We start from the raw sequence: 57,285 nt of genomic DNA, 5'->3' as shown, positions 1-57,285 counted from the left end.
GAGGACAACCTGCGGCTGGGCGCCTACCAGCGCGTGCAGCGTGGCGAGCGTGGCGCCGACCGCGACCTCGGCGGGGTCTACGCGCTGTTCCCGCGGCTGCGCGAGCGGCGCACGCAGCTCGCCGCGACGCTGTCGGGCGGCGAGCGGCAGATGCTGGCGATCGGCCGCGCGCTGATGGCGCGCCCGCGGCTGCTGCTGCTCGACGAGCCCAGTCTGGGGCTGGCGCCGCGCATCGTGCGCGAGATCCTGCACATCGTCACCGCGCTGCGCGACGGCGGCGTGTCGATCCTGCTGGTCGAGCAGAACGCGCGCGCGGCGCTGCAGATCGCCGACCGCGGCTGCGTCATCGAGACCGGCGAGCTGGTGCTGGCCGGCAGCGCCGCCGAGCTCGCCGCCGATGCGCGCGTCGTCGAGTCGTACCTGGGGGTCGGGGGCCGCGATGACGGCTGAGGTCGCGCTGCCGCACCGCCACCCGTCGGTGGTCGCGATGCTCGCGGCCGCCGCGGCCGAGGCGCCGCACGTCGAGGCGCTCGTCGACGGCGGGCGCCGCGTCGACCATGCGGGCTACCTCGCCAGCGTCGCCGCGTTCGCGCACGAGCTGCAGGCGCTGGGCGCGCGCGGCGAGCGCGTCGCGACGCTCGTGGGCAATTCGATCGAGGCCTGCGTCGCGGCCTACGCGGCGCTGGCCGCCGGCGCGCAGCTGGTGCCGCTGAACCCGCTGCTGACGCCGCACGAGCTGGGATTCATCCTCGCCGACGCCGCGCCCCGCGTGCTCGTCGTCGACGCGGCGCTGGCCGACGCGGTGCGTGCGCCGGCGCGCGACGCCGGCGTCGCCGAGATCGTCGTCGTCGGGCCGCGCACGCGCCGGCTCGACCTGCCCGCGCCGGCGGGCCGAGCGCTGCCGCCGCTGCCCGACCCGGGCTCGATCGCGCTGCTGCAGTACACCGGCGGCACCACCGGGCGCGCCAAGGGCGTCGAGCTGACGCACGAGGCGATCGCGGTCAACGTCGCGCAGCGCGAGGCGCTGCTGCCGTCGCGCCGCGGCGACCGCATCCTGTGCATGATGCCGCTGTCGCACGCCTACGCGATGGCGATGGGGCTGTTCCTCGCCCCCTACGCCGCCGGCACGCTGGTGATCCTGCCGCGCTACCAGCCCGACGCGGTGCTCGACGCCGTCGAGCGCGAGCGCATCAGCGTCTTTCCCGGCAGCCCGACGGTGTTCACCGGGCTGCTCGGCCACCCGCGCATGGCCGCCACCGACTGGTCGCGCGTGCACACCTGCTACTCGGGCGCGTCGGCGCTGCCGGCGGCGCTGCTGGCGCGCTGGCAGGCCGCCACCGGCACGCCGGTGCACGAGGGCTACGGCATGACCGAGGCCGGCCCGGTGCTGTCGTTCAACCCGGTCGGCCGGCCGATCCGCCCCGGCTCGGTCGGCGTGCCGGTGCCGGGGACCACGATCGAGATCGTCGACGTCGAGACCGGCACGCGCGTGCTCGGCGCCGGCGAACGCGGCGAGGTCCGCGCGCGCGGCCCGCAGCTGATGCGCGGCTATCGCCACCGCCCGGACGAGACCGCGCAGGCGCTGCGCGACGGCTGGCTCTACACCGGCGACATCGGCGAGCTCGACGCCGACGGCTGGCTCTACGTGCGCGACCGCAAGAAGGACATGGCGATCGTCGGCGGCTACAACGTCTACCCGCGCGAGGTCGAGGAGGTGCTGTTCGCGCACCCGGCCGTCGCCGACGCCGCGGTGGTCGGCGTCGCCGACGACTACCGCGGCGAGCGCATCGTCGCGCACGTCGTCGTCCGCACGGGCGCGCGCGCCGACGACGCGTCGCTGATGGACCACTGCCGCGAGCGGCTGGCGCGCTACAAGCTGCCGTCGGCGATCGTGCGGCACGACGCGCTGCCCAAGACCGGCGCCAACAAGACCGACAAGAACGCGCTGCGGCGCGCCGCCGTGCCGGCGCGTGCCGCCGCCGGCACCGCCCCCGAACCCCCGACTGCGGAGATGCCGCCTTGACCACGACCCGCCACGCCAACCCGCTGCTCGACGCCGCGTCGCGAGCGCTGCCGAAACGCGTCGCGGTGATCGGCGCCGGCACCATCGGCCCCGACATCGCGTACTACCTGAAGACCGCGCTGCCGGGCCTCGCGCTGACGCTCGTCGACATCCGCCAGGAGGCGATCGACGCGGCGCTGGCGCGGCTGCGCGGCTACGCCGACAAGGCGGTCGCGCGCGGCAACATGAAGGCGTCGCAGGCCGCCGAGGCGCTCGACGGGCTGGCCGGCAGCACCGACTACGCGGCGATCGCCGGCTGCGACTGGGTGATCGAGGCGGCCACCGAGGACCTGCCGCTCAAGCGGCGCATCTTCGCGCAGGTCGAGTCGGTGGTCGGCGCCGACGCGGTGATCACCTCGAACACCAGCTCGCTGCCGGCGGCGCGCCTGTTCGCCGAGCTGCGCCACCCGCAGCGCGCGACGGTGACGCACTTCTTCGCGCCGGCGTGGCGCAACCCGGCGGTCGAGGTGATCGCCTGGCCCGGCGCCGACCCGGCGCTGGTCGGCTGGCTGCGGCGCCTGTTCGCCGCCACCGGCAAGCTGCCGCTGGTGACCACCGACGCGCCGTGTTTCATGCTCGACCGCGTGTTCGACAACTGGTGCAACGACGCCGCGCTGCTGCTCGCCGACGCGACCGCGGCCGAGGTCGACAGCGTCGCCGCCGAGTTCGTGCACGCCGGGCCGTTCTTCGTGCTCAACCTCGCGCACGGCAACCCGATCATCGTCGAGACCAACACGCTGCAGGCCGACGAGGAGGGCGAGCACTACCGCCCGGCGCCGATCTTCGGCTCGGTCGACCGCTGGCTGACGGTCGCCCCCGGCCAGGCGGTCGAGGTCGACGCCGCGCGGCGCGCTCGCGTGCGCGACCGGCTGCTCGGCGTGCTGTGGTCGCAGAGCGTCGACATCCTCGACCGCGGCATCGGCGAGCCGGCCGACCTCGACCTGGGCTGCCGCATCGCGCTGGGCTTCAAGCGCGGCCCGCTGGAGCTGCTGCGCGACGCCGGCGACGCCGAGGCGTCGCGCGTGCTCGCGCGCTTCGCCGCCGAGCGCCCGGGCATGCCGATGCCGGCGCGCGCGCTGGCGGCGTACCAGCCGCGCGAGCGCCACGTGCTGGTCGACCGCGTCGGCGACGTCGTCGTCGTCACGCTGCGCCGCCCCGAGGCGCTCAACGCGCTGCACGACGAGATGACCGACGAGGTGCTCGCCGTGATCCGTCGCCACGAGGACGACCCGGCGATCGCCGGCTTCGTGATCACCGGCTACGGCCTGAAGGCGTTCTGCGCCGGCGGCGACGTCGGCCGCTTCCCGTCGCTGCTCGGCGACGCCGACGCCGCGGCGCAGTACGCGCGCGAGTGCTCGCGCCTGCTGGTGCACCTGGACCGCGCGCGCAAGCCGGTGGTCGCCGCGCTCAACGGCGCGGCGCTGGGCGGCGGCTTCGAGCTGGCGATGCGCTGCCACGCGATCGTCGCCGACCGCGGCGCGCGCATGCAGCTGCCCGAGGTCACGCTGGGCATCGTGCCGGGCATCGGCGCGATGGTCGTGCCGTACCGCCGCTGGCCGCAGGCGGCGCCGGTGTTCCACCGCATGCTCGCGCGCGGCGAGCGGCTGGCCGCGGCGCAGGCGCACGAGCTGGGCGTCGTCGACGCGCTCGCCGACGGCTTCGACGACCTGATCGCGCGCGCGATCGACCGCGTGCACGCGCTCGCCGCCGCGCCGGTGCCGCGTGTCGCCGAACGCGCGCCGCCGCCGCCGCCGCTGCGCAGCGACGCGGCCCCGCCGCGCAGCGCCGACGACCGCGTGCTCAGCGCCGCGGTGGTCGCGCTGATCGCGCGCGCGGTGCGCGACGCGGCCGCGGCTCCGACGCTCGCCGACGCGCTCGAGGTCGGCTACCGCGCCTTCGGCGAGGTCGCGTGCACCGCGGCGGCGCGCGAGGGCATCGAGGCCTTCCTCGCGCACCGCACGCCGGACTTCGGCGCCACCGGCTGAGCGCGCGACGGCCGAGCCGAGCGGACCCGCCGATGCCTCGACACCGACCCCCCGCCGAGACCTGGTCAGCGCGCGTCGGCGCGCCGCAGGAAGCCGAGCACCGCGTCGGCGAAGGCCTGCGGCAGCTGGTCGGGCAGTGGCACCATGCCGTCGGCGATCTCGTGCACGTGGGCGTCGGCCAGCCGCGCCGCCAGCGCGTGCGCGTGCGGCGCGGCGAACGGGTCGGCCCCGGCGCGCAGCACCCGCACCGGGTGCGTGACGCGCGGCAGCCGGTCTTCCATCCGGTAGGCCGCCACCGCGCGGTGCCCCTGCTCGAGCCGGTCGCCGACCTTCATCGCGTCGAGCACGAAGGCGTGCAGCAGGTCGGGCCGGCCCGGCGGGTAGAACGCCTGCCGGCGCTGCCACAGCGCCGCGAGGTGGCTGCCGTCGGGCTGCGGCTCGACCTCGTCGATCGGCGGCCGGCGCGCGCGCTCGGCGCGCAGCGCGGCGTCGACCCATGGCGTCGACGACAGCACCACGCGCCCGACGCGCCGCGGCCAGCCGGCGGCGACCTCCACCGCGATCACGCCGCCGGTGTGGTGGCCGACGAGGTCGACCTGCGCGATGCCCAGCGCGTCGAGCACACCGACCGCCGCGGCGGCCCAGCGTTCGATGGTCGGCTCGCCGGCCAGCGGCTGCGACTCGCCGAAGCCCGGCGTGTCCAGCGCGATCGCGCGGCAGTGCACGCCCAACCGCGGCAGCACGGCGCGGTACTCGGCCCAGCTGCGCGGTGTCTGGTGCAGCAGCAGCACCGCCGGCGCGTCGACGCGGCCGCACTCGGCGTGGTGCAGCAGCGCGCCGTCGACGTCGGTGAAGGCGCGGCGCAGCGGGGGGGCGGGGCGGTGCATCGTCGGAGCCCTCGGTCGCGAGGCGCCGACGATACCCGCTGGCGCCGTGGCGTGGGAGGCCCGCGATGACCGCCGTCGACGTCGAGCTCGCCGACAAGTACCGTGTCGAGCGCGGCCGCGTGTTCCTCACCGGCGTGCAGGCGCTGGTGCGGCTGCCGATGCTGCAGCACGACCGCGACCGCGCCGCCGGGCACCGCACCGCCGGCTACGTCAGCGGCTACCGCGGCTCGCCGCTGGCGGGGCTCGACAGCGCGTTGCACGAGGCGGCGCCGTTCCTCGCCGCGCACCGGGTGCGCTTCCAGCCCGGCGTCAACGAGGAGCTCGCCGCCACCGCGTGCTGGGGCACGCAGCAGCTGGGGCTGTTCCCGCAGCCGAAGGTCGACGGCGTGTTCGCGCTGTGGTACGGCAAGGGGCCGGGGGTGGACCGCTGCGTCGACGTGTTCAAGCACGCCAACCACGCCGGCACCGCGCCGCTGGGCGGCGTGCTGGTGGTGGCCGGCGACGACCACGCGGCGCGCTCGTCGGCGGTGGCGCACCAGAGCGAGCACGTGTTCGCCGCCTGCGGCATCCCGGTGCTCGCGCCGGCCGACGTGCAGGACGTGATCGACTACGGGCTGCTCGGCTGGGCGATGTCGCGCCACGCCGGGCTGTGGGTCGCGCTCAAGCTCGCCGCCGACGTGGTCGAGAGCTCGTCGACCGCCGAGATCGACGCCGCGCGCTGGCCGTCGCGCCGCCCCGACGACCTGCCGCTGCCGGCCGACGGGCTGCACATCCGCTGGCCCGACCCCCAGGCCGCGCAGGACCTGCGCATGCAGGCGCACAAGGTCTACGCCGCGGCGGCGTACGCGCGCGCCAACGGCATCGACCGGCTGGTGCTCGACGCCCCCGGCGCGCGGCTGGGCATCGTCGCCTGCGGCAAGGCCTGGGGCGACCTGCGCCAGGCGCTGCGCCTGCTCGGCGTCGACGAGCGCGAGGCGCGCGCGCTGGGGCTGCGGCTGTACAAGGTCGGCATGCCGTGGCCGCTCGAGGCCGCCGGCGCGCGGCGCTTCGCGCGCGGGCTGCGCGAGATCCTGGTGGTCGAGGAGAAGCGCCAGATCATCGAGTACCAGCTCAAGGAGATGCTGTACGACGAGCCCGACCGCCCCCGCGTGGTGGGCAAGTTCGACGAGGGCGGCGAGTGGCCGGCGCCGCACGGCCAGTGGCTGCTGCCGCCCACCGGCGAACTCGACGCCGAACTCGTCGCGCGCGCGATCGCGCTGCGGCTGGCGCGGCTCGACGGTGCGCCGCGCTGGCGCGATGCGGCCGCGGCGCTCGAGGCGCGCGCGCGCGCCTTCGCCGCGCTGCCACCGGCGCCGCTGCAGCGCACACCGTACTTCTGCTCGGGCTGCCCGCACAACCGCTCGACGCGCGTGCCCGAGGGCGCCTGCGCGCTGGCCGGCGTCGGCTGCCACCTGATGGCCGCGTGGATGGACCGCTCGACGCTGACCATCAGCCAGATGGGCGGCGAGGGCGCGACCTGGCTCGGCGCGGCGGAACACGCCGGCGTGCGGCACGTGTACGCCAACATGGGCGACGGCACCTACTTCCACTCCGGCCTGCTGGCGATCCGCGCCGCGGTGGCCGCCGGCGTGAACATCACCTACAAGATCCTCTACAACGACGCGGTCGCGATGACCGGCGGCCAGCCGGTCGACGGGCCGCTGTCGGTGCCGCAGATCACGCGCCAGCTCGCCGCCGAAGGCGTCGCGCGCATCGCGGTGGTCGCCGACGACCCGTCCAAGTACCCGCGCGACGCCGCCTTCGCGGCGGGCGTGCAGGTGCACCCGCGCGAGCGCTTCGAGGCGGTGCAGCGCGAACTGGCCGCGGTGCCGGGCGTCACCGCGCTGGTCTACGACCAGACCTGCGCCACCGAGAGCCGGCGCCGCCGCAAGCGCGGCGCGCTGCCGCCGGCGGCGCGCCACGCCTTCATCAACGAGCTGGTGTGCGAGGGCTGCGGCGACTGCGCCGCGCGCTCGAACTGCCTGTCGCTGGTGCCGGTAGACACCGAGTTCGGCACACGCCGCGCGATCGACGCGTTCACCTGCAACGACGACCTGAGCTGCCTCGAGGGCTGCTGCCCGGCACTGGTCACCGTCGAGGGCGCGTCGCCGCGGCGCGGCCGGCCGCTGGAGGTCGACGACGCGGCGCTGCCGCCGCCCACGCCGCCGGCGCTCGACGCGCCGTGGTCGCTGCTGGTGGCCGGCGTCGGCGGCACCGGCGTGGTCACGGTCGGGGCGCTGCTGGGCATGGCGGCGCACCTCGACGGGCTGGGCGTCAGCGTGCTCGACGTCACCGGGCTCGCGCAGAAGGGCGGTGCGGTGCTGTCGCACCTGCGCTTCGCGCGCGCGCCCGCCGAGCTGGCGGCGCCGCGCATCGAGCCCGGCGGCGCCGACGCGCTGATCGGCGCCGACCTGCTCGTCGCCGCTTCGCCCGACGCGCTGCGCCGCTGCGCGAAGGGGCGCACGCGCGCGCTGGTGAACACCGCCGCGACGATCACCGGCGAGTTCGTGCGCGACCCCGACCTCGCGTTCCCGCGCGACGCCACGCTGGCGCGGCTGCACGCGGCGCTGGGCGACGACGCCGTCGAGGCGCTCGACGCGACGCGGCTGGCCACCGCGCTGCTCGGGCACTCGATCGCTGCCAACATGTTCATGCTCGGGCTGGCGTGGCAGCGCGGCTGGGTGCCGGTGTCTCGCGAGGCGCTGTGGCGCGCCTTCGAGCTGCACGGCGTCGCGGTCGACGACAACCGGCGCGCGTTCGCGTGGGGCCGGCGCGCGGCGATCGACGCGGCGGCGGTGCACGCGAGCGCGCACGGCGCCGAGCACCCGCCGCCGTGGCGCCGCCTGTCGGCCGGCCTCGACGAAGCCGTCGCGCGGCGGCGGCAGGCGCTCGTCGCGTACCAGGGCCCGGCCTACGCGGCACGCTACGCGGCGCTGGTCGAACGCGTGCGCGCCGCCGAACGGCGCGTGCGACCGGGCAGCGAGGCGCTGGCCGACGCGGTGGCGCGCGGCGCGTACGCGCTGTTCGCGCACAAGGACGTCTACGAGGTCGCGCGGCTGCACACCGACGCCGGCTTCGACGCCGCCCTGCGCGCCGCCTTCGACGGCACGCCGCGCGTGCACTGGCACTTCGCGCCGCGGTGGCTCGCGCGCCCCGACGCCGACGGCGGCGCGCCGCGCAAGCGCGCCTTCGGGCCCTGGTCGCGGCCGCTGCTGCGCGCGCTGGCCGCGCTGCGCGCGCTGCGCGGCAGCGCGGTCGACCCGTTCGGCCGCGACCCCGATGTGCGGCTGGCGCGCGCGCTGCGCGACGACTACGTGGCCGCGGTCGAGCACGCCGCCGGGCGGCTCGACGCGGCGCACTTCGACGCCGCGCTGGCGCTGGCGCGGGCCACGTGGGGGGCACGCGGATTCGGCGCGGTGTGGCAGCGCAGCGCCGGGGCCGCGCGCGAGCGGCTGGCGCGGTGCCGCGCGGCGTTCGACCGCTGAGGGCCACCACGGTGAGCGCGCCGCATGCGCCGTTGTGGGCCAGCGCGTTCCGCCCGTTCTTCCTGCTGGGCGCGTTGTACGCGCCGCTGCTCGCCGCGGCCGGCGTCGCCGCGTGGGGGGCGGGCGTGACGCTGCCGGCGCACTGGCACGCGCACGAGATGCTGTTCGGTTTCGCGACGGCGATCGTCGTCGGCGTGCTGCTGACCGCGCTGCCGAGCTGGGCCGGCACGGCCGAGCTGCACGGCGCGCCGCTGGCGACGCTGGCGGCGCTGTGGCTGGCCGGCCGCGTCGCGTTCTGGGCGTCGCCGTGGCTGCCGGCGGCACTCGTCGCCGCGGCCGATCTGGCGCTGCCGCTGCTGCTCGCCGCGTGGCTGGCGCCGCCGCTGTGGCGCGTGCGGCGGCGCGTCTGGCGTGCGGTGCTGCCGATCGTGCTGGCGCTGGCCGCGGCCAACGCGGCGTTCCACGCCGCCGCCGGCGACGCGGCGCTGGCGCAGCGCGCGCTGCGCGCCGCGCTGTGGGTGCTGGTGCTGCTGTTCACGCTCGGCGGCGGGCTGCTGACCCCGGTGTTCACCGGCAACGCGCTGCGCGCGGCGGGCCGGGGCGCGCCGGCGGCGACCTCTTGGCCGCTCGAGGCGGCGGCGCTGGCGGCGCTGCTGGCGCTGGCCGGGGCCGACGTCGCCGGGGTCGCGGGTGCGCCCGCGGCCGGGCTCGCGCTGGCCGCGCTCGTGCTGCAGGGCTGGCGCGTCGCACGCTGGCGCGGCTGGCGCGCGCTCGACGCGCCGCTGGTCGCGGGGCTGCACGCCGGCTTCGCGTGGCTGCTGGCGGCGTTCGCGCTGAAGGCGCTCGCCGACGCCGGCCTGCTGCCGCGTGCCTGGCCCGACGCGCTGTGGGTGCACGCCTTCACCGTCGGGGCGCTCGGCCAGGTGATGCTGTCGCTGATGACCCGCGTCGCGCTGCGCCACACCGGGCGCGCGCTGCAGCCACCGCGCGCGCTGGCATGGACCGGCTGGGCCGTCGCGGCGGCGACGCTGGCGCGGCTCGCGGCCGCGGTGCTCGGCGACGCCTCGTGGCCGGGCGCGGCGCTGCTGCTCTGGTCCGCGGCGTTCGCCGGCTGGGCGGCGGTGACCGGTCGCTGGCTGATCGCGCCGAGCCTGCCGCGCGGCGGCGTGCCCCGGCGCTGACCCGCCCGCAGCACCGCCGCGGGCGCCGTCGCGCACTGTCATCGGCGGGTCACGAAGGCATGTCCATAATGGCGGTCGATGGACATCGACCGCGCGCCCGAACCCGTCGCGCCCGCCGACGGTCAGGCGCCCGACGCACCACCGCTGGTGCTGCTCGACCGCGAGCGCTCGACGCTGGAGTTCAACCGCCGCGTGCTCGCGCAGGCGCGGCGCGACGACGTGCCGCTGCTCGAGCGGCTGCGCTACGTCACCATCGTGTCGTCGAACCTCGACGAGTTCTTCGAGGTGCGCTTCGCCGATTATCTCGAGCTCGCGCGCCGGCCGGGCACCGGGGTGTCGCTGCGCGACCTGCGCGACGTCGGGGCCGAGGCGCATCGGCTGATCGACGAGCAGTACGCGCTGTTCAACGACGAGGTGATGCCGGCGCTGCAGCGCGAGGGCATCGTCGTCATCAACCACGCCGAGCGCAGCGAGGCGCAACGCGCGTGGGTGGCGCGCTTCTTCGAGCAGCAGGTGCGCCCGCTGCTGGTGCCGGTGGGGCTCGACCCGGCACACCCGTTCCCGCAGGTGGCCAACAAGAGCCTGAACTTCATCGTGCGCCTGGGCGGGCGCGACGCGTTCGGGCGCGAGAACCGCATCGCCATCGTCAAGGTGCCGCGCGTGCTGCCGCGCGTGATCCGCCTGCCCGACGACATCAGCGGTGGCCGCCAGGCGTTCGTCATGCTCACCAGCGTGATCCGTGCGCACCTGCACGAGCTGTTCCCGGGTCGCGAGGTGACCTTCTTCTCGCAGTTCCGCGTCACGCGCGACAGCGAGCTCGAGGTCGACGAGGACGACGTGAAGAACCTGCGCCAGGCGCTGCGCTCGGGGCTGACGAGGCGCCACTTCGGGCAGGCGATCCGCCTGGAGGTGGTGGCGACCTGTCCCGACGAACTGGCCGAGTTCCTGCTGCAGCAGTTCGCGCTGCCGCCCGAGGCGCTGTACCGCGTCAACGGTCCGGTGAACCTGGTGCGTCTGAACCAGCTGATCGACCAGGCCGACGCCGAGCCGCTGCGCTTCCCCGCCTACGAGCCGGCATGGCCCGAGCGCCGGCTGCCGCGCGACAAGCCGATCTTCGAGTGCCTGCGCGAGGGCGACGTGCTGCTGCACCACCCGTTCGAGAGCTTCGAGCCGGTGGTGCAGTTCCTGCGCGAGGCGGTGCACGACCCCGACGTGCTGGCGATCAAGCAGACGATCTACCGCACCGGCGCGCAGAGCGTGCTGATGGACCTGCTGCTCGAGGCGGTGCGCCGCGGCAAGGAGGTGATGGTCGTCGTCGAACTGAAGGCGCGCTTCGACGAGGAGGCCAACATCAACTGGGCCGAGCGGCTCGAGGCGGTGGGCGCGCAGGTGGTCTACGGCATCGTCGGGCTGAAGACGCACGCGAAGATGCTGGTCGTCACGCGCCGCGAGGGCCACCGTCTGCGCCGCTACGCACACCTGTCGACCGGCAACTACAACCCGAAGACCGCGCGGCTGTACACCGACGTCGGCTACCTGACGGCCGACGCCGAACTCACCGCCGACGCCGACGCGGTGTTCCAGCAGTTGGCCAGCCTGGTGCGGCTGCGCCCGCCGCGCCACCTGCTGACCGCGCCGTTCGTGCTGCACCGGCGCATGCTGCGCCACATCCAGCAGGTCGCCGACGCGGCGCGCGCCGGGCGGCGTGCGCGCATCGTCGTCAAGGTCAACGCGCTGACCGACGTCGCGCTGATCGACGCGCTGGTTACCGCCGGCCGCGCCGGCGCCGACATCGACCTCGTCGTGCGCGGTGCGTGCATGCTGCCACCGGGCGTGCCGGGGCACACCGGCCGCATCCGCGTGCGCTCGGTGGTCGGGCGCTTCCTCGAGCACACGCGCGTGGCGTACTTCGCCTGGGGCGACGGCGACGCCGACGAGGTGCTGTACCTGAGCAGCGCCGACTGGATGAGCCGCAACATGCTGCGCCGCATCGAGGTGGCGTGGCCGGTGCGCGACGCGACGCTGCGCCAGCGCGTGATCGACGAGTGCCTGGTGCCGTACCTGCACGACACGCTCGACGCGTGGACGCTGCACGCCGACGGCCACTACGAGCGCGTGCGCCCGGCCGCCGGCCAGCGTGCGGTCAGCGCGCAGCGCGCGCTGATGCGGCGCTACGGCGGCTGAACACCGCGCACCGGGCATGGACCTGATCCTGTGGCGCCACGCCGAGGCCGTCGAGTCGCCCGGGGACGGCGACGACCTCGACCGCGCGCTGAGCGCGAAGGGCGAGCGCCAGGCGCGGCGCATGGCCGAGTGGCTCGACCGTCACCTGCCGGCCGGCACGAAGGTGCTGGCCAGCCCGGCGCGGCGCTGCCAGCAGACGGCGCAGGCGCTGAACGGCAAGTTCAAGACCGTGCCGGCGCTGGCGCCCGACGGCACGGTCGACGCGCTGCTGGCCGCGGTGCGCTGGCCCGATGCGCGCGACCCGGTGCTCGTCGTCGGCCACCAGCCGACGCTGGGGCTGACCGCGGCGTACCTGATGGCCGGCGTCACGATGCCGTGGAGCGTGCGCAAGGCCGGCGTGTGGTGGCTGCGCTCGCGCCAGCGCGGCGGCGAGCGCGAGGTGGTGCTGGTGACGGTGCGCGGGCCGGAACAGGTCTGAGCCGCCGCGCCACCCGCGCTTTCAGTTCACCAGCACCAGCTGCAGCGGCCCGCCGCGGTTCCAGGTCTCGGCTTCCTCCTCGAGCAGGAACAGCGTGCGCGGGTGCGTCGCGGCCCACTCGCGGCTGAACGACAGCGCCGCGCGCGCGCCGTCGCGGCGCAGCCGCAGTGCGTTGGTGTCGACCCTGCCGCGCGCGTGGCACTTGATCACCGCCAGCCGCAGGCACAGCACCTGCCAGGTGAACGCGTCGTTGACGAACGCGTGCTCGATCTTGCGCAGCCCACCGCGCTGGCCGAGCGCCAGCTCGCCGACGCGGCGCTGCTGGCTCTGCGAGAAACCCGGCGCGTCGACGTGCGCCAGCAGGTACGCGCTGTGGCGGTGGTGGTCGTGGTGCGAGACCATCATCCCGATCTCGTGCAGATCGCAGGCCCAGGCCAGTTCCCGGGGGGCGTCGGTGTCGGCGTCGCCGGCGACGCCTTCGTACAGCGACCGCGCGACCGCGCCCACGCGCTGCGCCTGCGCGACGTCGACGCGAAAGCGCCGCTGCAGCTCGGCCACCGAGGCGTCGCGCATGTCGCCGCCGCGCGCGCGCTGGCGCGCGGCGAGCCGCTCGTGCAGGTCGACGATCACGCCCTGGCGCAGCGCGCCCTTGGTCGGGCGCAGCGCGTCGATGGCGAAGTGCGTGGCCAGCGTGTACAGGATCGACAGCCCCCCGGCGAGCACCGGGCGGCGGTCGTTGCGCAGCCCGGGCAGTCGCAGCCTCGAGACGTGGCCGGCGTCGATGCAGCGCGCGATGCACCAGCGCAGCGCCGCCGGCGTGATCTCGCCGGCGCTGACGTCGCTGGCCACCAGCAGCTGCGACACCGCGCTGACGGTGCCCGACGACCCGAGCGCCTCGTGCCAGCGACCGCGCGCGAAGGTCTCGAGCGCCTCCTCGATCTCGGCGCCGGCGGCCACCTGCGCGGCGCGGAACGCCGCCTCGGTGAGGCGCCCGTCGCCGAAGAAGCGCTGCGACAGGCTGACGCTGCCGACCTGGAACGACTCGGCCACCAGCGGCGAGCGCCCGGCACCGATGATCATCTCGGTCGAGCGCCCGCCGATGTCGACCACCAGCCGGCGCGCGTCGGACGGCTGCACGTGCGCGACGCCGGCGTAGATCAGCCGTGCCTCCTCGCGCCCGGAGATGACCTCGATCGGGTACCCGAGCACGCCCTGCGCGCGCAGCAGGAACGCGTCGCGGTTGCGCGCCTCGCGCAGCGTCTGCGTGGCCACCGCGCGCACCTGCGCCCCGCGAAAACCCGCCAGCCGGCTGGCGAAGCGCGCCAGGCAGTCGAGCCCGCGCTGCGCCGCCGCGTCGGTGAGCATGCCGTTGGCGTCGAGCCCGCCGCCCAGGCGCACGGTCTCCTTCAGGTAGTCGATGCGGCGGTAGCGGCCGTGCGCGATCTGGCCGATCTCGAGGCGGAAGCTGTTCGATCCCAGGTCGACGGCGGCGAGCAGACCGGCGGTGCTGGACGGGGCGGCGACCATGACGGGCATTGTGCGGGCATTCGCGACCGGCTCCGTTGTGCCGGCGCCGCATCGGCCGACCGCCGGCGTCGCGCCCGACGCGCCCGATAACATCGCGCCACCACAGGCACCCGCGCACGGCCGGGGCCACCGACCCTTCCCGATCCCCCATGACCCTCGGCTACATCATCGCGGCGACGTTGCTCGGCGGCGCGCTGTCGGTGCTGATCGCCGCCAGCCTGACGGTGGCGGTGCTCGGCCGCGTGGTCAAGAGCCTGGTCAGCCTGTCGGCCGGCGTGCTGCTGGGCACCTCGCTGCTGCACGTGCTGCCCGAGGCCTTCGACAGCGACGCCGGCGCCGACCGCCTGTTCGCCGCGCTGCTCGGCGGCCTGCTGTTCTTCTTCCTGCTCGAGAAGGCCGAGCTGTACCGGCACGGCCACCACCACGAGGGCGACGACCCGCACCACCACCACCACCACGGCTTCGACGCCGAGCAAGCCGGCACCGGCGGCTGGAGCGTGCTGCTGGGCGACAGCATCCACAACTTCTGCGACGGCATCATCATCGCCGCCGCGTTCCTCGCCGACACGCAGTTGGGCATCGTCACGGCGCTGGCGGTGGTCGCGCACGAGATCCCGCAGGAGGTCGGCGACTACATCGTGCTGCTCAATGCCGGCTTCTCGCGCGCCAAGGCGCTGCTGTACAACGCGTTGTCGGGCGCCGCCGCGGTGGCCGGCGGGGTGCTCGGCTACTACGTCGCCAGGCCGTGGGCGGACCTGTTCCCGTACCTGCTGGTGGTCGCGTCGAGCAGCTTCATCTACGTCGCGGTGGCCGACCTGCTGCCGCAACTGCAGCGCCGGCTGCCGCTGGCGCAGACGCTGGCGCAGGTGGCGTGGATCGGCGCGGGGCTGCTGCTGGTCAGCGGCGCGACCGCGCTGCTGCACGCGCACTGAGGGTCCGCCCGGCCTGCCCCCGCCGCAGCGAGAAGACCCGGGGCGGCCCGACGTCTGCCGGGCAGGCGCCGCGGCCGCGACCGGCCGTGGCGCGCGGGCTCACTTGACGACCAGCACCGGCGTGGCGGTGTGCGTCAGCACCTTCTGCGTCTCGCTGCCCAGCAGCAGCGCGGCGACACCGCGCCGGCCGTGCGAAGCCATCACGATCAGGTCGCAGCCGTTGGCCTTCGCGTGGTCGCAGATCGCTTCCCACGGGTGCAGCGCCTCGACGGTGGTGGCGGTGCACTTGACGCCGGCGGCGGCCGCGCCGTCGACCACGGACTTCACGCGCGCCGAGGCGATGCGCTCCTGCGCGTCGTAGAACTCCTGCGGCGGCGTCGGCTGCATCTCGGAGATCGCGCTGTACGGGAACGGCTCCTTCACGCTGAGCGCGCTCAGCGCCGCCCCGGTGAGCTTGGCCAGCGCGATCGCCTGCTCGACCGCCTTGGCGGAGATCTCGGAACCGTCGGTGGGGATCAGGATGTGCTTGTACATGGAGGCTCCTGTCGTCAGGGGAGGGGGGTCAGGGCGGCAGTGTTGCACCGGAACGGGTGCCCGGCTTGAGGCAGGTCAAGAGGACGCGCCCGCCCCGGGCGCTGCGCCGTCGCGGGCCAGCGCGCGCGCGGGGTCGCTCGACCACTCGCTCCACGAGCCGGGGTACAGCGCGCCGGTGCCCAGGCCGGCGTGCGCGAGCGCGAGCAGGTTGTGGCAGGCGGTGACACCCGAGCCACACATGTGCACGACGTCGGCCGGCGCGGCGGCGCCGACCAGCGGCAGCAGTTCGGCGCGCAGCGTCGCCGCGTCCTTGAAGCGGCCGTCGGGTCGCAGGTTGTCCATGAAGAAGCGGTGCAGTGCGCCCGGCACGTGCCCCGCGGCGGCGTCCAGCGGTTCGACCTCGCCGCGAAAGCGCTCGCCGGCACGCGCGTCGAGCAGGCACACGCGGCCCAGGCGCGCCTGCAGCGCCGCGGCGTCGACCAGCGGCATCGCGTCGGCGCGCGCCGGGTACGGCGCCGCGTCGAGGCGCCCCGGCGCGGCCGTGGTCAGCGTGCCGCCCGCGGCCTGCCACGCGGCCACGCCGCCGTCGAGCACCGCCGCCGCATCGTGGCCGATCCAGCGCAGCAGCCACCAGGCGCGCGCCGCGCAGGGGCCGCCCTGCGCGTCGTAGGCCACCACCTGCACGCCGGGCGCGATGCCGAGCCGAGCGACGAGGGCGGCCCACGCGTCGCGCGCCGGCAGCGGGTGCCGGCCGCGGAAGCGCCCCGCGGCGTCGCGCGTCGGGCCCGACAGGTCGCGTTCGAGGTGCAGGTAGTGCGCGCCGGGCAGGTGGCCGGCGGCGTAGGCACGCTCGCCGGCAGCAGGGTCGAACAAGTCGAAGCCGCAGTCGAGCAGCACCGTGGGCGTGCCGTGGCGCAGGCGCTCGAGCAGGGTGTCGGCACGGATCAGCGTGTGGTGGGTCATCGGCGGACTGCGTCGCGGCTACTCAGCTCTCGGCCGCCGGGCCCCGGGCGTCGGGGGGTGAGGCGCGCGCACGCAGCAGCGTGGCGGCCAGTCCGGCGGCGACGATCAGCACCATGCCGAGCACGGCCATCGTCGTGACCGGGTCGTCGAACAGCAGCACGCCGTAGACGAACGCGAAGACGATGCCCAGGTACTGCAGGCTGGCGTTGGACAGCGCGCGGCCGATCGCGTAGGCGCGCGTCATCAGCATCTGCGCGACGGTGGCCAGCGCGCCGATGGCCAGCAGCAGCAGGCCGACCGGGGTGTGCGCACTCGCGCCGTGCAGCGCCATCGTCGCGGCGCCGGCGGCGACGCTGCCCAGCGAGAAGTAGAAGACGATGCGGTACTCGGGCTCGCCGGCGCGGCCCAGCGTGGTCACCTGCAGGTAGGCCAGCGCGGCCATCATGCCCGACACCAGTCCGCACAGACCGTACCACAGCTGGTGGTCGTCGATCGTCGGGCGCAGCACCAGCGCGACGCCGGCGAAGCCCACCAGCACCGCGGCGACGAGCCGGCCGTCGACACGCTTCGAGCCGAGCATCACCGCACCGCCGATCAGGAACAGCGCCATCCACACCGAGGACATGTAGTTCAGCGTCACCGCGGTGGCCAGCGGCAGTCCGGCGATCGCGTAGAACCACAGCATCAGCGACGCGACGCCGACGATGCTGCGCCAGAAGTGCATCGCCGGCACGCGGGTGCGCAGCGTGCCGCCGTTGACGCGCGTCAGCCCGGCGATCACGACGGCGCCGACCAGCCCGCGGTAGAACACGATCTCGCCGGCGCCGTACTGCGCCGACGCGAACTTGACGCACACGCCCATGCTGGCGAACAGGAATGAGGAGACGAGCATCAGCCACGGCGCGGACATGCGGCGCATTGTCGTGGAGCGCCGTGCGCGGCGCCCGCCCGCCGCGGGCGCGTCGCGGACGCCTCAGGCCCGCGTGCGCCCCATGCCCATCTGCGTGCGGTACCACTCGTGGAAGTGGCGCATGCCGTCTTCCATCGGGCTCTGGTACGGGCCCGCCTCGTCGTCGCCGCGCTCGTACAGCGCCCTGCGCCCGGCGTCCATGCGCAGCGCGATCTCGTCGTCCTCGACGCAGGTCTCCATGTACGCGGCCTGCTCGGCCTCGACGAACTCGCGCTCGAACGCGGCGATCTCCTCGGGGTAGTAGAACTCGACGATGTTGGTCGTCTTCTGCGGGCCCTTCGGGTACAGCGTCGAGACCACCAGCACGTGCGGGTACCACTCGATCATGATGTTCGGGTAGTAGGTCAGCCAGATCGCGCCGTGCGTCGGCGGCTTGCCGTCGCGGTACGCCAGCAGCGCCTCGTGCCAGCGCCGGTACACCTCGCTGCCGGGCTTGGACAGCGCGGCGCTGATGCCCACCGTCTGCACCGAGTGGTGCGCGCCGAACTCCCAGCGCAGGTCGTCGCAGGTCACGAAGTGCCCCAGGCCGGGGTGGAACGGCGCGACGTGGTAGTCCTCGAGGTAGACCTCGATGAAGGTCTTCCAGTTGTAGTCGCACTCGTGGACGTGGATCTTGTCGAGCACGTAGCCTGCGAAGTCGAGTTCGGCGCGCGGGCCCAGCCGGGCGAGGTCGGCATCGATGTCGCGGCCGTTGTCCTCGAACAGCATACCGTTCCAGGTGCGCAGCCGGTAGCGGTTCAGGTGCAGGCAGGGGTCGTCGGCGAAGTGCGGCGCGCCGATCAGCCGCCCCTGCAGGTCGTAGGTCCAGCGGTGCAGCGGGCACACGATGTTCGACTGCGTGTGGCCGCGCCCGCGCAGCATCACCGCCTGCCGGTGGCGGCAGACGTTGGAGACCAGCTCGACGCCTTCGGGCGTGCGCAGCAGCGCGCGGCCTTCGCCTTCGAACGGCAGCGCGTAGTAGTCGCCGACCTCGGGCACCGCCAGCTCGTGCCCCAGGTAGCGCGGACCGCGCTGGAAGATGAGTTCGTGCTCCCTGCGGAACAGGCCCTCGTCGAAGTAGGTGGCCACGGACAGCTGCGAACGGCCGCGCTCGAGGGCGTCGAGCGCGAGGCTCAGGTCGGACATGATCCTCAGGATCTCCAAAAACCGATGTCGAACCGCCCCCGGACGACGGACGCGAACGCTTGGGGATGCGCGACGCACGCCACCGAAGGCCTCGTGCCGCGGCGGCGTTGCCGCGCGCGGGGCCGCGGATTCTAGTCGGCGGGCCCGTCTGCGGCGCTTGCGGTGCGGCAAGAACGGCGTGCGACCCTGCCGGGGCACCGCGGTTCCCGCCGCGCGCCGTGGCCGGGGCGACGAATACAATCGGGGCCCTCGAATTTCACGTTCCGAAATGCCGCGATCCACCGCCCGGCCCGCCGACGCGCCGACCTACGAGCAGGCGCTGGCCGAGCTCGAGCAGCTCGTGCAGGCGATGGAGGCCGGTCAGATGCCGCTGGACCGCCTGCTCGACAGCTACCGTCGCGGCGCCGAGTTGCTGACCCTGTGCCGCGAGCGGCTGCAGGCCGTCGAGGAGCAGGTCAAGGTGCTCGAGGAAGGCCAGCTCAAGCCATGGACCAGCGCGTGAGGCCGCCGCACGTCGCGCCCGAGTTCGACGACTGGGTGCGCGCTTCGCTGGCCGAGGTCGAGTCGGCACTCGAGCGCTGGGTGCCCGCCGACGCGCCGGCCGGGCTCGGCGCGGCGATGCGCTACGGCGTGCTCGATGGCGGCAAGCGGCTGCGCCCGCTGCTGGTGCGCGCCGCCGCCGAGGCGGTCGGCGGCGACGCCGAGGCGGCGCTGCGCGCCGGGGTCGCGGTCGAGCTGATCCACGCCTACTCGCTGGTGCACGACGACCTGCCTTGCATGGACAACGACGTGCTGCGCCGCGGCAAGCCGACCGTGCACGTGGCCTACGGCGAGGCGCAGGCGCTGCTGACCGGCGATGCGATGCAGGCGCTGGCTTTCGAGCTGCTGACGCCGTCCTCGGGGGTCGCGCCGGCGCTGCAGGCGCGGCTGTGCGGTCTGCTCGCGCGTGCCGCGGGGCACGCCGGGATGGCCGGCGGCCAGGCGATCGACCTGGCGAGCACCGGCCGGCGGCTCGACGAGCCGGCCCTGCGCGACATGCACATGCGCAAGACCGGCGCGCTGCTGCGCGCCAGCGTGCTGATGGGCGCGGCCTGCGGCGACGTCGGCGCCGACGCCTGGTGCGCGCTGGCCGACTACGGCGCGGCGATCGGCCTGGCGTTCCAGGTCGTCGACGACATCCTCGACGTGACGCAGCCGTCGCAGACGCTGGGCAAGACCGCCGGCAAGGACCGCGAGTCGAACAAGCCGACCTACGTCTCGGTGCTCGGGCTGGCGGCGTCGCGCGAACGCGCCTTCGCGCTGCGCGAGGAGGCGCTCGAGGCGCTCGAACGCAGCGCGCTGCCGGCGCAGCGGCTGCGCGCGCTGGCGCACCTGGTCGTCGACCGCACCAGCTGAGGCCCGCCTCCACCGTGTCCAGCGCCGCACCGGGCGAACCCACTGCCACCTCCATGACCGCGTACCCGCTGCTGCAGACCATCGACAGCCCCGCCGACCTGCGCCGGCTGTCGGGCGAACAGCTCGCCACGCTGGCCGACGAACTGCGCGGCTTCTTGTTGGCCAGCGTCAGCAAGACCGGCGGCCACCTGTCGAGCAACCTCGGCACCGTCGAGCTGACGATCGCGCTGCACGCCGTCTACCGCACGCCGCACGACCGCATCGTCTGGGACGTCGGCCACCAGACCTACCCGCACAAGATCCTCACCGGCCGGCGCGAGCGCATGGACACGCTGCGCCAGCTCGGCGGCATCAGCGGCTTCCCGCGCCGCGACGAGAGCGAGTACGACACCTTCGGCACCGCGCACAGCTCGACGTCGATTTCGGCGGCGCTGGGCATGGCGATCGCGTCGCAGCTCAAGGGCGAGCAGCGCAAGGTGGTGGCCGTGATCGGCGACGGTGCGATGAGCGCCGGCCAGGCCTTCGAGGCGCTGAACAACGCCGGCGTGCCGCACGCGGGCGTGCCGGCCAACCTGCTGGTCGTGCTCAACGACAACGACATGTCGATCAGCGCGCCGGTCGGTGCGCTGAACAAGCACCTGGCGCGGCTGATCAGCGGCAAGTTCTACGCCGCCGCGCGCGAGGGCGCCAAACAGGTGCTCAAGGCCGCGCCGCCGTTGCTCGAACTGGCGCGCCGCCTCGAGGAGCACGCCAAGGGCATGGTCGCGCCGGGCACGATCTTCGAGGAGTTCGGCTTCAACTACGTCGGCCCGATCGACGGCCACGACCTCGACGCGCTGATCCCGACGCTGGAGAACCTGCGCGACAAGCCCGGCCCGCAGTTCCTGCATGTGATCACGAAGAAGGGCTACGGCTACAAGCTGGCCGAGGCCGACCCGATCGCCTACCACGGGCCGGGCAAGTTCGACCCGGCGCAGGGGCTGGTCAAGCCCGCTGCGCCGGGCAAGCCGACCTTCACGCAGGTCTTCGGCCAGTGGCTGTGCGACATGGCCGCCGCCGACGAGCGGCTGGTGGCGATCACCCCGGCGATGCTCGAGGGCTCGGGCATGGTCGAGTTCCAGCGGCGATTTCCGAAACGCTGCTTCGACGTCGGCATCGCCGAGCAGCACGCGGTGACCTTCGCTGCCGGGCTGGCCTGCGAGGGGCTGAAGCCGGTGGTCGCGATCTACAGCACCTTCCTGCAGCGCGGCTACGACCAACTGGTGCACGACGTGGCTATCCAGAACCTGCCGGTGGTGCTCGCGCTCGATCGCGCCGGCGTCGTCGGCGCCGACGGCGCGACGCACTGCGGTGCCTTCGACATCGCCTACCTGCGCTGCCTGCCGAACGTGGCGCTGCTCGCACCGTCGGACGAGAACGAGTGCCGCCAGGCGCTGACCACGGCGTATCGCCGCGCGCACCCGGCAGCGGTGCGCTACCCGCGCGGCGCCGGCGTCGGCGCGGCGATCGACAGCGCGCTGGGCGAGTGGGAGTGGGGCCGCGGGGTGGTGCGCGAGCGCGGCCAGCGCATCGCCGTGCTCGCGTTCGGCACGCTGCTGCACCCGGCGCTCGAGGCCGGGCGGCGGCTGGGCGCGACGGTGGCCGACATGCGCTTCGTCAAGCCGCTGGACACCGCGCTCGTCGTCGAGCTCGCGCGCACGCACGACGCCGTGGTCACCGTCGAGGAGGGCTGCATCGCCGGCGGCGCCGGCGCTGCGGTGATGGAGGCGCTGCACGCTGCCGGCATCGACGTGCCGGTGCTCGCGCTGGGGCTGCCCGACGACTTCGTCGATCACGGCGACCCGGCGCGCCTGCTCGCGCTGCTCGGGCTCGACGCGGCCGGCATCGAGCGCGCCGTCGTCGAGCGCTTCGGCGACACGCCGCGCGTGCGCCCGGCACCGCTGGCGGTGGCCGCCAGCCGCTGAGCGTCGCGTCACCGGCGCGACAACGCGAAAGGGCCCAATCCGGCAAGGCGGCGCGAACGGTGCGAAGCTCCGGCGACAGCCGGAAGTCACCGCGCGCGGCGTCCGGCCGCCACACGTCATGAGCCATCCCACCGACACGCTGCACATCCCCGACACGCAGAGCGAGCGCGACGAGCGCCGGCTGGCGATCCAGCGCGTGGGCATCAAGGACGTGCGCTACCCGCTGGCGGTGCGCGTGGCCGGCGCGGTGCAGCACACGCAGGCGGCCTGGGACCTCGACGTGATGCTGCCCGCCGAGCGCAAGGGCACGCACATGTCGCGCTTCGTCGGCTGGCTCAACGACCTGGTCGCCGGCGACGTCGTGCTCGACGCGCCGACGCTGCGGGGGCAGCTCGCGGCGATGCTCGAGCGGTTGCACGCCACCGAGGGTCGCATCGAGGCGCGCTTCGCGTTCTTCCTGAAGAAGCGCGCGCCGGTCTCGGGCGTCGCCAGCCTGCTCGACTACCAGGGCCGCTGGATCGCCGAGGCGCGCGACGCACGCACCGCGGTGTGGGCCGAGGTGGCGGTGCCGGTGAAGAGCCTGTGCCCGTGCTCGAAGGAGATCTCCGACTACGGCGCGCACAACCAGCGCTCGCTGGTGACGATCCGCGCCGAGCTGTGCGAGCCGGTCGAATGGCACGAACTGGTCCGCTTCGCCGAGGACAGCGCGTCGAGCGAGATCTGGCCGCTGCTCAAGCGCAGCGACGAGAAGTGGATCACCGAGCGCGCGTACGAGAACCCGAAGTTCGTCGAGGACCTGGTGCGAGACGTCGCGCTGCGGCTGAACGGCGACCGGCGCCTCGGGCGCTACCGCGTCGACGTCGAGAACTTCGAGTCGATCCACAACCACTCGGCCTACGCGCGCATCGAGCGCGCGTAGGCCGCGCGCATCGAGCGCGCGCAGCAGGCCCCGCGGCTACGGCCGCCGCTCGAGCCGCATCACGTCGTTCTCGCGCGTCATCTGGAAGCGCGACAGGAACGAGTTGCCGAGCAGCACGTAGGGCATCTCGTGCGGCAGCACGATCGCGCGCACCTGGGCCACCTCGACCTCGCCGACGCGCACGGTGCGCAGCGTGAGCTCGTGCGCCGCGACCACGCCGTTGGCGGTGCGCGTGCCCACCGCACGGCCTTCGCGCCACGCCAGGCCGATGCGCTCGGCCTCGGCGCGACCCATCGCCACCGTCGTCGCCCCCGTGTCGACCATGAACTGCACCGGCCGGCCGTTGATGCTGCCCAGCGTCGTGAAGTGCCCGCCGGGGCCGGCGCTGAGCACCACGCTGGCGGATGCGCCGTCGCGCGCCGCGCCCGTGCCGAGCGCCACCGGCGCCCCGAGGCGCAGCCGCTGGCGCCGTGCGTCGATCTCGACCTCGGCCTCGCCGTCGCGCACGCCGAGCAGCCGCACGCCTCCGGCGGCGCTTCCCACCGCGACCGTGCGCGGCTGGCCGTCGATCACCAGCAGCGCCGCGCGCTCGCCGATGCTGCCGTTGAAGGTGACGGTCTGCGCGTGGGCGGCGATGCCGGCCAGGCCCGTCGCGAGCCAGGCGCACGCCGTCGAGACCCGCCGAGCGGCGGCCGCGGTGGGCCTGGCGGGGGGCGTGGTCACTCCCTGAAGTTGGTGAACGCCAGCGGCAGGTCGGCGACCTCCTGGCGCAGCAGCGCGATCGCCGCCTGCAGGTCGTCGCGCTTGGCGCCGGCGACGCGCACGCTGTCGCCCTGGATCGACGCCTGCACCTTCAGCTTGCTGTGCTTGACCAGCGACTGGATCTTCTTCGCGTGCTCGCTGTCGATGCCCGATTTGATGCGCAGCAACTGCTTGACCTTGTCGCCGCCGATCTTCTCGACCTTCGCGCCGGCGTCGACGAAGCGCACGTCGACGCCTCGCTTGGCGAGCTTGGCCAGCACGATGTCCTTGACCTGACCGATCTGGAAGTCGCTGTCGCCGTAGAGGGTGACCTCCATGCCCCTGTCGCCGAGCTCGACCCTCGCGCTGGTGCCCTTGAAGTCGAAGCGCGTGCCGACCTCCTTGGCGCTCTGGTCGACGGCGTTGCGCACCTCGACGAGGTCGGGTTCGAGCACGGCGTCGAAGCTGGGCATGGTCGGGTGCGAAGGCGGCGATCGGGGAAAATTCTGCCATGCCGACCTCCGCCGCGGGACCCACCGTCGAACGCAACGTCAGCCTGCGTGCGTACAACACGTTCGGGCTGCCGGCGACGGCGCGCGCGCTGGCGCGCATCGCCGCCGACGCCGACGTGCGGCGCCTGCTCGCCGACCCCGAACTGGGGCGCGAGCCCAAGCTGGTGCTCGGCGGCGGCAGCAACGTCGTGCTCACGCGCGACGTGCAGCAGGTGGTGCTGAAAGTCGAGGTGCGCGGGCGGCGCGTGGTCGAGCGGCGCGACGACGCGGTGATCGTCGAGGCCGGCGGTGGCGAGAACTGGCACGACTTCGTCGCGTGGACGCTCGACCAGGGCCTGCCCGGGCTCGAGAACCTGGCGCTGATCCCCGGCACCGTCGGTGCCGCACCGGTGCAGAACATCGGCGCCTACGGCGTCGAGCTGGCCGAGCGCTTCGAGGCGCTCGACGCGGTCGACCTGGTCACCGGGCGCAGCGTCACGCTCGACGCCGCCGCGTGCCGCTTCGGCTACCGCGACAGCGTGTTCAAGCACGGCGGTTTCGGCGGGCTGGCCGGCAAGAGCCTGATCACGCGCGTGCGCCTGCGGCTGCCGCAGCCGTGGCGGCCGGTGCTCGGCTACCTCGACCTCGAGCGCAGGGTGCACGAGACGGGCATCGCGGCGCCCGACGCGCGCACGATCTTCGACTGGGTGTGCGAGATCCGTCGCGCCAAGCTGCCCGACCCGGCCGAGATCGGCAACGCCGGCAGCTTCTTCAAGAACCCGGTGGTCAGCGCCGAGCAGTGCCGCGACATCATCGGCCGCGACCCGCACGTCGTGCACTACGTGCTGCCCGACGGGCGCTGCAAGCTCGCCGCCGGCTGGCTGATCGACGCCTGCGGCTGGAAGGGCAAGTCGGTCGGCCGCGCCGGCGTGTACGAGCGCCAGGCGCTGGTGCTGGTCAACCGCGGCGGCGCCAGCGGGGCCGAGGTGGTCACGCTGGCGCGCGCGATCCAGGAGAGCGTCTACGGCCGCTTCGGCATCCGCCTCGAGCCCGAACCCGTGGTGATCTGACCCACACGGGGCCGACGCGGTCGGCGCGGCGCGGGTGGTTGCCTATGCCCGCGCCATCGCCGCCGACAGCGCGTTCGGGTCGACCGGCTTGGCGAGGAATCCGGTCATGCCGGCGGCTAGGCAGCGCTCGCGGGTCTCGGGGAACACGTCGGCGGTCAGCGCCATGATCGGCACCGCGGCCATCGCGCCGCCGAGCGCGCGGATGCGCCGTGTCGCCTCGACGCCGTCGAGCTCGGGCATGTGCAGGTCCATCAGCACCAGGTCGACGCGCTCGCCGCGGTCGACCAGCTCGCGTGCCGTGTGCACCGCCTGCACGCCGTTCTCGACGAACAGCGCGTCGTGGCCCAGGCGCTCGAGCAGCGCGGCCAGGTACAGCCGGTTGACCGGGTGGTCCTCGGCGGCGAGCACGCGCAGCGACCGCGCCGGCGCCGGCACTTCCGCGGGCGCCGCGGCAACCGCCGGCGGCGGCGCCTCGACCAGCGGCAGGTCGAACTGGAATCGGCTGCCCTGGCCGGGTGTGCTGCGCACGGTGATGTCGCCGCCCATCAGCCGCGCCAGGTTGCGCGAGATCTCCAGTCCCAGCCCGGCACCGAAGTGGCGGCGCGAACGGCTGGCGTCGCCCTGCGTGAAGCGCTCGAACAGCCGGGTCAGCGTCGCCTCGTCGATGCCGATGCCGGTGTCGGTGACGATGAACTCGATGCGTGCGTCGCCGCGCTGCACCTCGAGCATCACCGAGCCTCGGTCGGAGAACTTGATCGCGTTGGACAGCAGGTTGAACAACACCTGCTTGACGCGCGTCGCGTCGACCATCACGCGCGGCGGCAGCGCCGAGTCGACCGCGACGTGCATCGCCAGCCCCTTGCCGATGACCTGCGGGCGCATCAGCGCCTCGACGTCGTCGACCAGCCGCTGCAGCTCGACCGGTTCGGGGCTCAGCTGCAGCGTGCCGGCCTCGAGCTTGGACAGGTCGAGCACGTCGTTGAGGATCGCCAGCAGGTGGTCGGCCGACTCGGTGGCCGTCTTCAGCTGCGCGCGCTGGCGCTCGTCGAGCCGCGTGTCGCGCAGCAGCGAGAGCATGCCCAGCAGGCCGTGGAACGGCGTGCGGATCTCGTGGCTCATGTTCGCGAGGAACGTGCTCTTCGCCTCGCTGGCCGCCTCGGCGGCGCGGCGCGCCTCGCGCAGGTCGCGCGCCAGCGCGAGCAGGCGCTGGCGTCGGCCGTCGAGCTGGCGCATCTGGCCCATCGCGACCAGCCCGAACCCCAGCGTGGTCACCGACAGCAGCGCGGTCAATCCGAGCGCGACCTGGTTGTGCCGGCGCACCGTCTGGTTGCGCAGCGCCACCTGCGCGCTGGCCTGGTGCGACGACTCGAGCGTCAGCGTGTGGATCGGCTCGTCGAGCGCGTCCAGCGCCGGCTGCAGCGCGCGCAGCGCCTCGGCGTCGAGCGCTCGCACGGGCTGCGGGCCGAGCAGCGCGTCGGCGTCGCGCACGAAGCCGCGCAGCAGCTGCTCGGTGTCGCGGTACTCGGGGCGGTCGCGCAGCAGGCGTTCGGCCGTCGCGCTGCCGAGCAGGTCGACGCGGCTGACGAAGATGTCGTAGCGCATGCGCAGCGCGTCGTCCGGCACCGGCGTGGCCTGCGCCGCGTCGTGCCAGACTTCGCGCAGGCGCAGGTACTCGGTCTCGATCTGCCCGAGGCTGATCTGCAGGTAGTCCTCCTCGTACTGGTCGGTGAGGTTCAGCAGCTGGTGCTGGCGCGACTGGACGTAGGCCACTGCGGCGAGCACCAGCACCAGCAGCGCGCCGGTGGCCCAGAACGGCCAGCCCAGCCGGTGCGCCGGGGCGGCGTCGGGGACGTCGCTCATCGCACGGCCCTGCGGCCGCTGCCGCGGCCCCCTCCCCGCGGGAGGAGAGCGCCGCCTTCGGGCGGCCGTGCGGCGGCGGTCATCGGTCGGCCCTCCGGCCGCTGCCGCGACCCCCTCCCCGCGGGAGGAGAGCGCCGCCTTCGGGCGGCCGTGCGGCGGCGCTCATCGCACCTCGATCGAGCGCAGCTGCCAGATGCAGCGGCTGTAGTACACGGCGCTGCGCAGCTCGTCGTGGCGGTCGAACGGGTACATCACGAACAGCGGCCCTTTCTCGCGCACCGACATCGGCTTGCCGTCGAGCAACCGCGCGAGCACCACGTCCCAGCGTCGCACGTCGTCGACCGGGATGTCGACGCGGTAGTTGTTGAGCGCCCGAGCGCGCAGCGCGGTGCCGTGCGCGCCGGCGCGGTCGAGCACGTCGCGCAGCAGCGGCCCGGTGAACAGGCGCACACCGTCGTACCACGGCGTGCGCACGCGCAATTCGTGCTGCGGCAGCGCCTCGAGCATGGCCATGTCGAACTGCGCCTCGGCGCCGGCATTCGGCGCACGCAGCGTTCCGCCGACGCTCAGCACGACGGTGCCGGTGGGCGCGGGCAGCGCCGCCGACACCGGCGTCGACCACCACGGCAGCGCGGCCGCGGCGAACAGCGCGTCGCGCCGGCGCAGCCTCACCGCGCAGTGTCCTCGTCGGCCAGGCGCGGCAGCGACGCGCCGCTGCCGACCGACAGCAGCCCGCTGCGCGCGTAGATCGCGAGCTTGTCGCGTGTGTCGACGATGTCGAGGTTGCGCATGGTCAGCTGGCCGATGCGGTCGGCCGGGGTGAACATCGACTCGCCCTTCTCCATCGTCAGCCGCTCGGGATGATAGGTCAGGTTCGGCGACGCGGTGTCGAGGATCGAGTAGTCGTTGCCGCGGCGCAGCTCGAGCGTGACCTCGCCGGTGATCGCGCGCGCGACCCAGCGCTGCGCGCTCTCGCGCAGCATGATCGCCTGCGGGTCGAACCAGCGCCCCTGGTACAGCAGCCGGCCGAGCTTGCGCCCGTTGTCGCGGTACTGCTCGATCGTGTCCTCGTTGTGGATGCCGGTGACCAGGCGCTCGTAGGCGATGAACAGCAGCGCCAGCCCGGGGGCCTCGTAGATGCCGCGGCTCTTGGCCTCGATGATGCGGTTCTCGATCTGGTCGCTCATGCCCAGCCCGTGGCGCCCGCCGATGCGGTTGGCCTCGAGCATCAGCGACACCGGGTCGTCGTACGTCACGCCGTTGAGCGCCACCGGCCGGCCTTCGTCGAAGCGCACCGTGACGTCCTCGGCGCGCACGTGCACGTCGTCGCGCCAGAACGCCACGCCCATGATCGGCTGCACGATGCGCATGCCGCGGTTCAGGTGCTCGAGGTCCTTGGCCTCGTGCGTCGCGCCGAGCATGTTCGAGTCGGTCGAGTAGGCCTTCTCGACGCTCATCTTGTAGTCGAAGCCGTGCGCGATGAGGAACTCGCTCATCTCCTTGCGCCCGCCGAGCTCGTCGATGAAGCTCTGGTCGAGCCAGGGCTTGTAGATCTTCAGCGCCGGGTTGGCGAGCAGCCCGTAGCGGTAGAAGCGCTCGATGTCGTTGCCCTTGTAGGTGCTGCCGTCGCCCCACACGTGCACGTCGTCGTCCTTCATCGCGGCCACCAGCATCGTGCCGGTCACCGCGCGGCCGATCGGCGTGGTGTTGAAGTAGGTCAGCCCGGCCGTGGACACGTGGAACGCGCCGCACTGCAGCGCGGCGATGCCCTCGGCCACCAGCTGCGCGCGGCAGTCGACCAGCCGGGCCTTTTCGGCGCCATAGGCGAGCGCGCGCTTGGGGATGTCGTCGTAGTCGGGTTCGTCGGGCTGGCCGAGGTGGGCGGTGTAGGCGTAGGGCAAGGCGCCCTTGTGACGCATCCACAGCAGCGCGGCGCTGGTGTCCAGGCCGCCGGAGAACGCGATGCCGACCTTCTGGCCGACGGGAAGGTGTTGCAGGATGATGGCCATGGCGTGGTGTGTGCGTGGGGCGGCGCGCCGCCGGCGCCGCGAGCCGCGTATTGTCGCCGCGCCGCCCACCGCCGCGGTGCCGCTGCGGGAAGGCGGCAATGGGCGCGCGGTGCACGCTGCGCTAAAAGGCGGGGTGTCGCCTCCACCCCACCGCACATGAACGCTCCCGATGCTGCCCGTCCGCACCACGCCCACTGGCCGCGCCGGCTGCCGCGTGCGCTGGCGATCCCGGCCACGCCGCTCGGGTACAACCTGCAGGTCTCGGCCGCGCGCTGGCCCGACAAGCCGGCCTGCCTGTTCCTCGGCCACACGCTGAGCTACGCCGCGCTCGACCGCCAGGCGCAGGCGCTGGCGGCCTGGCTGCAGGCGAAGGGCGTGGCCGCGGGCGACCGCGTCGCGCTGTTCCTGCAGAACTGTCCGCAGTTCCTGGTGGCGTTCTACGCGGCGATGAAGGCCGGCGCGGTGGTGGTGCCGGTGAACCCGATGAACCGCGCCGACGAACTCGGCCACTGCCTCGCCGACGCGCAGGCCACGGTGGCCGTCTGCGCCGCCGACCTGGCCGGCATCGTCGCGCAGGCCGACGCCGCGCTGCCGCCGGCGCAACGGCTGCGTCAGGTCGTGGTCGCGCGCTACGCCGACGCGCTGCCCGATGGCATCGACCCCGCGCTCGGCGTGCCGGCGGCGATGCGCGACTGGCTGCTCGCCGAGGCGCCCCTGCCCGAGGGCCTGCCGCTGACGCGCTGGGCCGACGCGCTGGCGCAAGGCGCGTCGCTGCCGTTCACGCCGCCGGCGGTGTCGGCCGACGACCTCGCGCTGCTGCCTTACACCTCGGGCACCACCGGGCTGCCCAAGGGCTGCATGCACACGCACCGCACGCTGATGGCCAATGCCGCCAGCGGGCAATGGGGCTGGTCCGGCGCGGAGACGGTGTCGCTGACGGTGGTGCCGATGTTCCACATCACGGGCATGGTCTACGGCGTGCTCGCGCCGGTGTACGCCGGCTCGACGTCGGTGTTGATGCCGCGCTGGGACCGCGAACTGGCCGCGCGGCTGATCGCGCGCCACCGCGTGACGCACTGGACCTGCATCCCGACGATGATCATCGACCTGTTCGGCAGCCCGAACTACGCCGGCTTCGACCTGACGAGCCTGGTCTACCTGTCGGGCGGCGGCGCGGCGATGCCGCAGGCGGTGGCCGAGCGGCTGCGCGCCGAGTTCGGCCTGGACTTCGTCGAGGGCTACGGCCTGACCGAGACCGCCGCGCCGTCGCACCTCAACCCGCCCGAGCGCGCCAAGCTGCAGTGCCTGGGCATGCCGATCTTCGGCGTCGACTCGCGCATCGTCGACCCGGTGACGCTGCACGAGCTGCCATCCGGCGAGACCGGCGAGATCGTCATCCACGGCCCGATGGTCTTCAAGGGCTACTGGCGCCAGCCCGATGCCACCGTCGCGGGGTTCGTCGAGATCGACGGCAAGCCGTTCTTCCGCTCCGGCGACCTCGGGCGCATGGACGACGAGGGCTACTTCTTCATCGTCGACCGCCTGAAGCGCATGATCAACGCCAGCGGCTACAAGGTCTGGCCCAGCGAGGTCGAACTGATGCTGTTCAAGTGCCCGCTGGTGCAGGAGGCCTGCGTGATCTCGGCGGCCGACGCGTACCGCGGCGAGACGGTCAAGGCGGTGGTCGTGCTGCGCACCGAGCACCGCGCCAGCGCGAAGCCGCAGGACATCGTCGACTGGGCGCGCGAGCACATGGCCGCGTACAAGGTGCCGCGCGTCGTCGAGTTCGTCGACGCGCTGCCCAAGAGCGGTTCGGGCAAGGTGATGTGGCGGCTGCTGCAGGACCGCGAGCGCGGCGCGCGCTGAGGCGTGTTCGCGTCCGATCGTTCACGACGCGCGCCGCGTCGGCAGCCGCTCAGCGCACGAGCAGGTCCTGCGTCTCGGGGTGCCGGCGCATGTACACCGCGACGTAGCTGCACAACGGCTGCACGCGCAGGCCCTCGGCGCGCACCCAGGCCAGCGCCGCCTCGACGAGCCGCGCGGCGATGCCGTGCCCCTGCAGCGACGCTGGCACCTCGGTGTGCACGATCTGCACCACGTCGCCGACGCGGCGGTACTGGCACACGCTGAGCTCGCCGTCGACGAGCAGTTCGAAGCGCGAGCGCGCGGGGTCGTGCACGACGTTCATCGGCGTGGGGGCGCGCCGCCCAGGCGCTGCCAGAGGAAGGTGAATTCGAGCGCACGCATGTCGGCGCGCTGCGCGTTGTCGGCCGCGCCGGCGTGGCCGCCGTCGATGTTCTCGAAGTACAGCACGTCGTGGCCCTGTTCGATCATCCGCGCCGCCATCTTGCGCGCGTGCCCCGGGTGCACGCGGTCGTCGCGCGTCGAGGTGGTGAACAGCACCGGCGGCAGCCGCGTGCCGGGGCGCACCCGGTGGTACGGGCTGTAGCGGGCGAGCGCCGCCCAGTCGTCGGGGTCGTCGGGGTCGCCGTACTCAGCGATCCACGACGCGCCGGCGAGCAGGCGGTGGTAGCGGCGCATGTCGAGCAGCGGCACCTGGCAGACGACGGCGCCGAACAGCTCGGGGCGCTGCAGCATCACCGCGGCGACCAGCAGCCCGCCGTTGCTGCCGCCCTGGATGCCGAGCCGGTCCGGCGAGGTGACGCCGCGCCCGATCAGGTCCTCGGCCACGGCGACGAAGTCGTCGAACGCGTGCTGCCGGCCGGCCTTCAGCGCCGCCTGGTGCCACGCGGGGCCGTACTCGCCGCCGCCGCGGATGTTCGCGACGACGAACACGCCGCCGGCTTCGAGCCAGACGCGGCCGGTGGCGCCCAGGTACCACGGTGCCAGCGAGACCTCGAAGCCGCCGTAGCCGTACAGCAGCGTCGGCCGCGGCCCGGGCGGCGCGTCGCGCGGGCCGACCACGAAGTACGGCACGCGCGCGCCGTCGCGCGAGCGCACGAAACGCTGCTCGACGCGCAGCGCCCCGGCGTCGAAGTACGCCGGCAGCGACTTCAGCGCCTGCAACGCGCCGCCGCCGGCGTCGCCCAGGTACAGCGTGTCCGGCGTCAGGAAGTCGGTGTACTGCAGGAAGAACCGCTCGGCGAGCGCGTCGTCGGCGAGCAGCGGGTCGTGCAGCGCGGCCACGTGCGCGCTGCCCGGCGCCGGCGTGTCCAGCGTGCGCCCCTGCCAGCCGTCGCCCTGCGGCCACCACGCCTCGATGCGGCTGCTCACGTCTTCGAGCACCTCGAGCAGCACGCGCGTGCGCGTCGTCGTGAAGCCGGCCAGCGCGCGTGTGGGTGTCGGCGTGAACAGCGCGTGCAGCCGGCGCTCGCCACGCAGCCAGGCTGCGGCGTCGGCGACCAGCAGCGAGCCTGCCGGCCAGGTGCGGCCGGCCACCGGCCAGTCGCTGCGCAGTTCGACCAGCACGCGGTCGCGCCAGAAGTGCAGGTCGGCGTCGTCGGGCTTGTCGATGCGCTGCACGCCGTCGGCGCCGAGCAGGTACATCTCTTCGCGGTAGAAGTCGATCGCGCGGCGCAGGAAGGTGCGTTCGAACCCCGGCGTGCGGTCGACCCAGGCGCCGACCGACACGTCCTGCGCGCGCCCCTCGAACACGGTGCGCGCGTCGGCCAGCGGGCGGCCGCGTCGCCAGCGCTTGATCACGCGCGGGTAGCCCGAGTCGGTCAGCGAGCCGGTGCCGAAGTCGGTGCCGACGAGCAACGTGTCGTCGTCGAGCCAGGCGACGTCGGTCTTCGCCTCGGGCAGCACGAAGCCGCCTTCGCCGGGCGCGACGAAGCGCCGCGTCGCGAGGTCGAACTCGCGCACCACCACCGCGTCGGCGCCGCCGCGCGACAGCTGCAGCAGCGCACGGTCGTAGCGCGGACCGAGCACCTGCGCACCGGCCCAGACCCAGTTCTCGCCCTCGTCGCGCGCGAGCGCGTCGAGATCGAGCAGCAGTTCCCACGCCGGCACATCGCGGCGGTAGTCGTCGGGCGTCGTGCGCCGCCACAGCCCGCGCGGGTGGTCGGCGTCGCGCCAGAAGTTGTACAGGTGCGCGCCGCGGCGCACCACCTGCGGGATCTGCGCCTTCGAGTCGAGCACCTCGCGGATGCGCTCGCGTCGCGTCGCGAAGCCCGGGTCGGCCTCGAGCCGCGCGCGGGTGTGCGCGTTGCGCTCGCGCACCCAGTCCAGCGCGCGCTCGCCGTCGACGGCCTCGAGCCACAGGTACGGGTCGTCGGGCGCGGCGTCGCGCGGGGCGGTCGGCGTCATGCCGCACCCCGAGCACGCCAGCGCGAGGCAAAGGGCCGCAGGCAGCGCACGCATCGGCCGGCGGCGGGTGTCACGGCCGCGCGCCTTCGCGCGGCAGCAGTCGCGCGGGCGCCAGCTCGACCGAGTGCTTCGCGTCGCCGACCCACACCAGCGCGTCCTGCACCGTCACCTGCAACTGCATGGAACGCTGCGCCAGCGCGGCGAGCGCCTTCGACTGCTCGCTGGGCAGCTGCCAGACCGCGAGGTTCGCGCAGCGCGCCACGCGCTCGGCCAGCGGCGCCCACCACAGCGGCACCGACGCGCTGTAGGCCAGCACGGTGACGCGCTCGGCGCGCCCGCAGGCCTTCAGCAGCCGTCGCTCGTCGGGCTGGCCGACCTCGATCCAGTGCACCAGGGCGCCGCCGAGGTCGTGCTGCCACAGATCGGGCTCGTCGGTGTCCGACAGGCCGCGCGCCATCTCGAGCCGCCCGCGCCGGTCGTCGGCCGGCACGTGCAGCGCGAAGGCGAGCAGCCGCACCATCAGCCGCTCGTCGGTCTCCGACGGGTGGCGCGCCAGCGTCAGCGCATGGTCGGCGTACAGCGCGCGGTCCATGTCGGCGATCGCCAGCTGGGCCTTGTAGACGGTCGATTTCAGCGCCATCGCGCGACTCGGCGGCGGGACAGGGGTTCGGCGCGCTGCATCGGCCGGCACTGTGCCACAGCCCCCGCGGCGGCGCCGCACGCGCGCCGGGGCCGCGCGGCGTCATCCGAACACGGCGACCAGCTGCGTGCCCAGCGCCGCGAGCCGGCCGTCGGGTGCCCACAGGCGGGCGGCCTGGTTGACCAGCCCGCCGTCGACGGCCAGCGCCTCGGTGTCGGCGCGCCACCATGCCAGCGGGTCGCTGCGCCGGTGCGGGTCGGTGCGCAGCTCGAGCGCCCAGGTGACCGAGCTGGCCGGCACGCGTTCGCGCGGCTGGCCGATCACCGGCGTCGGCGCGACGTCGGCCAGCAGCACCGCGAGCAGCTCGTCGTCGACCACCTGCGGCGCCGGGTCGCGCAGGCGCAGGTGCATCTGGTTCGTGTGCCCGCGACCGCCGCTGTAGGGTGGCGGCCCGCCGGCCCAGCGCATGTCGAAGTGCTGCAGGAACGGCGGCGCCGCGCCGGCGACGTAGGGCACCGGCGGCAGCGCCTGCGGTGGCGGCACGTCGTCGGGGCGGTGCGGGCGCAGCGGCTCGATCGCGCTGTCGCGCTCGGCGGCGAACACCGCCAGCAGCACGCTGCGCACCTGGCCGTCTTGCCGCAGCTGGGCCATCGCCTGGTGCGCGCTGCGCCCGCTGCGCAGGCGCTGTGCGATGACCTCGACGGCACCGGCGTCGACCGGTGCGACGAAGCTGGTCTGCAGCGCGCGCAGCGGTGGCGGCTCGACGCCTTCGGCGCGCAGCCGTTCGCGCAGCGCGTGCACGCCCAGCGCCGCGACGAGCCCGCCGAACGCGCTGCGGCCCTGCAGCCAGTCGGCACCGATCTCGAAGCGAAGGGCGTCGCCGTCGACGCGTGCGCGTGCGAGCAGCGTCGACAGGGGCAGGGCGGCGGGGGCAGCAGGCATCGGTGCAGGCGTCTCGCGGCGGGTTCGTCGCACGCGCGGCATTGTCGGCGCGCCGGCGCTTCGCGGCTGCCGCCTGGGCGACAGGGGTCCGATGGCCGGGTGCGGCGCGGGTTTCGCGCGCGGTGGCATGATTGCCGGCCCTGCGGGCGGCGCCGGCCACCGCGATGCCACGAGGACCCCGATGAACCGACTCCCCGCCCTGCCCTTGCTGCTCGCCGCCGCCCTGCTGACGGGGCTGCCCGCTGCGGTTTTCGCGCAGGGCAGCGCGCCGAAGACCTCGTCGCTCGGCGCGGGCTCGTCGAGCGGGCCGCTGCTCACGCGCGAGGAGCTGCGCGCCTGCCTGCGGCGCCAGGACACGCTGAACAAGGACAACGAGACGCTGCAGCGCGAACGCGGCGCGCACGACGCCGAACGCGGCGCGATCGAGCGCGAGGCCGAGTCGCTCAAGGGCGAGCGCGACGCCATCGAGCAGATGCGCCAGTCGTCGCAGCAGTTCGCCGCGCGCGCGAAGGAGCTCAGCGAGCGCGTCGAGGCGTGGAACCAGCGCATGAAGGACTTCCAGGCCGCGGGCCGGTCGGGGCCGATCGCCGAGCGGCAGAAGCGTCAGCTCGACGCCGAGCGCCAGTCGATCGACCGCGACGGCCAGGCGCTGCGCACCGAGCAGGACGAGGTCGCCGGCAGCTTCGAGGGCAAGGTCAAGGCCTACAACGACAAGCTGCGCGCGCGCGACGAGCAGGCACAGCGCTGGAACGAGCGCAACCAGCAGCTCAACCAGCGTGCCGAGGCGCTGCAGCGCGAGCGCGACCTGTGGGTCGACGAATGCGGCAACCGCCGCTACCGCGAGGACGACGAGATCGCGATCCGCCGCGGCCAGTGAGGGGCGCCGCGATGTCCGACGCCACCGGCAACCCGCTGCTCGAGCCCTGGACCGCGCCGCACGGGCTGCCGCCGTTCGACCGCGTGCGCCCCGAGCACTTCGCGCCGGCGTTCGAGCAGGCGATGCGCGCGCACCGCGACGAGCTCGACGCCGTCGCGGCGCGCGCCGACGCCGACGCCGCGACGGCGCTGGCCGCGCTCGACGCCGCCGGCCAGCCGCTGGCCCGGCTGTCGCACCTGTTCTACAACCTGACCGCGTCGCGCACCTCGCCGGCGCTGCAGCAGGTGCAGCGCGAGATGGCGCCGCGTCTGGCCGCGCACGAGCAGGCGGTGCTCACGCACCCCGGCGTGTTCGCGCGCCTCGAGGCGCTGCACGAACGGCGCGACGCGCTGGGCATCGACGCCGAGTCGCGCCGCCTGCTCGAGCGGCTGCACCGCGACCACGTGCGCGCCGGCGCGCGCCTCGGCGCCGCCGCGCAGGCGCGCCACGCGCAGATCGTGCAGCGGCTGGCGACGCTGACCACGCAGTTCGCGCAGAACGTGCTGGCCGACGAGTCGCGCTGGCAGCTCGAGCTGCGCGGCGAGGCCGACCTCGCCGGGCTGCCCGACGGCGTGCGTGCCGCGGCACGCCAGGCCGCCGTCGACCGCGGCCTGGCCGATGGACACGTGATCACGCTGTCGCGCTCGCTGGTGGTGCCTTTGCTCACGCACAGCCCGCGGCGCGACCTGCGCGAGCGCGCGTGGCGCGCCTGGGTCGGCCGCGGCGAGGGCGTCGACGGCGCGAGCGACAACCGCGACCTGGTGCGCGAGATCCTGCGACTGCGCGCCGAGCAGGCCGCGCTGCACGGCTTCGCCAGCTACGCCGACTATGCGCTCGACGACACGATGGCGCGCGAGCAGCGCGCGGTGCGCCGCCTGCTCGACGACGTGTGGGCGCGTGCGCTGGCGGCGGTCGGGCGCGAGCGCGACGCGCTGCGCGAACTGCAGCGCGATCGCGGCGGCGACGAGCCGCTCGAGGGCTGGGACTGGCGCTTCTGGGCCGAGCGGCTGCGCCGGCGCCGCTACGCGATCGACGACGCCGAGGTCAAGCCGTACTTCGCGCTCGAGCGCATGGTCGCCGCGGCGTTCGACTGCGCGCAGCGGCTGTTCGGGCTGCGCTTCGTGCCGCGCGCCGACCTGCCCGTGTACCACCCCGACGTCGTCGCGCACGAGGTGTTCGACGCCGCCGGCGCGCCGGTGGGGGTGTTCCTGCACGACAACTTCGCGCGGCCGGGCAAGCGCAGCAGCGCGTGGATGAGCGCGCTGCGCTGGCAGTCGCAGGCGCTGGGCACGACGCCGGTGATCCTGAACAACAACAACTTCGCCAAGGCATCGCCCGGCGAGCCGACGCTGCTCGGCTTCGACGACGTGCGCACGCTGTTCCACGAGTTCGGCCACGCGCTGCACGGGCTGCTGTCGCAGGTGCGCTACCGGCGGCTGTCGGGCACGCAGGTGCTGCGCGACTTCGTCGAGCTGCCCAGCCAGCTGTTCGAGCACTGGGCGCTCGAGCCCGAGGTCCTGCGCCGCCACGCGCGCCACGCGGCCACCGGTGAGCCGATCCCCGACGCGCTGATCGAGCGCCTGCACGCCGCGCGCCACTTCGGCCAGGGCTACGAGACGCTGCGCTACACCGCCAGCGCGATCGTCGACCTCGAGGCGCACGCGCTGGGCCGCGGCCGCACGCCCGACGACGCGGTGGCCTTCGAGCGCGACGTGCTGCAGCGTCTGGGTGCGCCGCCCGAGGTCGGCATGAACCACCGGCTGGTGCACTTCCAGCACCTGTTCTCGGGGTCGAGCTACGCCGCCGGCTACTACGTGTACCTGTGGGCCGAGGTGCTCGACGCCGACGCCCACGACGCGTTCGTCGAGGCCGGCGACGCGTTCGACCGCACCACCGCCGAGCGCTTGCGCCGCCACGTCTACGCCGCCGGCAACAGCGTCGAGCCAAGCGCCACCTACGTCGCGTTCCGCGGCCGCGAGGCGCGCATCGAACCGATGCTGCGCAAGAAGGGCTTGCTGGCCGCCGGCTGACGCGGCCTGTCGCCCGCCGCTCGACCTTCACCGCGGTGCCCTCGAGCGCCAGCGGCCCGCCACCCTTGGCACGCTCCACCGTCGCCGGGGGGGCCGTGCCGGTGTCGTTCCGACGCGGCCGCAGGCGTCGCCGCGACGGGCGCCGGCGCTCAGGGTGACGGCCCGAACATCGCTTCGATCGCGCGCATAAACGCGCGAAAGTCCAGCGGCTTGGTCCAGTAGTCGGCGAAGCCGGCGGCCAGCGCGGCGTCGATGTCCTCGGGCATCGCGTTGGCCGACACCGCGATGCACGGGATCGCCGCGGTGCGTTCGTCGGCGCGAAGGCGGCGCAGCACCTCGTGGCCGTCGAAGTCGGGCAGCTGCATGTCGACGAGGACCAGGTCGGGCTGCTGCGCCTGCGCGGTGCGCACGCCGCTGGCGCCGTCGTGCGCGGTGGCCAGGCTGAGGTCGCGCCGTCGCGCGAGCAGCTCGGCGACGATCATCAGGTTGACCGGGTTGTCCTCGATGTACAGCAGGCGGCCGGCGTGGCGCAGCGCACCGGGGTGCGACGGCAACTCGTCGGGCAGCGGCACCGGCGCGGTGTCGGGTTCGTCGTCGCCGGCGGCGTCGAGCTCGACCTCGAAGCGGCTGCCCTCGCCGGGGCGGCTGTTCACCGCGACGCGGCCGCCCATGCGCTCGACCAGCGCCTTGACGATCGCCAGTCCGATGCCGGTGCCCTCGATGCCCTCGCGTTCGGTGCCCAGCCGGTTGAACGGCTCGAACAGCTGGCGCAGCTGCGCCCCGTCCAGGCCGCGCCCGCCGTCGCTGACGGCGATGGCCACGCGGCGCGTGCCGCCCGCGTCGCGCGGCTGCGCCTCGACGCGCACCCAGCCGCCGTCGCGGTTGTACTTGACGGCGTTGCTCAGCAGGTTGACCAGCACCTGGCGCAGCCGCGTCGCGTCGGCGCGCACGCGCAAGTCGAGCCGGCCGCACTCCAGCCGCACGCCGCGCTCGCGCGCGGGCGCCTCGACCAGCGGCAGCGTGTCGTGCACCAGCCGGTCGAGCCACACCCCGCCGAGCTCGAGCTTCATCTCGCCGCTGTCGATGCTCGACAGGTCGAGCACGTCGTTGATCAGCGACAGCAGGTGTCGCCCGGCGGCGCGGATGTGCAGCAGGCGGTTGCGCAGCCGCGCCGGGTCGCTCGCGCGCTCGTCGTCGAGCAGCAGCTGCGCGAAGCCCAGCACCGCGTTCAGCGGCGTGCGCAGCTCGTGGCTCATGCGCGCCAGGAAGCGGCTCTTGGCCTCGCTGGCGCGCTGCGCGATCAGCTTGTCGCGCAACGCCACCTCGGCGGCCTTCACGTCGGTCACGTCCCACTCGATGCCGATGCGTCGCGCCACGCTGCCGTGGCCGGCCGGCAGCAGCGCCGAGCGCGACGCCAGCCAGCGCCAGCTGCCGTCGGGCCAGCGCACGCGGAACTCGGCCTGCGTCGACGCGCGCGCCGCGTCGGCGCGACCGATCACGCGGCGCAACCGCCCGCGGTCGTCGGGGTGCACCAGCGCCATGCGCTCGTCGGCGGCGGGCGCGGCGTCGAGCGGCGGCAGGCCGCGCAGCGCGAACATCTGCGCGTCCCAGGTGGTGCGGCCGCTGTCGAGCTCGACCTCCCAGGTGCCGATGCCCACGCCGCGCGTGATCAGCTCGGCGCGCTCGTGGGCGCGGCGCAGCGCCTGCATCGCCTCGTGCTGCTCGGTCACGTCGAGCGCGACGCCGAACAGCCGCCGCTGCTCGCCGCGCTGGCGGTCGACGTCGGCGCGCAGCACGATCCAGCGCGTGCTGCCGTCGCGGCGCAGCGCGCGCACCTCGACCTCGATCGGGTGGTCGCCGGCCTTCAGGTAGGCGAGCGCGAGCGAGCGCATGCGCTCGCGGTCGTCGGGGTGCACGCAGCGCGACAGCCACTCGGGCAGCGACGGCGGCCGCGACGCGCCGACCATGTCGAACAGCTCGTACATCTGCGCGTTCCAGTCGATCTCGTCGGTGGTCAGCGTCGCCGTCCAGATCCCCACGCGCGCGGCGCGCGTGGCCACGTCGAGCCGCTGCGCCAGCTCCAGGGCGTGCGCGCTGCGCTCGACCTGCTCGGTCAGGTCGAGCGCGACGCCGGCGAAGGCCACCGGCGCACCGGCGGCGTCGCGTTCGAGCACGCGGCGGCTGAGCACGTGCCGCCACTGCCCGTCGCTGCGCCGGTAGCGGGCCTGCGCGTCGCTCGGCTCGCCGGTGTCCAGCGTGCGCGCGGCCGACGTCTCCAGGCCGGCGAGGTCGTCGGGGTGCACGAGCGCGCGCAGCTCGGCCAGCGGCAGGCCCTGCGCGCGCATCGGCAGGCCGAGGATCTCGAACGCGCGCGCGTCGCACAGCATCTGGTCGCTGCGCAGGTCGTGCCGCCACAGGCCGATGTTCGACGCGCCCAGCACCAGCTGCAGCTGCTGCTGTGCCGACTCGACCGAGCGCGCCAGCTCCCACGCCTCGGTGTCGTCGGTCATCACGCCGATCACCCGCTCGGGCCGCCCGCTCGCGCCGTCGAGCACGCGCCACTGCGAGTGCAGCCGCCGCACGCTGCCGTCGGGGCGCACGACGCGGAAGTGCGCGCCGTACGACCCGGGCCGTTGCAGCGACGCGAGGAAGGTCTCGGTGATGCGGTCCTCCTGCGGCACCTGCCGCGACGAGGTCGCGTAGTCGGGCATGCCGGCTTCGGGGTCCAGGCCCCAGAAGCGGAACACGTGGCGGTCCCAGTGGCCCTCGAAGGTGCGCAGGTCGCGCTCCCACAGCCCGATGCGGCCGAACTCCTGCGCCAGCTCGAGCTTCTCGGCCAGCTGCCGCGCGCGCCGCGTCTCGCCGATGTCGACCAGCGACACCACGTGCACCGGCGCGCCACCGTCGTCGCCGATCCGGCGCAGCGCCAGCCGCGCGTGCAGCGCGCCCCCGGCGGCGTCGGCGCCGTCGAGCTCGACGCCGTCGAGCGCGTCGCCGCGACCCAGCGCGACGAGCAGCGGCTGAGGCTGCGTCCAGCGCAGCAGCGCCGGCAGCACCTTGCCGACCGCCTGCGCGGCGTCGACGCCGGCGAACGCCGCCGCGGCGTCGCTGATCCAGCGCACCCGTGCCTGCGCGTCGACGACCACCAGCAGGCACCCGGGCAGCGCCACCAAGGCGTCGAGCGCGCCGCGCCATGGCGTCGAGGGGTCGGCAAGAGGGGTGGCGGACACGGCGACAGCGGCGCGCGCAGGCGCGCCGGGGCCAGTCTAGCCGCGGCCGGCGACGCAGCGGCGATCCGGCGTCAGGGCTTCGGTGATGTGTGCCGCACTGCGGCGCCCCGCGGCGTGCGAATCCGCGGCTGCGCGGGGCCGGCCGCGCAGGCGGGGCACCTCACGACGCGAGCGCCGACGTGGCGTGCGACGCGGGCTCGGCGTCGCGCAGCACCGTGCGGTTGCGCCCGTCGGCCTTGGCGCGGTACAGCGCCTCGTCGGCGCGGCGCAGCAGCGTGGTCACGTCGTCGCCGTCGCCGCGCATCGCGACGCCCAGGCTGATCGTCACCGGCCCTTGCGGCACCCAGCGCGAGACGTCGAGTCGCGCGACGCGCTCGCGCAGCCGCTCGGCGAGCGCACGCGCCGCCGCCGCGTCGTGGCCCGGCGCGACGAGCAGGAACTCCTCGCCGCCGAGCCGCCCGGCGGCCACCGCGCGCCCGCCGTCGCCCGGGCGGTCGGCGGTGTCGCGCAGCGCGGCGGCGACCGCGCGCAGCACCTCGTCGCCGACCGGGTGGCCGAGCTCGTCGTTGATCGACTTGAAGTGGTCGATGTCGGCGATCAGCACCGCGCCGCCGGCCGCGTCGTCGAGCATGCGCTGCAGCCGCTCGACGATGCGGCGGCGGTTCGGCAGCCCGGTGAGCTCGTCGGTCATCGCCAGGTCGCGCAGGCGCAGCCCGTGGCGGCGCTGGCGCAGCCCGAGCATGGCCAGCACGGCGACGAGCAGCGCGGCGAGCACCAGCGCGACGGTCTGCAGCGTGTTGGCCTGGCGCTGCGCGGCGAGCGCGCGTTCGGTGGCCTGCATCTCGCGCGCGAGCGCCGCGGTCTCGCGTTCGCGCGCCGCCAGGTCGAACTCGACCTTCGCGTGCGCGAAGCGCTGGTCGATCTGGCGTCGCAGCAGCCCTTCCGAGACGGCCTTCGAGCGCGCCTGGTGGTCGAACGCCTGGCGCCACTCGCCCAGCGCCGACAGCGCCGCGGCCAGCTCGCCGTGCGCGTCGGCCAGCTCGGCCGGCGAATCGGCGCGCGCGAACACCGCCTGCGCGTCGCGCAGCGCGGCCACCGCGTCGCCGTGGCGGCCGAGCAGGCGCAGCGCGACGCCGCGCTGCAGCGCGATCTGCGCGCGCAGCCGCTCGTCGGGCGTGCGCTGCTGCAGCCGCTCGGCCTCGGCGAGCAGGTCCAGCGCCTGTTGCGGGCGAGCCCGCGCGTTGGCCACACCGGCCAGCCCGCGCAGGCCGTAGGCCGCGCCGCGCGTGTAGCCCAGCTCGCGCCCGAGCGCGGCGACGCCGGCGAAGTGGCGCTGCGCGGCGTCCCAGTCGGCGAGGCGCTCGAGCACGCGCGCCAGGTTGTGCTCGGTCACCAGCCGCTCGCGCAGCAGACCCTCGGCGCGCTGGCGCTCGAGCGCCAGCTCGAAGAAGTGGCGCGCCTGCGCGTGGTCGCCCATGCGGTTGTACAGGATCGCCACCGCGTTGGTCGCGATGCTCAGCCGCCGCGCCGCGCCGATGGCCTCGAACTGCGCGACCGCGCGCTTGAGGTCGGCCAGCCCGAGCGCGAACTCGCCCTGCAGGCCGCGCAGGTAGCCGCGGTGCACGAGGGCGGTGCCGAGCATCTCGCGGTCGGCGGCGGCGTCGGCCACGGTCACCGCCTGCTCGTACAGCGCCATCGCGCGCGCGTTGTCGCCGGCGATCTCGTGCACCTCGCCTTCACAGGCCAGCAACCCGGCGCGCAGGCCGGAGCGCTTCAGGCGCGGCAGCCACGGCGCCGCGTCGGCGAGGTGGGCCAGCGCGCGGGCGCGGTCGCGCTCGGAGTGGTAGTCGCACAGCTGCAGGTGCGCGTGCACGACGGTGTCGGCGTCGTCGCCGGCGGCCGCGAGCGCCTGCTCGGCCAGCGTGCGGCTGGCCTCGGGGTCGCGCCCCATCGCGTCGACGCTGCGCTCGATCAGCACCGCCGGCGCGTCGTCGCTGCCCAGCGCCGCGTCGGCGGCCGCGGTGGCGAGCAGCAGGCACAGCAGAAGCGGCAACAGGCGTTTCGGTCGCACGGGCGGGAGGGCGGGGGCCGCGCAGGCCCGGGTCACGGCCTGCGGACGGCGGAGCGGGCAGGCCGCGATTGTGGCCGACGCCGTCCCCGCGCGGCGGCCCGGCAACGCAGGTGCGCGTGACCGATGCCGCCGCGGCGGCGTTCGTCGACGTCGGGTGCGGCGCCCGTCACATCCCCTTGAAACGCCACGCATAGGCCTGGCTGACGGCGAGCTTCTCCGAGTGCGCGCGCAGGTGCAGCGTCACGCGGCCCAGTTCGTCGCGCTGCGCGCGCGCGATCGCCGCGGCGCGCACGATCAGCCCGCGGTGCACCTGCCAGAAGGCCTCGGGGTCGAGGCCCTCGGCGATCTCCTTCAGCGGCTTGCGCACGTGCGCCTCGTCGCCGGCGGTGACCACGCGCGTGTACTTCTCGTCGCTCTGGAAGAAGAGCACCTCGTCGATGCCGAACATCTTGATCGTGTCGCCGACGCTGGCGCTGATCCAGCGCAGCCGCGGCACGGCGTCGGGCCGCGGTGCGAGCCGCGCCGCCAGCTGCTCGACCAGCGCGTCGAGCGCGGGCGCCGCCTCGCGCGCGCCCAGGCGCGCGCGCAGCCGCCGCGCCGCCTGCGCCAGCCGCTCGGCCGCCACCGGCTTGAGCAGGTAGTCGACCGCGCCGGCGTCGAACGCGGCCACCGCGTGGCTGTCGTAGGCGGTGGTGAACACCACGTGGCAGCGTCCGCTGGCCGCGCGCGCGACGTCGAGCCCGCTGGCACCGGGCATGCGGATGTCGAGGAAGGCGACGTCGGGCGCGTGTGCGTCGATCGCCTCGATCGCCGCCGGGCCGTGCTCGCACTCGGCGACGACGTCGAGCTCGGGCCAGGCCGTGGCCAGCATGCGGCGCAGCTCGGCGCGCGGCAGGTCTTCGTCGTCGGCGAGGATCGCGGTGGGCATCACTCGAAGTCCAGAGGCAGCGTCAGCGTCGCGACGACGCCGCCCTCGGTGCGGCTGCGCAGCGCCAGCGACGCGCGTTCGCCGTACAGCTGCGCGAGCCGCTCGCGGATGTTGGCGAGCCCCAGCCCGGTGCCGGCCGACGCGCCGCCGAAGCCGACGCCGTCGTCGGCGACGTGGATCGCCAGCCGCCCGTCGTCGGTGCGCGCGGCGCCCACGTCGACGCGCGCCGCGCCGACCTTCGGCTCGACGCCGTGCTTGACCGCGTTCTCGACCAGCGACACCAGCAGCAGCGGCGGGCAGCGCGCGCGCAGCAGGTCGGCCGGCGCGTCGACGCGCCAGGCCAGCCGCGGCATGCGTGCGGCCATCAGCCCGAGGTAGGCGCGCAGCAGCTCGAACTGCGCGCCCAGCGTCGCGTCGACGGCGCCGTCGCTGCGCAACCGCGGGATCGCCGCGCGCAGGTACTCGACGAGGCGGTCGATCATCGTCGTCGCGCGTGCCGGGTCGGTGGCGATCGCACTGCGCACGCCGGCCAGCGTGTTGAACAGGAAGTGCGGCTCGACCTGCGCCGCGAGCACCGACAGCCGCAACTCGGCCTCGCGGCGCTGCGCCTGCGCCTCGCGCAGTTCGCGCTCGCGCGCCAGCGCGGCCAGCGCCGCGCGCTCGCGCCGCCAGCCGACCAGCGCGAAGCCGCCGGCCAGCCAGAACGCGACGAAGGCGTGCACCGCGAGGTTGCTCGCGTCGTCGGCGCTGCGCGACCGCTGCGCTGCGGCGGCGGCGTCGGGCTGGCGGTCTTCGATCGGCTGCACCAGGATGCCGATGTGCAGCGCGATGCGCCGGCGCTTGCCTTCGGCGTCGACGTCGCCGATGCGCTCGGCGATCCACTGCTTGACCGGCTCGCCGGCGACGCGCGACACGCCCAGCGTCAGCGCCACCGCCGCCAGCACCGCGGCGAGCAGCGCCCAGCCCTCGACTCGCTCGGGCCAGGCGCGCCGGCGCACCCAGGCGCCGAACCGCGGCCCGGCGACCAGCGGGATCAGCAGGTTGAACGACAGCCCCAGCAGCGCCGCCCAAGGCCATCCGCTGCTCGAATTGGCCCGCCCGAAGCCGGCCACCAGGAGCAGCGCGACGCCCACCGGCACCGCCCAGGCCAGCGTGCGCTCGCGCGCCCATGGCGCGCTGAACACCGGCCAGCGGCGGTAGCGCGTGAACCAGCCCTGCGCGCGTCCCGACAGCTCGGCCGGCAGCGGCTGGTCGGGCGCGGGAGGCAGCGGTGCCGCGACGGTGGTCATCGGTGCACAGCATAGCCAGCGCCGCCGCAAGCGGCCAGCGGCGCGACCGGACGGGCGTGGCGCGCGACGAAAGGCACGTCCGGCGCGACCGGCGCCGCTGCCGCTATGCTCGGCGCCGGAGGAGCGAAGACGATGTTCGACACGACGATCGCCGGCAGCCTGCCCAAGCCCGCCTGGCTGGCCGAGCCGCACAAGCTGTGGCCGCGCTGGCAGGCCGACGGTGCCGAGCGGGCGCAGGCCCAGCTCGACGCGACGCTGCTGTGGATCAAGCACCAGGAGGACGCCGGGCTCGACGTGATCGGCGACGGCGAGCAGGCGCGCCAGCACTTCGTGCACGGCTTCCTCGAGCGCGTCGACGGCATCGACTTCGAGCACAAGGTCGAGATGGGCATCCGCGCCGACCGCCACAAGGCGATGGTGCCGCAGGTCGTCGCGCCGCTCGCCCTGAAGGGCCGCGTGCACGAGGCCGAGGCGCGGCTGCTGCGCGCGCACACGACGCGGCGCACCAAGTTCACGCTGCCCGGGCCGATGACCATCGTCGACACGGTGGCCGACCGCTTCTACGGCGACCGCGTGCAGATGGCCTTCGCGTTCGCCGAGCTGCTGAATCGGGAGGCGCGGGCGCTGCAGGCCGACGGCATCGACGTGATCCAGTTCGACGAGCCGGCGTTCAACGTCTACATGGCCGAGGCGGCCGACTGGGGCGTGAAGGCACTCGAGCGTGCGGCCGAGGGCCTGAGCTGCAAGACCGCGGTGCACATCTGCTACGGCTACGGCATCGAGGCCAACGTCGCGTGGAAGCGCACGCTCGGACGCGAGTGGCGCCAGTACGAGCAGGTGTTTCCCGCGCTCGCGAAGAGTGCCATCGACCAGGTCAGCCTCGAGTGCATCCACTCGCAGGTGCCGCCCGACCTGATGGCGTTGCTCGAAGGCAAGGACGTGATGGTCGGCGCGATCGACGTGGCCAGCGACCGCGTCGAGACGCCCGACGAGGTGGCCGACACCCTCGGCACCGCGCTGCGTTTCGTTCCCGCGGCGCGGCTGATCGCCTGCACCAACTGCGGCATGGCGCCGATGGGCCGCGCCGTCGCCGAGGCCAAGCTGCGTGCGCTGGTGCAGGGCGCCGCGCTGGCGCGAGAACGCTGGGCAGCGCCTTGAGCGCGCTGGCGCCGCCGCTGACCGCGCCCGGTGCGCTCGACGACGCGCTGCGCGGGCGCGGCCACGCGGTGCTCGACGCCGCGGGGCTGTGCGCGCTGCTCGGCGGCATCGCGCGCGAGCGGCTCGATGCCTGGTGGCCGTACTGGGACCGGCTGCCCGACGACACGCACCTGCGCGACGGCGGCCGCTACCGCCGCCGGCGGCACGCGTGTTTCGTCGTCGACGGCGACGACGTGCGCCAGGCGCCGCACCGCGCGCACTGGCAGCCGGTCGAGTACAACGCGCTGCACGGCGGTTTCGAGCGCTGGTTCGAGCCGGTCGAGCCGGCGCTGGCCGGCGACGCGCTGTGGGCGCGGCTGCTTCGCGTCGCCGCGGCGCGCGCCAGCGCGCTGCGCGGCGCCCGACCGTGGTACGTCGAAGCGCACCCGTTTCGCATCGATGCGTCGGCGGGCATCGGGCGGCCGACGCCCGAGGGCGCGCACCGCGACGGCGTCGACCTGGTCGTCGTCGTGCTGGTGCGCCGCGTCAACGTCAAGGGCGGCGAGACGCGCGTGTTCGACGCCGGCGGTCCGCAGGGGCTGCGCTTCACCTTGGCCGAGCCGTGGAGCGTGCTGTGGCTGGACGACGCGCGCATGATCCACGAGACCACGCCGGTGCAGCCGCTCGACCCCGGCGCACCGGCGTTTCGCGACACGCTGGTGCTGACCTGCCGCGCCGGCGGGTTCCAGGGCCCGCAGCGCCCTGATGCGACTTGGCGTTCGACTGCGTAAGAACTGCCGGCGTGCGCGGTGCGCGTGTCCGATGCATGCCCAGGTCGCGCGAGCCGAGGGCAGTGGGGTCTGCCCTCCCTGTCCCCCGCCAGCGGCCTGCGGTCGCTGGCTCCCTCGCCGCTTCCGGTCGAGCGCCCCTGCGGCCCTCGGCCCACGACCGTGACGATGTTCGACCGTCGACGACCCGCCACGGTGCCCGCCGGCGTCGGCACGCTCGACGGCCGCCGCGCTTCGCGCGGCGTCAGCGTGGCCGGCCGCGGCGCATGCGGCGCTCGGCCAGCGGGCGCTTGCCCTTGAGCTGGCGCTCGATGCCGTCGTTGAGCGTGCTGCGCAGCGCCAGGACCTCGTCGACGTGACCGTACACGCCCTCGAAACGAAGGCCCAGCCACAGCCACAGCGTGCAGGCGCGCAGCGCCTGTTCCATGCGCTCGAGCCGGCTGTGGCCGTCGACGTCGTCGAGGAAGGTCGGGCGCCCCGCCTGCCCGGTGCGTGCGTGCGACTCGGCCCAGTCGAGGTAGGCCTCGACGAGCTGCGCCGTGCGCGTGTCCACCGGCGCCTGCGCGTAGGTGAAGCGCATGGCCAGCGGCAGCGCCGGCGCACGTTCGTCGAGCTGGCCGGCCAGGTCCAGCATCTGCTCCAGCGGCGCGACCGCGAAGTGCGCGTCGTCCAGCCGCAGCTGCTCGACGAAAACCGCCAACACCTCGCGCAGCCGCGTGCGCTGCAGCCGCTCGGCAATCGTCGCCACGTGCCAGGGGTTGGGCGCCACCGGGGCCTTGAAGTCGCGCGGCGCGCGCGGCTGCTGCGGCAGCAGTTCGGCCAGCGCCTCCTGCGCGTCGGGCTCGGCGCCGTCGAGCACGCCGACGAAACCCTCCTCGTGCATGCCGTAGCGGCCGGCGCGGCCGGCGATCTGGTGCGTCTCCGACACGTCCAACGGCCGGTCGGCGACGCCGTCGTACTTGACCAGGGTGGAGAACAGCACGCGCCGGATCGGCAGGTTCAGCCCCATGCCGATCGCGTCGGTGGCCACCAGGATGTGCGACGCGCCCTCGGCGAAGCGCTCGGCCTCGCGCCGCCGCACCTCGGGCGGCAGCGCGCCGTAGATCACCGACACCGGGTGGCCGGCGGCGGCGATGCGGTCGCGCAGCATCAGCACGTCGCGCCGGCTGAAGGCGACCACCGCGTCGCCCAGCGCCAGCTGCTCCAGCGGCACCGGGCGCGGCAGCAGCTGCACGTGCTGCTTGCGCTCGAAGTGCTGCACCTCGCAGCGCTCGCCGCACAGGCCGAACAGGCGCTCGATGGCGGGCACCGCGAAGGCCGAGCAGATCACGATGACCTCGCGCGCCGGCACCGCGACGATGGCCTGCGTCCAGGCCCAGCCGCGCGAGGCGTCGAAGATCATCTGCGCCTCGTCGATGACGGCGACGTCGATCTCGCGCTGCGTGTTCATCATCTCGATCGTGCTCGAGACCACGCGTGCGCCGGGCGCCGGCACGTTCTCCTCGCCGGTCAGCAGCGAGCAGGGCACGCCGCGTCCCACCAGCCGGTCGCGGCCCTCCAGCGCGAGCAGGCGCAGCGGCGCGAGGTACGCCCCGTCCAGCGCCTGCGCCAGCCGCTCGAACGCGGCGTGCGTCTTGCCGCTGTTGGGCGGGCCGACGAACAGGCGCACGCGGCGGTCGAGCGCGCGCGCCTTCGGGAAGGTCGCCGGGTAGCCCTGGAAGGCGAGCTCGCCCGCCAGGCCGTCGAGCGCGTCGAGCTCGGCCGCCTGCTGCGCCCAGCGCCGTTCGGCGCGCGTGCAGGCGGCCAGCAGTTCGTCCAGCGGCAGTGGCGACGCGCATTCGGCCTGCAGCCGCGGCAGCAGCGACGCCAGGTGCTGCGGCGCGGCCGCGCGCGCGGCGGCGACCAGCGACTCGACGTGCGCCGTCACCTGTGTGGCCTGCGGGTGCTGCGCCGGAGGGCCCATCGCCGCCTGCAGCGCCGCGGTGTCGCCGTCGCGGAAGAAGGCCCACACCGCGTCGTGCGGTACCGGCACGCGGTGGTAGATCGGCAGCTTCCAGCCCGGCTCGGACAGCGTCAGCGTGTGGCGGATCAGCCGCGTCCAGCGGCCGGCGCGGCGCGTCACCGCGAGCGCCTCGAGCGCGGCGAAGCGCTCGAGCATGCGCGGCCGCGCGTCGGCGCCGCCGCCGACGGCCTGCAGGTGCGCGAGTGCCGGCTCGATGTCCTGCGGCGCGATCCAGCGGCTCGGCCGCTGGCCGGCCACCGGCTTCTGCAGCATCACCAGGCCGAGCGCGTCGAGGTGCGCTTCGGGGTCGGTGCCGGGGTCGACCAGGAAGTCGGCCGGCCGCACGACCTGCGGCAGGTGGTGCAGCGCGTGGCGGATGCGCGCCAGCGCCTTCGCGTCGATGCCCGGCGGCAGCCGCGCTGCGTGCCGCGGATCGGGCAGTTCGGCCGGCTTGGACGGCCGCGCTTTCGCAGTCGGCGGCGGGGAGGCGTCAGCAGCGCTCATCGGGGGGTTGCGGTTCGCGTTGTTGCATCGAGTCGCCCTCCTGCGGCGCGAGGCGCCGAAGGCGCCCCGGGGGTGGTATCAGAACGGATAGTGTCGCGGCGTGGTCTGCACCGTGATCCAGCGCAGCTCGGTGAACTCGGCGATGCCGGCCCTGCCGCCGAAGCGGCCGATGCCCGAACCCTTGACGCCGCCGAACGGCATCTGTGCCTCGTCGTGCACCGTCGGACCGTTGACGTGGCAGATGCCCGAGTCGATTTTGCGCGCGACGTTGAACGCGCGTGCGATGTCGCGCCCGAACACGGCCGCCGACAGCCCGTACTCGTTGTCGTTGGCGCAGTCCACCGCCTCCTCGATGCCGTTCACGCGCACGATCGCCTTGACCGGGCCGAAGGTCTCCTCGTGGTAGATGCGCATCGCCGGCGTCACGTGGTCGAGCAGCGTGGCCGGCATCAGCGTGGTCTCGGCCTTGCCGCCGCACACCAGCTTGGCGCCCTTGGCCAGCGCGTCGTCGATCAGCGCGTTGCAGTGTTCGACGGTGGGCATGCCGATCACCGAGCCGAGCACGACGGGCTCGGGCTTGCGCGGGTCCCCCAGCGGCAGGCTCCTGGCCTTGTCGGCGAACTTCTTGACGAACTCGTCGGCGATCTTCCGGTCGACGATCAGCCGCTCGGTGGACATGCAGATCTGGCCGCTGTTGGCGAAGCAGCCGAAGGCCGCGGCGTTGACCGCGTCGTCGAGGTCGGCGTCGTCCAGCACCACCATCGGCGCCTTGCCGCCGAGCTCCAGCACCACCGGCTTGAGGTACTTCGCGCAGGTCATCGCGATGATCCTGCCCACGCGCGTGCTGCCGGTGAAGTTGACGCGGCGCACCGCCGGGTGCGCGACCATCGCCTCGACCACCGCGCCGGCGTCGGCCGGGGCGTTGGTGATGTAGTTGACGACGCCGGGCGGGAAGCCCGCGTCCTGGAAGGCCTCGACGATCAGCGCGTGCGTGCGCGGGCAGTTCTCGCTGCCCTTCAGGATCACGGTGTTGCCGCAGGCCAGCGGCGTGGCGATCGCGCGCACGCCCAGGATGACCGGCGCATTCCAGGGTGCGATGCCGAGCACCACGCCCGCGGGCTGGCGCACGCCCATCGCCAGGCTGCCCGGCACGTCCGACGGGATCACCTCGCCGGCGACCTGCGTCGTCAGCGCCGCGGCCTCGCGGATCATGCCGGCGGCCAGGAAGACGTTGAAGCCGGCCCACATGCCGGTGGCGCCGGTCTCGGCGGGCACCGCCTCGACGAACTGCGGCGTCTTGGCCTCCAGCGCGTCGGCGGCCTTGAGCAGCAGCGCGCGGCGCGCGCCGGGCCCGGTCTCGCTCCAGGTCTTGAAGGCCTCGGCGGCGGCCTCGACGGCCATCACCGCATCGGCCGGCGTGCAGGCCGGCGCGCGCGTGGCCACCGTGCCGTCGAGCGGGTTGCGGCGTTCGAACGTGGCGTTCTTCTCGGCCGTCACCTTCAGGCCGTTGATGAGCATCGACAGGTCGGACATGGGGCTCTCCTTGGGTCAGGCGGTCGCCGCGGCGCGGCGCCGATGTGCCGCGTCGGCGGCGGTGGTGGTGTCGGAAGCGGCGGCGCCGAGGTAGGCCTCGCGCACGACGCTGGAGCGCGCCAGCAGCTTCGCCTGGCCGCTGGCCACGAGCACGCCACGCTCCAGCACGTAGCCGCGGTCGGCCACGGCCAGCGCCTTCTTGACGTTCTGCTCGACCATCAGCACCGTGGTGCCGGCGTCGGCGATGCGCCGCGCGATGGCCAGCAGCTCGTCGACCATCTTCGGCGCCAGGCCCAGCGAAGGCTCGTCGAGCATCAGCAGGCGCGGATGGCTGACCATCGCGCGCGCCACGGCCACCATCTGCTGCTCGCCGCCGCTCATCGTGCCGGCGAGCTGGTTCGCGCGCTCGCGCAGCTTGGGGAAGTTGCCGAAGGCCTCGTCGATGCGGCGTGCGCGTTCGGATTTGGGGACCAGCCAGCCGCCGAGCTCGAGGTTCTCGGTCACCGTCATCTGCGGGAACAGCTGCCGGCCCTCGGCGACGAGCGCGACGCCGTCGCGCACGATCTCGTGCGTCTTCTCGGGCAGGTCCTCGCCGTCCAGCGTGACGATGCCCCGGCGCGGGATCAGCCCGGCCAGCGCCTTGAGCAGCGTCGTCTTGCCGGCACCGTTGGGGCCGAGGATCACCGTGAGGCCGGGCCTGGCTTCGAGCGTCAGGTCGCGCAGCACGAGGAAGGGGCCGTAGCCGGCGGACAGGCCCTGCACCTTCAGGTGCGCGCGGCCGGTGCCGCCGAGCGTGAAGGGTTCCGGGCGCCACCACATCATGGCGTCGCCTCGGTCGGCTCTTCCATCATCTCGTCGCCCAGGTAGGCCTCGATCACCTCGCGGTCGCGCACCACCTCGGCCGGCGGGCCATCGGCGATCTTGCGCCCCTGGTGCAGCACGATCACGCGCTCCACGTGGCGCAGCAGCACCGTCACCGCGTGCTCGATCCAGATCACGGTCAGGTCCAGCTCGTCGCGCATGCGGCGGATCAGCCGCGCCATGTCCTCGATCTCGCCCTCGGTCAGGCCGGCGGCCACCTCGTCCAGCAGCAGCAGCTTCGGGCGCGTCGCCAGCGCCATGCCGATCTCCAGCAGCCGCTGCTGGCTGGGCGTGATGGCCGCGGCCGGCAGGTCGGCCAGCGTATCGAGCCCGATCAGCTTCAGGATGCTCTGGGGCGTGCGCAGCGCCCAGGGCACGGATACCTCGTCGCCCCAGAAGACATACTTGCGCGGGCGCCGGCCGGCAAACTTGAGGCCGAACTCGATGTTGTCGCGCACGCGCATCTCGGCGAAGGTGCGCGGCGTCTGGAAGGTGCGTGCCACGCCATGCGCCGCGAAGCGATGCGGCTTGCGCCCGGTGAGGTTGCGCCCGCCGGCCACCAGCCGGCCGGAGGTCGGCATCTGCACGCCCGAGATGGCGTTGAAGAAGGTCGTCTTGCCGGCGCCGTTGGGGCCGATGATGCCGACCAGCTCGCCGGCGCGGAACTGCGCGCTCACCGCGTCCACCGCGACCAGCCCGCCGAAGCGCACCGTGACCTCGTGCGCGTCCAGCAGCAGCGGCACGCGCGGGTCGTGCGGCGTGCCGTCGGGGCGCGTGTGGCTCAGGTGCGGCTCAGAGGACAACGCGCCGCTCCTTCTCGCGCCGCTCGTCGCGCGCCTTGTCGCCGCTCCATTCGTAGCGCTTCTCCTTCCACCAGGCCCGGGTGTCGTTCCACCAGCCCTTGAACGTGTCCCAGCGCAGCGACGCCAGACCACCCGGCAGGTACAGCACCGACAGGATCAGCAGCAGCCCCAGCGTCATCATGTACAGCTGCGGCAGCTGCAGGCGCAGCGTCTCGGCCAGCAGGCTGAAGACGATGGCCGCGATCAGCGGTCCCCACAGCGTGGCCGCGCCGCCGATCAGCGCGATCAGCACGGTCTGGAAGCCGATGAAGGGGTTGAAGACCGTGGTCGGGTCGATGTAGGTCCAGCGCACGCTCATCGCCGCGCCCATCGCGCCGGCGAACGCGGCGGTCAGCGCGAAGCCGGCGATCTTGACCAGGCGCGTATCCACGCCCAGCGTCTGCGCGCGCTGCTCGTCGCTGCCGATGCCGCGCATCGCGAGCCCGAAGCGCGTGCGCCGCACGACGATGGAGGTGGCCACCGCCAGCACCGCCAGCAGCAGCACGGTCAGGTAGACGGTGTCGCGCTCGGGCACCACCGCCAGCACGCGGCCCACGGTGCCGGTGACCTGCTTCTCCCAGGTCGTGATCGCATGGCGGATCAGCTCCGTCATGCCGAAGGTCAGCACCGCGAAGTAGGTGCCGCGCAGGTGCAGCACCAGCGCGCCCATCACGACGGCCACCGCCGTCGCGACGCCGGCGCCGTAGACGATGGCCAGCGTCCAGCCTTGGCCTTCCATCGTCAGCGCGCTGGTGTAGGCGCCGATGCCGAAGAACGCCGCAGTGGCCAGCGACAGGTAGCGCGTGCTGCCGCAGAACAGGCTCCAGCTGGTCGCCAGCGCGATGTACATCAGGCAGCTCAGCGCCATCGAGACGGCGAATTCGCTGCCGTAGTAGGGCAGCGACAACGCCCAACCGGTCAGGCCGAACAGCACCAGCCAGTCGCGCGCTTGCAGTTGCCGGTCGGTCATCTCTTGCGGTGGAACAAGCCGTTGGGCCGCAGCAGCAGCACGGCGATGAAGACGCTGTACGACAGCAGCGACTTCAGCGACGGGCTCGTGTAGTGCATGCCGATCGCCTCCACCACGCCCAGCAGCAGGCCACCGGCCAGCGCGCCGCCCATGCTGCCGAAGCCGCCCAGCGTGATGACGATCAGCGCCGTCACCGTGTACGGCTCACCCATCGCCGGCGCGATGGTGTAGGTCATCGACAGCAGGCAGCCGGCGACGCCCGACAGCCCCAGGCCGATGCCGAACATCAGCGGGTGCAGCGTCTTCGTGTCGATGCCCACCAGTTGCGCCCCGGTGGGCGACTGCATCAGCGCGCGCACGCCCTTGCCGTACAGCGTGGTGCGCAACAGCACGATCAGCGCCGCCGCGAAGACCAGCGACAGCGCCAGCACCAGCAGCTTGTTGGCCGCGAACTGCGCGCCGCCGATGGCGACCGGGCCGGTCAGGTAGTCGTAGCCGCGCAGCTCGCCGCCCCACACCCAGGACGCGAAGTTCTGCACCAGGAACATCAGGCCGAAGCTGACCATCAGCGCGCGCGCCTCGAACACATCGACGTTGGGCGAGGTGTCGGTCAGGCGCTTGAACCACAGGCGGTGGATCACCAGGCCCAGCGCCATCGTCAGCGCGAACGACAGCGGGATCATCGCCAGCGGCGACCAGCCCAGCGACGTCGTCGCGACCCAGGTCACGAAGGCGCCGAGCATCAGGAACTCGCCATGGGCGATGTTCAGGATGCGCATCAGCCCGTACTGCAGGTTGAGCCCGAGCGCGACCAGCGCATAGATGCTGCCGGTGATGACCCCGGAAGCGATCAGTTCGAGCCAGGCGCCGAAGGACATGAGGAGGCGGACAACGGAAGACCCTGGCCGGACGCGCGAGGCGCGTCCGGCCCGTGATCAGGCAGGAGACCGTCCGCAGGGACGGTCTCCTGTCCCGATCACGCCCACGCCGGCTTGGGCGCGACCAGCGGCGCGGTGGCCACCGCCTTCGGCCACACGACCTCGAACTCGCCCTTCTGCCACTGGCTGACGCTGCCCGGCGTGCCGACGTTCTCGCTGCCGTTGAACCTGATCTTGCCCAGGATGGTGTTGTGCTCGTTGCCGGCCACGTAGTCGCGGATCGCCTTGCGGTCCAGGCCGTGGCGGCCGACAGCGGCGGTCAGGATCTCCAGCGCGGCCCAGCAGGCGCCGCTGGCCCAGCGGTCGGGCTCCTTGCCCTCGAAACGCTTGGTGTGCGCGTCGAAATAGGCCTTGGCAGCCGGGCTCGTCTTGCTGTTCCACGAGCCCATGCCCAGCACGCCTTCGGCACCTTCCTTCATCACGTTGCGGTAGAGCTGGAACGCGGTGCCCACCGAGGCGTAGAAGTACTTCGGGTTGAAGCCGATCTCCTTGGCCTGGCGGCTGGCCAGGATGGTGTCCGGCGGGTAGGTGAAGCCGACGAAGGCGTCGGGGTTCTTGTCCTTGATCGAGCGCAGCACCGGCGACAGGTCCTTGACGCCGCCGGGGTAGCTCTTGTCCTCGACCAGGTTGATGCCCGAGCCCTGCAGCGCCACCTTCAGCGCGGCATAGTTCTCCAGCCCGAACAGGTCGTCGACGTAGATCACGGCCATCGACTTGACGCCCTGGCCCTTGAGCATGTCGACCAGCGCATTGGTCATCGGCGCCGGCTGCTGCAGCATCAGGAAGAAGTACGGCAGCTTCATCTCCACCAGCCGCCGGCTCAGCGCGGTCGGCGCCAGGAAGGGGTAGCCCATGCGGTTGGCCAGCGGGGCGACGGCGAAGTTGGCGTTGCTGCCCCAGGGCGGCAGCACGAGGTCGACCTTGTCGCTGCCCATCAGCTTCTCGTAGGTGCGCACGCAGGTCTCGATGTCGCTGCGGTCGTCGCTGCTGATCAGCTCGATGCGGCGCTTCGCGCCAGCCACGTTCAGGCCGCCGGCGGCATTCTGCTGCTCGGCCCACAGGATGTAGTTCGGCTCCTGGCTGACCTGCGCGCCGCCGGTCCAGGGGCCGGTGCGCGCCATCGCGTAGCCCACGCGCACCGGCTGCGCCTGCGCGAGCGACAGCATCGGGGCGGACAGGACGGCGGCGCCGGCGGCGAGCGCCTGCGTGGCGCGGCGGCGGCTGATGCCGGGCGAACGGTCGGGGGAACGGGTGTCGTGGCTCATGGCATGTCTCCTGCGTCGTCGGCGGGCTGCGGTCACCCGGCAGCTGCGCAATGCTAGGCGGCCGGTCGCGACCGCGCTTGCCCGGGCGTGCAATGGGACTTGACGATTCGTGCACGGCTGCCTCGGACTTTCCCTAGGTCGTGCGGCGCCGGGCGGGCCGGCGGGGGCGAACGCGGCCCCCGATAATCCCGCATCCGCCACGACCCGTGGGTGTCGCGATGACCACCGCTTCCGCGCTGATGACGACCGACCAGGTGTCGCCGCGCGAGCGCGTCGCGTTCTGGGCCGACTGGATCCACCGCCTGTTCGGCGGCCTCGAGTCGGACCTGTACGGCGACACGCAGTTCGATGGCCGCCTGACGACCACCCAGGCCGGCGAGGTCGTGCTCACGCGCCTGGCCGCCAACCGCCACCGCGTCCTGCGTTCGCGCACGCTGGTGCGGCGCGCCGATGCCGGCTACGTCAAGATCGTCGCCCCGCTGCAGGGGCGCGCCGGGGTCGAGCAGCAGGGGCGCCGTGCGTGGGTCGGGCCCGGCCAGTGGAGCCTGTACGACACCACCGAGACCTACGCCGTCGACAACCCGGTGCGCGTCGAGCACCTGATCGTGATGGTGCCGAAGGCGCGGCTCGTCGAGCGCGGGTTGCCGCTGGCCGAGCTGTGCGCGCGCCCGCTCGGCGACGCCGCCGCGTCGCGGCTGGCGCTGCAGACGATGCGCAACGCGTACCGCCAACTGCCTGGTGTCGGCCCGCAGGCCGCGCGTGGCGTCGGCGAACTGATCACGCACTGCGTGCACCTGGCCCTGCTGGACCTCGCCGACCGCGGCACTGCCGCGACGCAGCGCCTGACGCTGCGCGAGCGCATCAAGCACCACGTCTCACAGCGGCTCGGCGACCCGCAGCTGTCGGTCGACGCGATCGCCAGCGCGCTGAACGTGTCGCGACGGCAGCTCTACAACGCCTTTGCCGACGAGCCCGACGGCGTGGCCGGCCATGTGCTCGCGCAGCGGCTCGATGCCTGCCGCGCCGACCTGGCCGATCCGCGGCTGGCCCAACGCTCGATCACCGACATCGCGCTCGACCGTGGTTTCACGAGCCTGGCCCACTTCAGCCGCGTCTTCCGCGCCGCCACCGGCATGGCGCCGAGCGACTACCGCCGCGTGCACGGCGGCGCGTGAGCAGCCGGCGTCGTCCGTCGCATCGGCGCGTGGTCGGGGTAGCGGTCCGTTGCTGACCTTGAACGTCGGCTTTGCATGGGCGTGCCACGGTCGCGCAGGCCGAGGCCGGCGGGTGCCCTTGCCCTCCATGTCCCCCGCCACCGGTCTTCGACCG

The 57,285-nt window shown here is 74.1% G+C and carries 45 protein-coding genes (1 of these 45 only partly in view); 19 read left to right on the top strand and 26 right to left on the bottom strand.

Features of this window, described 5'->3' with window-relative positions; genetic code table 11:
- The 3 genes in view from PKC53_RS07190 to PKC53_RS07180 are tightly spaced (each overlapping or abutting the next) and all read left to right on the top strand, a layout consistent with a single transcriptional unit that may run on beyond the window.
- Positions 1-450, top strand: the 3' portion of a protein-coding gene (locus PKC53_RS07190) for an ABC transporter ATP-binding protein (RefSeq protein WP_324427686.1). It extends 291 nt beyond the left edge of the window; only the last 450 of its 741 coding nucleotides appear in the window; its start codon lies off the left edge, out of view; it ends in the stop codon at positions 448-450.
- Positions 440-2,023, top strand: a complete 1,584-nt coding sequence (locus PKC53_RS07185; RefSeq protein ID WP_324427685.1) for an AMP-binding protein — start codon at positions 440-442, stop codon at positions 2,021-2,023. The genes PKC53_RS07190 and PKC53_RS07185 overlap by 11 nt, the downstream gene beginning before the upstream one ends.
- Positions 2,020-4,047, top strand: coding sequence for a 3-hydroxyacyl-CoA dehydrogenase NAD-binding domain-containing protein (locus PKC53_RS07180; protein ID WP_324427684.1), 2,028 nt, complete (start codon positions 2,020-2,022; stop codon positions 4,045-4,047). Before PKC53_RS07185 ends, PKC53_RS07180 begins: the two co-directional genes overlap by 4 nt.
- 65 nt (positions 4,048-4,112) lie before the next feature.
- On the opposite strand, the gene PKC53_RS07175 is transcribed toward PKC53_RS07180, so the two are convergent.
- Positions 4,113-4,934 (bottom strand): alpha/beta fold hydrolase, encoded by an 822-nt coding sequence (locus tag PKC53_RS07175; RefSeq protein WP_324427683.1) that lies wholly within the window; start codon positions 4,932-4,934, stop codon positions 4,113-4,115.
- A gap of 65 nt (positions 4,935-4,999) precedes the next feature.
- Here PKC53_RS07175 and PKC53_RS07170 point away from each other — a divergent pair, with 65 nt between their 5' ends.
- From PKC53_RS07170 to PKC53_RS07155, 4 genes are all read left to right on the top strand, one after another.
- The gene (locus PKC53_RS07170) at positions 5,000-8,458 is read left to right on the top strand and encodes an indolepyruvate ferredoxin oxidoreductase family protein (RefSeq protein ID WP_324427682.1); all 3,459 of its coding nucleotides are present in this window, start codon (positions 5,000-5,002) and stop codon (positions 8,456-8,458) included.
- Between the two features lie 11 nt (positions 8,459-8,469).
- On the top strand, positions 8,470-9,639 hold the full coding sequence (locus PKC53_RS07165) for an NnrS family protein (protein WP_324427681.1): 1,170 nt from the start codon (positions 8,470-8,472) through the stop codon (positions 9,637-9,639).
- Between the two features lie 78 nt (positions 9,640-9,717).
- Positions 9,718-11,823, top strand: coding sequence for a polyphosphate kinase 1 (ppk1, locus tag PKC53_RS07160; RefSeq protein ID WP_324427680.1), 2,106 nt, complete (start codon positions 9,718-9,720; stop codon positions 11,821-11,823).
- A gap of 16 nt (positions 11,824-11,839) precedes the next feature.
- Positions 11,840-12,301 carry a histidine phosphatase family protein gene (locus PKC53_RS07155; RefSeq protein ID WP_324427679.1) on the top strand — a complete coding sequence of 154 codons (462 nt, stop codon included), beginning with the start codon at positions 11,840-11,842 and terminating at the stop codon, positions 12,299-12,301.
- A gap of 21 nt (positions 12,302-12,322) precedes the next feature.
- Here the strand turns inward: PKC53_RS07155 and PKC53_RS07150 are convergent, their stop codons facing one another.
- Positions 12,323-13,828, bottom strand: coding sequence for a Ppx/GppA phosphatase family protein (locus tag PKC53_RS07150; protein WP_324427678.1), 1,506 nt, complete (start codon positions 13,826-13,828; stop codon positions 12,323-12,325).
- 149 nt (positions 13,829-13,977) lie between these two features.
- On the opposite strand from PKC53_RS07150, the gene PKC53_RS07145 reads away from it, so the two are divergent.
- Positions 13,978-14,760, top strand: a complete 783-nt coding sequence (locus PKC53_RS07145; RefSeq protein WP_324427677.1) for a ZIP family metal transporter — start codon at positions 13,978-13,980, stop codon at positions 14,758-14,760.
- Positions 14,761-14,859: 99 nt separating this feature from the next.
- Here the strand turns inward: PKC53_RS07145 and PKC53_RS07140 are convergent, their stop codons facing one another.
- The 4 genes from PKC53_RS07140 to PKC53_RS07125 all read right to left on the bottom strand — a co-directional run bounded on the left by PKC53_RS07140 (position 14,860) and on the right by PKC53_RS07125 (position 18,352).
- Positions 14,860-15,294, bottom strand: a complete 435-nt coding sequence (locus PKC53_RS07140; RefSeq protein ID WP_324427676.1) for a universal stress protein — start codon at positions 15,292-15,294, stop codon at positions 14,860-14,862.
- A gap of 75 nt (positions 15,295-15,369) precedes the next feature.
- On the bottom strand, positions 15,370-16,257 hold the full coding sequence (locus tag PKC53_RS07135; RefSeq protein WP_324427675.1) for a sulfurtransferase: 888 nt from the start codon (positions 16,255-16,257) through the stop codon (positions 15,370-15,372).
- Between the two features lie 22 nt (positions 16,258-16,279).
- Positions 16,280-17,167, bottom strand: coding sequence for a DMT family transporter (locus PKC53_RS07130; protein ID WP_324427674.1), 888 nt, complete (start codon positions 17,165-17,167; stop codon positions 16,280-16,282).
- Positions 17,168-17,230: 63 nt separating this feature from the next.
- Positions 17,231-18,352 (bottom strand): aromatic ring-hydroxylating dioxygenase subunit alpha, encoded by a 1,122-nt coding sequence (locus PKC53_RS07125; protein WP_324427673.1) that lies wholly within the window; start codon positions 18,350-18,352, stop codon positions 17,231-17,233.
- A gap of 268 nt (positions 18,353-18,620) precedes the next feature.
- Between PKC53_RS07125 and xseB the strand changes: the two genes are divergently transcribed.
- From xseB to folE2, 4 genes are all read left to right on the top strand, one after another.
- On the top strand, positions 18,621-18,854 hold the full coding sequence (gene xseB, locus PKC53_RS07120; protein WP_324427672.1) for an exodeoxyribonuclease VII small subunit: 234 nt from the start codon (positions 18,621-18,623) through the stop codon (positions 18,852-18,854).
- The gene (locus PKC53_RS07115) at positions 18,851-19,747 is read left to right on the top strand and encodes a farnesyl diphosphate synthase (protein WP_324427671.1); all 897 of its coding nucleotides are present in this window, start codon (positions 18,851-18,853) and stop codon (positions 19,745-19,747) included. Before xseB ends, PKC53_RS07115 begins: the two co-directional genes overlap by 4 nt.
- A 53-nt stretch (positions 19,748-19,800) precedes the next feature.
- A complete protein-coding gene (dxs, locus tag PKC53_RS07110) occupies positions 19,801-21,711 on the top strand; it encodes a 1-deoxy-D-xylulose-5-phosphate synthase (protein WP_324427670.1) in 1,911 nt (636 codons plus the stop codon).
- Positions 21,712-21,829: 118 nt separating this feature from the next.
- Positions 21,830-22,630: a GTP cyclohydrolase FolE2 gene (gene folE2 / locus PKC53_RS07105; RefSeq protein WP_324427669.1), complete on the top strand. Its 801-nt coding sequence runs from the start codon at positions 21,830-21,832 to the stop codon at positions 22,628-22,630.
- 36 nt (positions 22,631-22,666) lie between these two features.
- On the opposite strand, the gene PKC53_RS07100 is transcribed toward folE2, so the two are convergent.
- Complete coding sequence (locus tag PKC53_RS07100; protein WP_324427668.1) at positions 22,667-23,353, bottom strand: retropepsin-like aspartic protease; 687 nt, start codon at positions 23,351-23,353, stop codon at positions 22,667-22,669.
- Entirely contained in the window at positions 23,350-23,844 is a 495-nt protein-coding gene (locus PKC53_RS07095) for a YajQ family cyclic di-GMP-binding protein (protein ID WP_324427667.1), read from the bottom strand. The genes PKC53_RS07100 and PKC53_RS07095 overlap by 4 nt, the downstream gene beginning before the upstream one ends.
- 38 nt (positions 23,845-23,882) lie before the next feature.
- On the opposite strand from PKC53_RS07095, the gene murB reads away from it, so the two are divergent.
- Positions 23,883-24,932: a UDP-N-acetylmuramate dehydrogenase gene (gene murB / locus PKC53_RS07090; protein WP_324427666.1), complete on the top strand. Its 1,050-nt coding sequence runs from the start codon at positions 23,883-23,885 to the stop codon at positions 24,930-24,932.
- Positions 24,933-24,974: 42 nt separating this feature from the next.
- On the opposite strand, the gene PKC53_RS07085 is transcribed toward murB, so the two are convergent.
- The 3 genes from PKC53_RS07085 to argG all read right to left on the bottom strand — a co-directional run bounded on the left by PKC53_RS07085 (position 24,975) and on the right by argG (position 28,801).
- A complete protein-coding gene (locus tag PKC53_RS07085) occupies positions 24,975-26,792 on the bottom strand; it encodes an ATP-binding protein (RefSeq protein ID WP_324427665.1) in 1,818 nt (605 codons plus the stop codon).
- Between the two features lie 162 nt (positions 26,793-26,954).
- A complete protein-coding gene (locus PKC53_RS07080) occupies positions 26,955-27,464 on the bottom strand; it encodes a hypothetical protein (RefSeq protein WP_324427664.1) in 510 nt (169 codons plus the stop codon).
- Positions 27,461-28,801, bottom strand: coding sequence for an argininosuccinate synthase (argG, locus tag PKC53_RS07075; RefSeq protein WP_324427663.1), 1,341 nt, complete (start codon positions 28,799-28,801; stop codon positions 27,461-27,463). Before argG ends, PKC53_RS07080 begins: the two co-directional genes overlap by 4 nt.
- Positions 28,802-28,957: 156 nt before the next feature.
- Between argG and PKC53_RS07070 the strand changes: the two genes are divergently transcribed.
- A complete protein-coding gene (locus PKC53_RS07070; RefSeq protein WP_324427662.1) occupies positions 28,958-30,667 on the top strand; it encodes a long-chain-fatty-acid--CoA ligase in 1,710 nt (569 codons plus the stop codon).
- A 49-nt stretch (positions 30,668-30,716) separates the two neighbouring features.
- Here the strand turns inward: PKC53_RS07070 and PKC53_RS07065 are convergent, their stop codons facing one another.
- The 4 genes from PKC53_RS07065 to PKC53_RS07050 form a co-directional block, all read right to left on the bottom strand.
- Positions 30,717-30,989 (bottom strand): GNAT family N-acetyltransferase, encoded by a 273-nt coding sequence (locus tag PKC53_RS07065; RefSeq protein ID WP_324427660.1) that lies wholly within the window; start codon positions 30,987-30,989, stop codon positions 30,717-30,719.
- Complete coding sequence (locus tag PKC53_RS07060) at positions 30,986-33,070, bottom strand: prolyl oligopeptidase family serine peptidase (protein ID WP_324427658.1); 2,085 nt, start codon at positions 33,068-33,070, stop codon at positions 30,986-30,988. Before PKC53_RS07060 ends, PKC53_RS07065 begins: the two co-directional genes overlap by 4 nt.
- A 70-nt stretch (positions 33,071-33,140) precedes the next feature.
- Positions 33,141-33,710, bottom strand: a complete 570-nt coding sequence (locus tag PKC53_RS07055; protein ID WP_324427656.1) for a YaeQ family protein — start codon at positions 33,708-33,710, stop codon at positions 33,141-33,143.
- A gap of 102 nt (positions 33,711-33,812) precedes the next feature.
- Positions 33,813-34,652 (bottom strand): thioesterase family protein, encoded by an 840-nt coding sequence (locus PKC53_RS07050; RefSeq protein WP_324427654.1) that lies wholly within the window; start codon positions 34,650-34,652, stop codon positions 33,813-33,815.
- A gap of 181 nt (positions 34,653-34,833) precedes the next feature.
- Between PKC53_RS07050 and PKC53_RS07045 the strand changes: the two genes are divergently transcribed.
- Together PKC53_RS07045 and PKC53_RS07040 are read left to right on the top strand one after the other, a co-directional pair.
- Positions 34,834-35,529 carry a hypothetical protein gene (locus PKC53_RS07045; protein ID WP_324427652.1) on the top strand — a complete coding sequence of 232 codons (696 nt, stop codon included), beginning with the start codon at positions 34,834-34,836 and terminating at the stop codon, positions 35,527-35,529.
- A gap of 11 nt (positions 35,530-35,540) precedes the next feature.
- A complete protein-coding gene (locus tag PKC53_RS07040) occupies positions 35,541-37,598 on the top strand; it encodes a M3 family metallopeptidase (protein ID WP_324427650.1) in 2,058 nt (685 codons plus the stop codon).
- Positions 37,599-37,747: 149 nt separating this feature from the next.
- On the opposite strand, the gene PKC53_RS07035 is transcribed toward PKC53_RS07040, so the two are convergent.
- The 4 genes from PKC53_RS07035 to PKC53_RS07020 all read right to left on the bottom strand — a co-directional run bounded on the left by PKC53_RS07035 (position 37,748) and on the right by PKC53_RS07020 (position 45,116).
- Positions 37,748-40,828, bottom strand: a complete 3,081-nt coding sequence (locus tag PKC53_RS07035) for a PAS domain-containing protein (RefSeq protein ID WP_324427648.1) — start codon at positions 40,826-40,828, stop codon at positions 37,748-37,750.
- A 160-nt stretch (positions 40,829-40,988) separates the two neighbouring features.
- Positions 40,989-42,881, bottom strand: coding sequence for a tetratricopeptide repeat-containing diguanylate cyclase (locus tag PKC53_RS07030; RefSeq protein WP_324427646.1), 1,893 nt, complete (start codon positions 42,879-42,881; stop codon positions 40,989-40,991).
- Between the two features lie 184 nt (positions 42,882-43,065).
- Positions 43,066-43,827, bottom strand: a complete 762-nt coding sequence (locus tag PKC53_RS07025) for a LytTR family DNA-binding domain-containing protein (protein ID WP_324427644.1) — start codon at positions 43,825-43,827, stop codon at positions 43,066-43,068.
- On the bottom strand, positions 43,827-45,116 hold the full coding sequence (locus PKC53_RS07020) for a histidine kinase (protein ID WP_324427642.1): 1,290 nt from the start codon (positions 45,114-45,116) through the stop codon (positions 43,827-43,829). The genes PKC53_RS07025 and PKC53_RS07020 overlap by 1 nt, the downstream gene beginning before the upstream one ends.
- A gap of 132 nt (positions 45,117-45,248) precedes the next feature.
- Between PKC53_RS07020 and PKC53_RS07015 the strand changes: the two genes are divergently transcribed.
- Together PKC53_RS07015 and PKC53_RS07010 are read left to right on the top strand one after the other, a co-directional pair.
- A complete protein-coding gene (locus PKC53_RS07015) occupies positions 45,249-46,274 on the top strand; it encodes a methionine synthase (protein ID WP_324427641.1) in 1,026 nt (341 codons plus the stop codon).
- A gap of 5 nt (positions 46,275-46,279) precedes the next feature.
- A complete protein-coding gene (locus tag PKC53_RS07010; protein ID WP_324427690.1) occupies positions 46,280-47,044 on the top strand; it encodes a 2OG-Fe dioxygenase family protein in 765 nt (254 codons plus the stop codon).
- A 241-nt stretch (positions 47,045-47,285) separates the two neighbouring features.
- Here PKC53_RS07010 and PKC53_RS07005 read toward each other — a convergent pair whose 3' ends face one another.
- The 7 genes from PKC53_RS07005 to PKC53_RS06975 all read right to left on the bottom strand — a co-directional run bounded on the left by PKC53_RS07005 (position 47,286) and on the right by PKC53_RS06975 (position 55,857).
- Positions 47,286-49,547 carry a helicase-related protein gene (locus PKC53_RS07005; RefSeq protein ID WP_324427640.1) on the bottom strand — a complete coding sequence of 754 codons (2,262 nt, stop codon included), beginning with the start codon at positions 49,545-49,547 and terminating at the stop codon, positions 47,286-47,288.
- 78 nt (positions 49,548-49,625) lie between these two features.
- Entirely contained in the window at positions 49,626-51,080 is a 1,455-nt protein-coding gene (locus PKC53_RS07000; RefSeq protein ID WP_324427638.1) for an aldehyde dehydrogenase, read from the bottom strand.
- Between the two features lie 15 nt (positions 51,081-51,095).
- The gene (locus PKC53_RS06995; protein ID WP_324427637.1) at positions 51,096-51,902 is read right to left on the bottom strand and encodes an ABC transporter ATP-binding protein; all 807 of its coding nucleotides are present in this window, start codon (positions 51,900-51,902) and stop codon (positions 51,096-51,098) included.
- Entirely contained in the window at positions 51,899-52,675 is a 777-nt protein-coding gene (locus tag PKC53_RS06990) for an ABC transporter ATP-binding protein (RefSeq protein WP_324427689.1), read from the bottom strand. The genes PKC53_RS06995 and PKC53_RS06990 overlap by 4 nt, the downstream gene beginning before the upstream one ends.
- 58 nt (positions 52,676-52,733) lie before the next feature.
- Positions 52,734-53,753, bottom strand: a complete 1,020-nt coding sequence (locus PKC53_RS06985; protein ID WP_324427636.1) for a branched-chain amino acid ABC transporter permease — start codon at positions 53,751-53,753, stop codon at positions 52,734-52,736.
- Positions 53,750-54,631, bottom strand: coding sequence for a branched-chain amino acid ABC transporter permease (locus tag PKC53_RS06980; RefSeq protein ID WP_324427634.1), 882 nt, complete (start codon positions 54,629-54,631; stop codon positions 53,750-53,752). The genes PKC53_RS06985 and PKC53_RS06980 overlap by 4 nt, the downstream gene beginning before the upstream one ends.
- A 98-nt stretch (positions 54,632-54,729) precedes the next feature.
- Positions 54,730-55,857 carry an amino acid ABC transporter substrate-binding protein gene (locus PKC53_RS06975; protein WP_324427688.1) on the bottom strand — a complete coding sequence of 376 codons (1,128 nt, stop codon included), beginning with the start codon at positions 55,855-55,857 and terminating at the stop codon, positions 54,730-54,732.
- A 317-nt stretch (positions 55,858-56,174) separates the two neighbouring features.
- Between PKC53_RS06975 and PKC53_RS06970 the strand changes: the two genes are divergently transcribed.
- The gene (locus tag PKC53_RS06970) at positions 56,175-57,131 is read left to right on the top strand and encodes a helix-turn-helix domain-containing protein (RefSeq protein ID WP_324427632.1); all 957 of its coding nucleotides are present in this window, start codon (positions 56,175-56,177) and stop codon (positions 57,129-57,131) included.
- The last annotated feature ends 154 nt before the right edge of the window (positions 57,132-57,285 follow it).

Source organism: Azohydromonas sp. (assembly GCF_035325925.1).
In the GTDB taxonomy this organism is placed as follows: domain Bacteria; phylum Pseudomonadota; class Gammaproteobacteria; order Burkholderiales; family Burkholderiaceae_C; genus Calidifontimicrobium.
Note: the sequence above shows the minus strand (reverse complement) of the source record. Positions and strands in the feature narration are given on the sequence as shown.

Bases quoted from the DNA above. Each gene is read 5' to 3' on its own strand.
- PKC53_RS06985 (WP_324427636.1), bottom strand. From the start codon at position 53,753: ATGACCGACCGGCAACTGCAAGCGCGCGACTGGCTGGTGCTGTTCGGC.
- PKC53_RS07050 (WP_324427654.1), bottom strand. From the start codon at position 34,652: ATGCCTGCTGCCCCCGCCGCCCTGCCCCTGTCGACGCTGCTCGCACGC.
- PKC53_RS06970 (WP_324427632.1), top strand. From the start codon at position 56,175: ATGACCACCGCTTCCGCGCTGATGACGACCGACCAGGTGTCGCCGCGC.
- PKC53_RS07150 (WP_324427678.1), bottom strand. From the start codon at position 13,828: ATGGTCGCCGCCCCGTCCAGCACCGCCGGTCTGCTCGCCGCCGTCGAC.
- dxs (WP_324427670.1), top strand. From the start codon at position 19,801: ATGACCGCGTACCCGCTGCTGCAGACCATCGACAGCCCCGCCGACCTG.
- PKC53_RS07125 (WP_324427673.1), bottom strand. From the start codon at position 18,352: ATGTCCGACCTGAGCCTCGCGCTCGACGCCCTCGAGCGCGGCCGTTCG.
- murB (WP_324427666.1), top strand. From the start codon at position 23,883: ATGCCGACCTCCGCCGCGGGACCCACCGTCGAACGCAACGTCAGCCTG.
- PKC53_RS06975 (WP_324427688.1), bottom strand. From the start codon at position 55,857: ATGCTGTCGCTCGCGCAGGCGCAGCCGGTGCGCGTGGGCTACGCGATG.
- PKC53_RS07055 (WP_324427656.1), bottom strand. From the start codon at position 33,710: ATGGCGCTGAAATCGACCGTCTACAAGGCCCAGCTGGCGATCGCCGAC.
- PKC53_RS07065 (WP_324427660.1), bottom strand. From the start codon at position 30,989: ATGAACGTCGTGCACGACCCCGCGCGCTCGCGCTTCGAACTGCTCGTC.
- PKC53_RS06995 (WP_324427637.1), bottom strand. From the start codon at position 51,902: ATGATGTGGTGGCGCCCGGAACCCTTCACGCTCGGCGGCACCGGCCGC.
- PKC53_RS07135 (WP_324427675.1), bottom strand. From the start codon at position 16,257: ATGACCCACCACACGCTGATCCGTGCCGACACCCTGCTCGAGCGCCTG.
- ppk1 (WP_324427680.1), top strand. From the start codon at position 9,718: ATGGACATCGACCGCGCGCCCGAACCCGTCGCGCCCGCCGACGGTCAG.
- PKC53_RS07025 (WP_324427644.1), bottom strand. From the start codon at position 43,827: ATGCCCACCGCGATCCTCGCCGACGACGAAGACCTGCCGCGCGCCGAG.
- PKC53_RS07095 (WP_324427667.1), bottom strand. From the start codon at position 23,844: ATGCCCAGCTTCGACGCCGTGCTCGAACCCGACCTCGTCGAGGTGCGC.
- argG (WP_324427663.1), bottom strand. From the start codon at position 28,801: ATGGCCATCATCCTGCAACACCTTCCCGTCGGCCAGAAGGTCGGCATC.
- PKC53_RS07070 (WP_324427662.1), top strand. From the start codon at position 28,958: ATGAACGCTCCCGATGCTGCCCGTCCGCACCACGCCCACTGGCCGCGC.
- PKC53_RS07130 (WP_324427674.1), bottom strand. From the start codon at position 17,167: ATGTCCGCGCCGTGGCTGATGCTCGTCTCCTCATTCCTGTTCGCCAGC.
- PKC53_RS07185 (WP_324427685.1), top strand. From the start codon at position 440: ATGACGGCTGAGGTCGCGCTGCCGCACCGCCACCCGTCGGTGGTCGCG.
- xseB (WP_324427672.1), top strand. From the start codon at position 18,621: ATGCCGCGATCCACCGCCCGGCCCGCCGACGCGCCGACCTACGAGCAG.
- PKC53_RS07145 (WP_324427677.1), top strand. From the start codon at position 13,978: ATGACCCTCGGCTACATCATCGCGGCGACGTTGCTCGGCGGCGCGCTG.
- PKC53_RS07045 (WP_324427652.1), top strand. From the start codon at position 34,834: ATGAACCGACTCCCCGCCCTGCCCTTGCTGCTCGCCGCCGCCCTGCTG.
- PKC53_RS07040 (WP_324427650.1), top strand. From the start codon at position 35,541: ATGTCCGACGCCACCGGCAACCCGCTGCTCGAGCCCTGGACCGCGCCG.
- PKC53_RS07175 (WP_324427683.1), bottom strand. From the start codon at position 4,934: ATGCACCGCCCCGCCCCCCCGCTGCGCCGCGCCTTCACCGACGTCGAC.
- PKC53_RS06980 (WP_324427634.1), bottom strand. From the start codon at position 54,631: ATGTCCTTCGGCGCCTGGCTCGAACTGATCGCTTCCGGGGTCATCACC.
- PKC53_RS07015 (WP_324427641.1), top strand. From the start codon at position 45,249: ATGTTCGACACGACGATCGCCGGCAGCCTGCCCAAGCCCGCCTGGCTG.
- folE2 (WP_324427669.1), top strand. From the start codon at position 21,830: ATGAGCCATCCCACCGACACGCTGCACATCCCCGACACGCAGAGCGAG.
- PKC53_RS07060 (WP_324427658.1), bottom strand. From the start codon at position 33,070: ATGACGCCGACCGCCCCGCGCGACGCCGCGCCCGACGACCCGTACCTG.
- PKC53_RS07140 (WP_324427676.1), bottom strand. From the start codon at position 15,294: ATGTACAAGCACATCCTGATCCCCACCGACGGTTCCGAGATCTCCGCC.
- PKC53_RS07020 (WP_324427642.1), bottom strand. From the start codon at position 45,116: ATGACCACCGTCGCGGCACCGCTGCCTCCCGCGCCCGACCAGCCGCTG.
- PKC53_RS07085 (WP_324427665.1), bottom strand. From the start codon at position 26,792: ATGAGCGACGTCCCCGACGCCGCCCCGGCGCACCGGCTGGGCTGGCCG.
- PKC53_RS07005 (WP_324427640.1), bottom strand. From the start codon at position 49,547: ATGAGCGCTGCTGACGCCTCCCCGCCGCCGACTGCGAAAGCGCGGCCG.
- PKC53_RS07170 (WP_324427682.1), top strand. From the start codon at position 5,000: ATGACCGCCGTCGACGTCGAGCTCGCCGACAAGTACCGTGTCGAGCGC.
- PKC53_RS07000 (WP_324427638.1), bottom strand. From the start codon at position 51,080: ATGTCCGACCTGTCGATGCTCATCAACGGCCTGAAGGTGACGGCCGAG.
- PKC53_RS07155 (WP_324427679.1), top strand. From the start codon at position 11,840: ATGGACCTGATCCTGTGGCGCCACGCCGAGGCCGTCGAGTCGCCCGGG.